The sequence below is a fragment of the Mesorhizobium sp. M0077 genome, from assembly GCF_040322955.1.
Classification (GTDB): Bacteria; Pseudomonadota; Alphaproteobacteria; order Rhizobiales; family Rhizobiaceae; genus Mesorhizobium.
The window spans coordinates 1-57,671 of the sequence record NZ_JAMYUL010000018.1; the positions used below are offsets into that span (position 1 = coordinate 1).

Here is a 57,671-nt window from a genome sequence, read left to right on the forward strand (position 1 = left end):
AGATGTATGTCCAGGGCGTGTCGACCCGCAAGGTGAAGGCGATCACGGAAGAACTGTGCGGCCATGCCTTCTCGGCCTCGTCGATCTCGGCCATCAACAAGCGCTTGGACGAGAGCCTGAAGGCGTTTGCCGAACGACCGCTTCAGGAGCCATTCCCCTACCTCATTCTCGATGCCCGCTACGAGAAAGTGCGCGAAGCCGGCATCGTGATGAGCCAGGCGGTGCTGATCGCGGTCGGCATCGACTGGGACGGGCGTCGGCAGATCCTGGCCGTGGAGATGGCCAATCGCGAGAGCCGCTCGGCCTGGAAGGACTTCCTCGTCGGCTTGAAACGACGCGGTCTCAAGGGCGTCGAACTGGCCGTGTCCGACGACCATGCCGGCCTGGTCGCGGCGATCGGCGAGGTGATCCCGGAAGCAGCATGGCAGCGCTGCTACGTCCACTTCCTCAGGAACGCGCTCGATCACCTGCCCAGGAAGCACGGCGACGATTGTCTGCAGGAACTGCGCTGGCTCTACGACCGGCGCGATCTCGCCGAGGCCAAGGCCGATCTCGCCGCGTGGCTGTCCAAATGGTCCGCCCGCTACCCGCGGCTGACCACCTGGGCGGAAGAAGCCATAGAACAGACGCTGACTTTCTTCCGGCTACCGCGTCAGCATCACAAGCACCTCAAGTCCACCAACATGCTTGAACGGCTCAACGAGGAAATCCGCCGGCGCACCTATGTCGTGCGCATCTTCCCGAACGCCGAAAGCTGCCTGCGCCTGGTCAGGGCGCTGGCCGTCGAAACCAACGAAAACTGGATGGAGGCCAACCGCTATATCAACATGGATGATCTGCGCGAGCACAAGAAGCTCGCTCTACGCCAAGCCGCATGACCAGTTTCATGATCGCCCATTTTGCAGAACTTGACGCACACAACCTCAAGCTGCCAATCTCCCTCCTTGCGGGGGATGGCCGGCAGGCCAGAGGGGGGTGCTGTCCCGCCGACGCTGCCAAGGCGATCGCCCCTTTCCTGATAGCTACAAGCGAGCTATCAGACCGCTGCCAGCGCCTGCGTCAGGTCGGCGGTAAGATCGTCCGGATGCTCGACGCCGATCGACAGCCTGACCGTCGTCTCCAGCACGCCGATGCGCTGGCGCACGTCGAAGGGAATGCCGGAGTGCGTCATCGCCGCCGGGTGGCTGGCGAGTGACTCCGTGCCGCCAAGGCTCACCGCCAGCTTGAATATTTGCAGCCCGTTGAGAAAGGCGAAGGCCGCCTTCTCTCCGCCCTTGATATCGAAAGAAAATGTCGACCCGGCGCCGCTGCATTGCGCCTTGTAGGCCCGTCCCGCTGCCGTATCCTCGCCCAGGAACGGCAGGTAATGCACCTTCTCGACCTTGGCGTGATCGCGCAGGAATTCGGCCACGAGCCGCGCATTGTCGTTGGCGCGCTCCATGCGGATGGACAGCGTCTCCAGCGAGCGGCCGAGCATCCAGCAGGAATGCGGGTCGAGCTGCGTGCCGATGGCGCCGCGCAGCGCCTTGATCGGCTTGGTCACCGCCTTGCTGCCCATCGCCGCACCGGCGATCAGGTCGGAATGGCCGCCGACATATTTGGTCAGCGAATAGACGGAGACATCGGCGCCATGTTCGATCGGCCGCTGGAACACCGGGCCGAGCAGCGTGTTGTCGCAGACGATGATCGGCGTTGATCCTTGGCTTGCGCCGATCTCGTCGGCAATCTTCCTGATCAGCGCGATATCGACCAGGCTGTTGGTCGGATTTGACGGCGTCTCGATGAGGATGACCGACACACGCCCCTTTGCCACCGCAGCATCCGCAGCCGAGCGCACCGCCTTCTCGTCGACGCCGTCGGCAAAGCCGACAGCGCCGATGCCGAAGCCGGACAGCGTGCGCGTCAAGAGCGTCTCGGTGCCGCCGTAAAGCGGCTGCGAATGCAGGATGACATCGCCCGGGCGGGCATAGGCGAGCAGCGTCGTGGCGATCGCCGACATGCCCGACGAGAACAGGATGCAGGCGTCCGTTCCCTCATAGACCGCCAGCCGGTCCTCGACGATCTCCGAGTTGGGGTGATTGAAGCGCGAATAGACCAGGCCGGACGCCGTGCCGCTCGGCGGCTCCTTGCGGCCGGATGTGTAGTCGAAGAAGTCGCGCCCCTCCTCCGCCGATTTGAACACGAAGGTCGAGGTCAGGAACACCGGCGGCTTGACGGCGCCCTCCGACAGCTGCGGATCGAAGCCATAGCTCAACATCAACGTTTCCGGATGGAGCTTGTGGTTGCCGATGTGGGTTTTCGACGGGCGCGGCGCGGTCATGGCTTTTCCTGCATCTGGAGGAGTCTCGTGCAGCAATTTATGCGATCCCGGTCCACCAGTCCTTGCTATTTTCGGCCTCGCATGGCTGCATCCCGGCAACAAATTGCCGAGCGAGAGCAAAAGTGCAGCAGAAGATAGCCGACGATTTCGACCGCAAGATCCTGCGCGAGCTGCAGGCCGACGCCCGCATCACCAACAATGAGCTTGCGGAGCGCATCGGCCTGTCGCCGTCGCCATGTTTGAGGAGGGTACGCCGGCTGGAGGAGGCCGGCATCATCAGGGGCTATACCACGCTGGTTGATCCCTCAGCCTTCGGCTGGAACATGGTCGCCATCGCCACCGTTCGGCTCAGCCGCCAGAACGAGGACGAGATCGTCATGTTCGAGGACGCCATCCGCGGGTGGGAGGAGGTGCTGGAATGCCACCTCGTCACCGGGTCGCGCGACTATGTGCTGAAGGTGGTGACCGGCAGCCTCGAACAGTACGAGCGCTTCATCAAGGAAAAGATCGCGCGGCTGAAATGCGTCGCCTCGATTGAGACCAGCTTCGTCATGAACACCATAAAGGAACGGCGCCTCTGACATTGGGTCAAAGGCGCCGCTCTCGAGGTCGAAATTGCCTGGCCAGGCTTATTTGATCGCCTTGTCGGTGATGGCCGTGGTGTAGGCGCCGGTCGGCGCCTTGGTGATGATCTTCTGGTCGAGCAGCGCCTTGGCGGTGCGCTCGTAGGTCGCCGGGTCGAGCTTGCCGTCGGCATTGTCGATCAGCTTGGCGACTTCGCTCATCATCCGCTTCTGGTGGTTTTCGTCCTGGCCACCGCCGTCCATGACAATGCCCGCGGCCTCGTCATTGTTGTCGATGGCATATTTCCAGCCCTTCATCGAAGCGCGCACGAAACGCACCATCTTGTCTTCGAAAGCCGGATCCTTGAGCTTGTCTTCCGAGGCATAGAGCCCGTCCTCAAGCAGGTCGTTGCCCATCGCTGAGTAGTTGAACACGGTGAGCTGGTCCGGCTTGTAGCCGGCATCGATCAGCTGCCAGTACTCGTTGTAGGTCATGACCGAAATGCAATCCGCCTGCTTCTGGATCAGCGGCTGCACGTCGAAGCTCTGCTTCAAAACCGTGACGCCGTCCGGGCCGCCTTCGGTCTTCAGGCCGAGCTTGTTCATCCAGGCGTAGAAAGGATATTCGTTGCCGAAGAACCAGACGCCGAGCGTGTGACCCTTGAAATCGGCTTCGGTCTTGATCGGGCCGTCCTTCGGGCAGACCAGCTCCATACCGGCCTTCTTGAACGGCTGGGCGATGTTGACCAGCGGCACGCCCTTTTCGCGCGCGGCGAGCGCCCCGCCCATCCAGTCGACGATGACGTCGGCGCCACCGCCAGCGATCACCTGCTCGGGTGCGATATCGGGACCGCCCGGCTTGATGTCGACGTCGAGGCCTTCGGCTTCATAAAAACCCTTGGCCTTGGCGACATAGTAGCCGGCAAACTGCGCCTGCGTGACCCATTTCAGCTGCAAGGTCACCTTGTCGGCGGCCATTGCCTGGAACGCGGCCAGCGACATCGCGCCGGCCAGCATCGGAATGATCAGTCTTTTCATGTTTTACCCTCTGAAGTTAACACCCGAACCCACCGCCCTATCCACCACGGACAGAGGGATGCCAAAACGTGACGGCTCTCTCGACGAGAGCGACCACGCCATAAAAGACCGAACCCGCTAGTGCTGCAACTGCGATTTCGGCCCAGACCATATCGATGTTCATCCGCCCGACCTCGGTCGAGATGCGAAAGCCCATGCCGACCACAGGCGTGCCGAAGAACTCGGCGACGATGGCGCCGATCAGCGCCAGCGTCGAGTTGATCTTCAGCGCGTTGAAGATGAAGGGCGCTGCCGCCGGCAGCCGGAGCTTCAAGAGTGTTGGCCAGTAGCCCGACGCATAGGTGCGCATCAGGTCGCGCTCCATATGGCCGGAGGCGGCAAGACCGGCAACCGTGTTCACCAGCATTGGGAAGAAGGTCATGATGATGACGACCGCGGCCTTGGACGGCCAGTCGAAGCCGAACCACATCACCATGATTGGCGCCACACCGATGATCGGCAGCGCCGAGACCATATTGCCGATCGGCAGCAGACCGCGGCGCAGGAACGGCACGCGGTCGGCCGCAATCGCCACCAGGAAGCCGGCGCCGCTGCCGATGACATAACCGAAGATCACCGCCTTGAAGATGGTCTGCCTGATATCGGCGCCGAGCACCGGCAGGGAACTGGCGATGCGCACACCGATGGCGCTCGGCGGCGGCAAAAGGATGAAGGGAATGCCGGCGCCACGAGTCACCGCTTCCCATATGATCAGGATCCAGGCGCCGAAGATCGCCGGGATGATGAGGCGCAGCGCCATCCGCGCCCCTTTTGCCATCGGGCGAAGCCCCGACAGCACCGCCACACAGCGCCAGGCCAGCAGCCAGGCAGCGGCGAGCAGCAGGAAATACGGCGCCAATGCCGTGCCTTCGAAACCTGTAATGCCCGAGATCAGCATCCAGGCGACGAGATGAGCGCCGATGAACAGCACCGCAGCCTCGGCCAGCGGCGAAATTCTGATCATCGAGATCAGCCCTGCCAGCACGGCCAGGCCGATCATCGGGGTCTTTATCCCGAAATAGGGGTAGTCGAAGCTTGCCGTCGGGTCTGCAAGGGCGGCCCCTTCCGGCTTCGACATCGCACCGAGCGCGACGGCGACGAGGCACAGCGCAACCGCCAGCACGGCTTGCCAGGAGGGCTTCAGCCAGTTCATGCCGGCCTCCCGCCCATGGCGCGGTCAACGAGGCGCCCGGCTATGCCGACCACCATGACCAGAAGGGCCGCCACCACCGAGCCCGCCACAAGGGCGGACCAGATGTCGATGGACTGGCTGTAATAGGCACCTGCCAAAAGCTTGGCGCCGATGCCGGCGACAGCACCGGTCGGCAGTTCGCCGACAATGGCGCCGACCAGGCTCGCCGCCACCGCCACCTTCATCGAGGTGAACAGGAACGGCACCGAGGCCGGCACCCGCAGCTTCCAGAAGATCTGCGAGACACTGGCATTGTAGGTGTGCATCAGGTCGAGATGCATGAGTTCGGGCGAGCGCAGGCCCTTCACCATGCCCACCGTCACCGGGAAGAACGACAGGTAGGTCGAGATCATCGCCTTTGGGATCAGACCGCTGATGCCGATCGCCCCCAGCACGACGATGATCATCGGCGCCACCGCCAGAATGGGAATCGTCTGGGAGGCGATGATCCACGGCATCAGGCTGCGGTCGAGCGTCGCCACATGCACGATGCCGACCGCGATGACGATGCCGAGCGCCGTGCCGAAGGCAAAGCCGAGCAACGTCGACGACAGGGTCACCCAGGCATTGTAGACGAGGCTTCGGCTCGATGTGATGGGCCGCAGGAAGGTGTTCTCGAAGAAGTTCACCGCCACCTGATGCGGCGCCGGCAGCGTCGGCTTGGGCTGCGACAGCGTCTTGCCGATGAATTCGACGGTGTCGTGGGTTTCCCCGGCGCGCCGGTCGAGGTCGCGCTGGAAGGGCGCGTTTAGGATGACGGCGAAGACATACCAGAGCACCACCACGCCCAGGAGGATGGAGGTCACGGGGATGAATTTTTCGCGGAAGGTGTCCATCTAGCGCGCCTCGCCAGCGGGGCGCCCTCCTCTCCCCAACGGGGAGAGGGTGGCCGGAGCGAAGCGGAGGTCGGGTGAGGGGGTAGAAATCTTTCCGTCGAGACAAGCCAAGATCGTATCCAGGACCGCTCGGCGCTCAGCCAAAACTTCGTGATTCCAGAAGCGCAGAACCGAATAACCTTGTCCGTTCAGCCAGGCTGTCCTGGCGGGATCGGTCAGTGAATCCGCGTGTTGGCTGCCATCAAGTTCGACAATCAGCCCCTGCTCGCGGCAGACGAAGTCCGCGATGAAAGGTCCGAGCGGCACTTGCCGCACAAATTTGTAGCCGTTGAGATGACGTCCTCTCAATTCCCCCCAAAGCCGGTATTCAGCTTCGGTCTCGTCAAACCGCAGCTTTCGGGCGCGAGCGGTTGCCCCGACATTTCTCTTGGTCGGATCCGTCGGCGCCGCCCCCTCACCCGACCTCCGCTTCGCTCCGGCCACCCTCTCCCCGTTGGGGAGAGGAGCCAGCCGGTCGTTCGCCCCCTCAATCATCATAGCTGTGCCCTGCCCTCAAGCCATCGCGTACCCTGGCCGCGATCGCCAAAAATTCCGGCGTCTCGCGGATATCCAGTGGCCGCTCTTTTGGCAGCGTCGATTCGATGATGTCGGTAACCCGACCTGGGCGCGGCGACATGACGACGATGCGCGTCGACAGATACACCGCCTCGGGGATGGAATGGGTGACGAAGCAGATCGTCTTGTTGGTGCGCGCCCACAATTCCAGAAGCTGTTCATTGAGATGGTCGCGCACGATCTCGTCCAGCGCGCCGAAGGGCTCGTCCATCAGCAACAGGTCGGCGTCGAAGGCGAGCGCGCGGGCGATCGAAGCGCGCTGCTGCATGCCGCCGGAAAGCTGCCAAGGGTATTTCTTCTCGAAGCCGGAGAGGTTGACGAGCTCCATCGTGCGCTTGATGCGCTCGGCCTGCTCCGCTCTCGAAAGGCCGATGATCTCCAGCGGCAGCGCCACGTTACGCTCGATCGTGCGCCACGGGAAAAGGGCTGCCGCCTGGAAGACGTAGCCATAAGCGCGTTTCTCGCGCGCCTGTTCCGGCGTCATGCCGTTGACCGAGATCGTGCCCGATGTCGGTTTTTCCAGATCGGCGATGACGCGCAGCAAGGTGGTCTTGCCGCAGCCAGATGGGCCGATGAAGGAGACGAACTCGCCCTTGCCAATGGTCAGGTCGACTTTGGAGAGCGCCTCTACCGGACCGTCATTGGTCTGAAAGGTAAGGCCAAGTTTGCTTGCCGAGACGACGGCTGGCGATCGTCCCGTCATCGCTTGCTGCCTGCTTCTCGCAGCCGCCCAGGATGAAATGCCGTTGCATTCGCGTTGATGTTGCTTTCCACTCGTCCAATCCCACCCAATCGACGCCCGGAGCCTTGCCGATGTCGCCCAAACCCACTTGTCACCTTATCCGTCCTGAAAGCACTTATGAAGGCAAGCAGGGATTGACCTATTTTGCCGGCATTGCAGCCGAGACGGTCGGCTCGTCCGGCATGTGCATGCATCTGCTCACCCTGCCGCCCGGCGCCCGCGCCAAGGCGCATCTGCATGAAAGCCATGAGACGGCGATCTATGTGCTCTCGGGCGAGGTCCACACATGGTATGGCGACAGGCTCGAGAACCACATCGTCGTCAAGGCCGGCGACCTCTTCTACATCCCGGCCGGCGTACCGCATCTGCCGGCCAATATGAGCAACGCCCCGTCCTCGGCCGTCATCGCCCGCACCGATCCCAATGAACAGGAAAGCGTCGTCCTGTTGCCGGAGCTGGATGCGCTGGTGGCCTGACGCTGACGGGACTGCCGTCATTTGCACCGCGCCACTTCGCCCATGACATTGCCGTCCTCGTCGGCGACCGTCAGCTTCTTGGCGTTCTTGGCGCTGCGCTTGATGGTGAATTTGGTCGGCTCCTGTCCGTCTTCACCTTCGGCCTCGCATGTCGCCGTCACCACCAGCGAACCATCAGCCTGCGCTTGCTTCTCCGTGAAGGTGCAGGCGCTGGCGGCGGTGACCAATGCCTCGTCGGTCAAAAGCAGCATCCGATCGGCGGCGACTTCCTGGCCGTTGCGGTTGATGCAGCCATATTTGTCCCCATAGGGTTTCGTCAGGTCGATGCCTGCCGCAAGGGCCTGACCCGCAGCCAGAACGACTACCATCGCAACAGACGGCCCCAAACCGCGCGCGCTCATTCCCCCAGCTCCAACGTCACGAACACGGTTGCAACGGCCCCATTTCTTCAAGACCGGGAATGGTCACGAAGAACCCACCCTCGCCCTTGTTGGTGACCACAACGGTTTCAGCCGTCGTCCCCGCCTCGCCTTCGGCGGAACAGGTCGCATCAAGTGATTGCGTGCCCGGCGCCCACGTCAATTGCTGCGCGAACCGGCAGCCGCTGCCATAGGTCTCGATGCCCTCGGCGGTCAGCACGATATAATCGTCGCGGCCCTGAAAGCCGGCCTTTGCAAAGACACAACCGGCATCGTTGCCCCAGAAGCCCACCAGCCTCTCGGCCCCTGTTGCCGGACCAGCGACCACCATCGCCACGACCAGTGAAATGAGCGCCCCCGGGCTCCGCAACGTCAAACGCCTGTCGCCGGAATGCCGGTGCGTTCGACCTTGCGCGGCGCGGTGATGTCCTTCCAGGTCGATAGAGCCCGGTTGACCGCCGCGTTCGGCTCGCGGGCGACGAATTCGCCATGGCCGGGCTTGGCCTTGACCTCCGCTTCCTCGACCGACAATTCGCCGCGCGAAAAGACGAAGCGCGGCAGGCCGGTCACCTCAAAACCTTCGAAGACGTTGTAGTCGATCACCGATTGCTGCTTCTTCGAGGTGATGGTCTTCTTGGCGCTGGGGTCCCACACCACGATGTCGGCGTCCGCGCCTTCGACGATGGCGCCCTTCCTAGGATACATGTTGAGGATCTTGGCGATGTTGGTCGAAGTCACCGCGACGAACTCGTTCATCGTCAGCCGCCCGGTGTTGACGCCCGTCGTCCACAGCACGGGCAAGCGGTCTTCGAGCCCGCCGGTGCCGTTCGGGATCTTGGTGAAATCGCCGAGGCCGTTGCGCTTCTGCTTGGTGGTGAAGGCGCAGTGGTCGGTCGCCACCACCTGCAGCGATCCCGCCTGCAGGCCGGCCCACAGCGAATCCTGGTGCAGCTTGTTGCGGAAGGGCGGGCTCATGACGCGGCGCGCCGCATGGTCCCAATCCTTATCGAAATACTCGCTTTCATCCAGCGTCAGATGCTGGATCAGCGGCTCGCCGAAAACCCGCATGCCCTTCTGGCGGGCGCGGCGGATGGCTTCGTGGCTCTGCTCGCAGGACACATGCACGACATAGAGCGGCACGCCGGCCATGTCGGCGATCATGATGGCGCGGTTGGTCGCCTCGCCTTCCACTTCCGGCGGCCGCGAATAGGCGTGTCCCTCGGGACCATTATTGCCGGCAGCGAGCAGCTTTTGCGACAGCGCCGCAACCACGTCGCCATTCTCGGCATGAACGAGCGGCAGCGCGCCGAGATCGGCGCAGCGCTGGAACGACGCGTACATCTCGTCGTCGTCCACCATCAGCGCGCCCTTGTAGGCCATGAAATGCTTGAACGAGGTAATGCCTCTGTCGACGACGGTGGCCATCTCGTCGAACACCTGCTTGCCCCACCAGGTGATCGCCATGTGGAAGGAGTAGTCGCAGGCAGCCTTCGAGGTCTTGTTGTCCCACATCTGCAACGCTTCCAGCAGCGATTGCTGCGGCGCCGGCAGGCAGAAATCGACCACCATCGTGGTGCCACCGGAAAGGGCCGCACGCGTCCCGGACTCGAAATCGTCGGCCGAATAGGTGCCCATGAACGGCATTTCGAGATGGGTGTGCGGATCGATACCGCCCGGCATGACGTAACAGCCGCTGGCGTCGAACTCATGGTCGCCATGCAGGTTCGAGCCAATGGCGACGATCTTGCCGTGCTGCATCAGCACATCGGCCTTCCAGGTGCGGTCGGCGGTGACGATGGTGCCGTTTCGGATGACTTTGGTCACTGTCGTGTTCCCTTGTTCTCTTCGCGCTTCTTGTGAGCGTCGTTTTGAATACAGATCTTAGTTCACGCCACGATCCCCGCTGTCTCTACCACCGCATGGAACAGCACGTCGGCGCCGGCGCCGGCCCATTCCTTGGTGATTTCCTCAGCCTCGTTGTGTGACAACCCGTCAACGCAGGGGCACATCACCATGGCGGTCGGCGCAACGCGGTTGATCCAGCAGGCGTCGTGGCCGGCGCCGGAGACGATGTTGCGGTGGGAATAGCCGAGCCGATCGGCGGCGTCGCGGATCGCCTTGACGCAGCCGGCATCGAAGGTGACCGGATCGAAAGCGCCGACCTGCTCGACCTTGTACTGGATGTCGAGCGCCTCACAGATTGTGTCGATGCCTTCGCGTATGCGTCCATCCATCGCGTCCAGCACTTCCTTCTCGGGCGAGCGGATGTCGATGGTGAAGACGGTGCGCCCGGCGATGATGTTGCGCGAGTTCGGAAACACCTCCATGTGGCCGACCGCGCCGACGGCGTCGGGCTGGTAGTCCATGGCGATCTCGTGCACCAGTTCGATGACCCGAGCCATGCCGAGCCCGGCATTACGGCGCTTGGGCATCGGGGTCGAGCCGGTATGCGCCTCCTTGCCGGTCAGCGTTACCTGCAGCCATTTCAGGCCCTGGCCGTGGGTGACGACGCCAATGTCGATGCCTTCGTCCTCGAGGATCGGCCCCTGCTCAATATGCAGTTCGAAGAAGGCGTGGATCTTGCGATCACCGACTTTCTCGGTGCCTTTCCAGCCGATGCGCTCCAGCTCCTCGCCAAATTTCCTGCCCTGTTTATCAGTGTGCTGATACACGTCCGCCTGATCGAGCACACCGGCGAACACGCCGGACGCCATCATAGCCGGGGCAAAGCGCGAGCCTTCCTCATTGGTCCAGTTGGTAACGACGATCGGATGCCTGGTCTGGATGCCGAGATCGTTAAGCGAGCGAATAATCTCCAGCCCGCCGAGCACGCCGAGCACGCCGTCATATTTGCCGCCGGTCGGCTGCGTGTCGAGATGGCTGCCGACATAAACCGGCGGCAGGCTGGGATCAGCGCCTTCCCGGCGGGCAAACATGGTGCCCATTTCGTCGAGCCCCATTTCGAGCCCGGCCGCCTCGCACCAGCGCTTGAACAGATGCCGTCCCTCGCCGTCCTCGTCGGTCACGGTCTGGCGATTGTTGCCGCCGGCAATACCGGGGCCGATCTTCGCCATCTCCATGATGGAATCCCACAAACGGTCTGAATTGATTCGCAGATTCTCGCCTGGGGCGGCCATGCTCTAAAACCTCATCGGTTGCGGGGCGGCGGCGTCCCCCTCCCCCTCGAGGGGAGGGTGGCCGCGAAGCGGTCGGGTGGGGTCGCCCGCGACGCGCGCGACCTTCTCTTTGACCACCTGCGCGACGTGCCAAGCGCTGTTTATGACATCGGGCTCGTCAACACGGAAGACTTCAAATCCGAGCGATCGCAGATAAGCATCGCGAACGGCATCGTGCCGCCTACCCCTGTCGTGTTCGTGCATGTCGCCATCGACCTCAACGATCAGCTTCACCGCCAAGCAGGCAAAATCCACGATGTACGGCCCAATCGGGCACTGACGGCGAAACTTGATGCCGGCTGATTTCAGGTCCCGCAGTTCATACCACAGCAGCGATTCTCCTTTGGTCGCGTGAACTCGAAGCGCTCGCGCCTTTTGGCGCATTTCGAAGCTCACGCGGGTACGGGGCATCAGGAGCGGCCTCGGAACAAAAGAGCGGGTCGGCGTCCGGTCGCACCGACCCCACCCGACCGCTTCGCGGCCACCCTCCCCTCGAGGGGGAGGGATATCCGCGCCCGGTTTGTCAATCGATCGCCCTCAGCACTTCTCTGACATGGTCGATCAATTCGTTGATCTGGCCCTTGGTGATGATCAGTGGCGGCGACAGCGCGATGATGTCGCCGGTGGTGCGGATCAGGGCGCCGCGCTCGAACGCCTTGACGAAGGCCGAGAAGGCCCGCTTGGTCGGGCTGCCTGCGATCGGCGCCAGTTCGATCGCGCCGATCAGGCCGATGTTCCTGATGTCGATGACATGCGGCTCGCCCTTCAGCGAATGCAGCGCATCTTCCCAGTAGGGCGCCAGTTCCTCGCCACGGGTGAGCAGGCCCTCTTCCTTGTAGGTGTCGAGCGTGCCGAGTGCGGCGGCACAGGCGATCGGATTGCCCGAATAGGTGTAGCCGTGGAAGAACTCGATCATGTGCTCGGGGCCGGTCATGAAGGCGTCGTGGATTTCCTTCTTCACGAACACCGCGCCCATCGGGATGACGCCGTTGGAGACGCCCTTGGCGGTGGTCATGATGTCGGGCGTGACGCCGAAATAATCCGCTGCGAACGGCGCGCCGAGACGGCCGAAACCGGTGATGACCTCGTCAAAGATCAGCAAAATGCCGTGCTTGGTGCAGATCTCGCGCAGTTTCTGCAGATAGCCCTTCGGCGGCAGGATGACGCCGGTGGAGCCGGCGACCGGTTCGACGATGACGGCGGCGATGGTCGAGGCGTCATGCAGGGCAACGATGCGCTCCAGCTCGTTGGCGAGTTCCGCGCCATATTCCGGCACGCCCTTGGAGAAGGCGTTCTTTTCCGGCAGATGCGTGTGCGGCATGTGGTCGACGCCGCCGAGCAGCGTGCCAAACATCTTGCGGTTGGTGACGATGCCGCCGACCGAGATGCCGCCGAAATTGACGCCGTGATAGCCGCGTTCGCGGCCGATCAGGCGGGTGCGCGCGCCCTCACCCTTCACACGGTGATAGGCGATCGCCATCTTCAGCGCGGTTTCCACCGATTCCGAACCGGAATTGGTGAAGAAGACATGGTCCATGCCCTTGGGCGCGAGGTCGACCAGGCGGTTGGCCAGTTCGAACACGATCGGGTGACCCATCTGGAAGGCCGGCGCATAGTCGAGTTCGGCGGCCTGATGCTGGATCGCCTCGGTGATCTTGGGACGGCAATGGCCGGCATTGACGCACCAGAGGCCCGCGGTGCCGTCGAGCACCTTGCGGCCGTCGCTGGTGGTGTAATGCATGTCCTTGGCGGACACGAACATGCGCGGCGCCTGTTTGAACTGCCGGTTTGCCGTGAACGGCATCCAGAATGCGCTGAGATCGTTCGGCGTGACTTTCAGCCGGTTGGACATGACCAAGACTTCCCCTTGTAACCTGTTTCGGTGCGGCTAACGCTTGGTCTTTCCAAAGCTTGGTCTTTGCTGCCTTTTCATGCTACGCAAATTTTTGACCGATTGGACAAACGTTAGCACCGCCCTGTCGGCGGTCAAGGGATTACTAGCGGAAATGCGGCCTGCGAAGTGCGCTCCACGGGTAAGAGAAAAACTGGTCCAGAGAATTGGTCCAGATGACCCGCTCGGCCAAGGCTTGCAGGGGTGAGCGGCGCCATGGAAGGCTCAGCCCCTCGCCGCACCCGCATCCAGCAGGAAAAGCGCGAACTGATCCTGGAAGCAGCGCTCGAAGTCTTCTCCACCAACGGCTTTCGCGGCTCGACCATCGACCAGATCGCCGAGGCCGCGGGGATGTCGAAGCCGAACCTGCTCTATTATTTCCGCCGCAAGGAAGACATCCACGAAACGCTGATGGAGCGGCTGCTGGCGACGTGGCTGGCGCCGCTACGTGAACTCGACGACATCGGCGACCCCCTGACCGAGCTCAGGAGCTACATCCGGCGCAAGCTCGAAATGGCGCGTGATTTTCCCAGGGAGAGCCGGCTGTTCGCCAACGAGATCCTGCAAGGCGCGCCGCGCATCATGCCGCTGCTGGCGGGTGAGCTGAAAACGCTGGTCGACGAGAAGGCCAACGTCATCAAGGGCTGGATGCGCGCAGGAAAAATCGCCCGCACCGATCCCTGGCACCTGATCTTTTCGATCTGGGCGACGACGCAGCACTATGCCGATTTCGATGTCCAGGTCCGCGCGGTGCTTGGGCCCGATCGCGGCGGCGACGGCCGCTTCGAGGATGCGGCGCGGTTTCTGGAGCAGTTGTTCATTGATGGGCTGAAGCCGAAGGGCTGACCTTTGGGCGTCAGGCGCTGCGGCGCTCCGCCGGCATCGCCTCAAGCAAATTCTGCAGCTTCTCGATCGAATTCTGTTCGGCCAGCGGCGTGTAGACGATCAGCTTCATGTCCGAGCCGTCGTCGATCGACAGGCTCATATGCTCGAACGTCATGGCGCCGGCGCTCGGATGTCGGACATGTTTCACCCCCGACAATCGGCGTGCCACGTCGCGTTGCGGCCACCAGTCGCGAAACTCCGGACTTGAGCGCGTCATAAGCACGATCAGCCGCTCGAAATCCGCATCGCCCACATAGCGGGCGCTTTCCGCCCGGAACGAGGCCAGCACGGTGCGCGCCAATTGCTCCCAGTCAACCAGCAGGCGCCGGTGATGCGGATTGGTGAACACCATGTGGACGATGTTGCGGGCGTCGCCCTCTAGCAGGCCATAATCACCGAACACCGCTACCGCCGCCGGATTCCAGGCCAGCACGTCCCAGCGCCGCCCGACGACATAGGCCGGCTGCAGCACCAGGCTCTCCAGCATATGCATCAGCGGGCCATCGACCTTTTCCGGCGCAGCCTCGCGGTTCTCCGGCTGCTGGCGGCCTGCCAGGATGAACAGATGCCGCCTTTCAACGGCGTCGAGGCGCAGCGCTTCGCTGAGCGCCGCTAGCACCTCCACCGAGGGTCTGACCTCGCGCCCCTGCTCTAGCCATGTGTACCAGGTGGTGCCGACGCCGGCGATCATCGCCACTTCCTCGCGACGCAAGCCTGGCGTGCGTCTCCGCAGGCCGGTCGCGATGCCGGTGGCGGACGGCGTCAATCTTTCGCGGCGCGAGCGCAGGAAGGCGCCAAGCTCGCGCCGGCGGCTGTCTTCAGCGGAGTGCGTGGGAGCATCCATGAGAGCTATTATAGCAGTATTGATACCAGGATAAAGTTTGAACTGTTTGGGCTGGGTCAGGCGCCCCATCTTCCATCCAGAGAGATGGAGGCTCTGAATATGGATCTGAAAGACAAGACAATCCTCATCACCGGTTCGACCGACGGCGTCGGCCGTGTCGTCGCGCAAAGGCTGGGCGCCGGCGGCGCGCGCGTGCTGGTGCATGGCCGTGACGCGGCTCGCGGCAAGGCAACCGTCGCAGAAATCGAATCCGCCGGCGGCAAAGCCGAGTTCCTCGCCGCCGACCTCGCCTCGCTAGCCGAGGTCCGCCGCCTTGCCGAGGCCGTACGCGCAAAAACCGACCGGCTCGACATCCTCATCAACAATGCCGGCATCGGCACGGCCGGCGCCAAGCGACAGCTCAGCGCCGACGGCTTCGAACTGCGCTTTGCGGTCAACTATCTCGCCGGTTTCCTGCTGACCTCGGAACTGCTGCCGCTGCTCAAGGCGAGTTCGCCGGCGCGCATCATCAACGTCGCTTCGGCCGGCCAGCAGGCGATCGATTTCGGCGATGTCATGCTGACACGTTCCTATGACGGCGTGCGCGCCTATTGCCAGAGCAAGCTGGCGCAGATCCTGTTCACCATCGACCTGGCCGGAGAGTTGAAAGGCAGCGGCGTCACCGTCAACGCTCTGCATCCAGCGAGCTACATGAACACCACCATGGTCCGCCAAGCCGGCGTGACGCCATGGAGTTCGGTCGAGACCGGCGCCGACGCCATTCTCAACCTCGCGACATCGCCCGCCCTGGAGGGCCGCAGTGGCCTCTATTTCGACGGCCAAAAGGAATCCCGCGCCGAAGCACAAGCCTATGACGCCAAGGCCAGACAGCAATTGCGAACCCTGAGCCTCGACTTCGTCGGCCAGGCTTCCCCACAATCGAAGGAACAGCATTCATGACCGGCAAGATCGAACACACGGTCGTCGTCGGCGGCTCGTCCGGCATCGGCCTGGCAACGGCGCGAAAACTGCTGGGCCCAGGCATGAAGGTGACCATCACCGGACGAAACCAGGACAAGCTCACCAGCGCTTGGAAGAGCCTCGGCGGCGCCGCCGAAAAAGCTGCCTTCAATGCTTCGAAGCCGGGCGAAGTCCGCCAGTTCTTTGGGGAACTCGGACCGTTCGATCACCTCGTGCTGGCTGCCAGCGGCGGCAAGGGACTTGGGCCGTTCGAAACCCTCGACCTCTCAGACATCGCCGGCGGCGTCGACGAGAAAGTCAGGCCGCAGCTGTCCTGTTTGCAGGCAGCCTTACCGACGCTCAACAGATCGGGATCGGTCACTTTCATCTCGGCGGTGTCGGCACAATTGTCGGCGCCCGGCGTGGCCGGCATTGCCGCCGTCAACGGCATGCTGCTGACGGTGGTGCCGATCCTGGCGGTCGAACTGAAGCCTCTGCGCGTCAACGTCGTGGCGCCCGGCGTCATCGACACGCCATGGTGGGATTTTCTGGCCGAAGACCAGCGGCAGGCGGTGTTCAGCGAATATGCCGGCAAAACCCCGGTGGGCAGGATCGGCCGCGCCGAAGACGTCGCCGGCGCAATCGCCTTTCTCGTCTCCAACGGCTTCATGACCGGCCAGGTGCTGACTTGCGATGGCGGTTTGCGCTTCGCGGCGTGACCTTACAGCGACTGTGCGATCAGCGTGAGAAAGCCTCCGGCCAAGGCGACGTTGCCGACGAAGCCGTTGATGCGCGAGGCCCGGTCCGGGCCCTGATGGTCCCAGAAATTGTGGAACATCGGCGTCGCGACAATGAGAAACAGCACCAGCACAGCACTGGCGATCGCGGTCCACAGGCCGGCCATCACCAGCGCGCCGGCAACGGTCTGCAGGACGATGCCGGCCCACAACGCCAATCTCGCCTGCGGCACGCCGCGCGCGGCCATCAGCCCGGTCAGGAACGCCTCGTTTTGAACATTGCGCAGTCCCGCGACAACGAAGGCGCCGCCAAGCAACAGGCGGCCGAGAAACAACAGGGTCGAAGGCAAATCGACAGGCATGAAATCTTCCCCGTACTTAAGCATGAAACAGGTGGAGCGCCGCCCTTTCCACGGCGCTCCATGACTAACCGCACGGTCAGGCTGCTTTGGCCGCCGGCATCGGGTGAATGGCGTGGAACGGGATGCAGAGCCGGTTCCAGGTGTTGATCATGCCGATCGCGACCGACAGCTTGACCAGTTCCTCTTCCGAGAAGTGCTCTAGCGTGCGGGCATAGAGTTCGTCCGAAACGCCATTGTTGGCGATCAGGGTCGTTGCCTCGGTCCAAGCAAGCGCCGCGCGTTCGCGCTCGGAAAACAGCGGCGATTCCTTCCAGGCCGAAACCAGATAGAGCCGTGTCTCGGTTTCGCCATCGCGCCTCGCCTCGCGGCTATGCATCTCGACGCAGTAGGAGCAGCCATTGATCTGCGAGGCGCGGAGCTTGATCAAATGCAGCAGGCTCACTTCAAGCCCGCATTCGTCGACCGCCTTGTTGAGCGCCGACACGGCTTTCATGATCTCAGGCGCCTTGGCGAAGAATTGCAGTCTCTGTTTCATCGTCTTTCCTTTCACATCTGTTTGGCGGGGGATTAAATCTGTTTGGTCGAAGCGGGTTTCTGCGGCCGCTGATGGCGCGCCACAAAGGCACAGCTGGCGGCAAACGATCGCGGATCGCCTTCGGCCTTGTAGTCAGCCACGATGTCGGACAACCGGGTTTCCGCGAGAGCGGCACGATAGGCACGCTCGGCTTTCAGCATCGCGGCATTGATGCCGCACGGCTTCACATAGGCCGAAGCATCGATCTTGACCGGGCCGCGCTGGCGGATCTCGCCGCAGCGGAAGGCCGGCTCGCGACCCTCGACCGCAAGCACGATATCGAGCAGCGTGATGCGCTCGGCCGGACGCGCCAGCCGGTAGCCGCCCGCCGGTCCCGGCACCGATTCCAGGATGCGCGCAGCAGTCAGCTGGTTCAGATGTTTCAGCAGATAGCTCGGCGACAGGCCGAAGGACTCTGCCAAAGCAGCACCCGGTATCGTGCTGTTGCCCTCCACGCTGGCCAGTGTGGCCGCGCAATGGATGGCCGCTTCTACACCCTCGCCCAGCTTCACGATGTTGCGCTCCTATTCATGGATATCTTTTATCCTAGATAAAACTTATCTGCAATAGGAAAATGAAAAACGGCGCTCGAAAGCGCCGCTTTTTTCTTCGACCCGTCCCCTACTCCGCAGCCACCTTGGCCATCGGGTTGTTCGGGTGCGTCGTCCAGTTGGCATAGACCGGCGACACCGGCTTGCCGGTGCGCTGGTCCATCACGCCGGCGGCCAGCGGCTCCATGGTGATGCAGTTCTCGACCGGGCAGACATTGACGCACAGATTGCAGCCGACGCATTCGGCCTCGATCACCTCGAAATGCCTGACGCCGTCGACCATGTTGGTGATTGCCTGGTGCGAGGTGTCCTCGCAGGCGATGTGGCAGCGGCCGCATTTGATGCAGGCGTCCTGGTCGATATGCGCCTTGGCGATGTAATTGAGGTTGAGATACTGCCAGTCGGTGACGTTGGGCGTGGCGCGGCCGACGATGTCGTCGAGCGAGGCATGGCCCTTCTCGTCCATCCAGTTTTCAAGACCGGCGATCATCTCCTGCACGATCTTGAAGCCGTAGGTCATCGCCGCCGTGCACACCTGCACATTGCCGGCGCCGAGCGCCATGAACTCGGCAGCATCCCGCCAGGTGGTGATGCCGCCAATGCCGGAGATCGGCAGGCCGTGCGTTTCGGGATCGCGGGCGATCTCGGCCACCATGTTCATGGCGATCGGCTTCACCGCCGGGCCACAATAGCCGCCATGCGAGCCCTTGCCGTCGATGGTCGGCTGCGGCGCGAAACTGTCGAGATCGACGCCGGTGATCGAGTTGATGGTGTTGATCAGCGACACCGCGTCGGTGCCGCCGGCGTGGGCGGCGCGCGCCGGCTTACGCACATCGGTGATGTTGGGCGTCAGCTTGGTGATGACAGGCATGCGGGTGTTGGCTTTGCACCAGCGCACCACCATTTCGATATACTCCGGCACCTGGCCGACAGCCGCGCCCATGCCACGTTCCGACATGCCGTGCGGGCAGCCGAAATTGAGCTCGATGCCGTCGGCTTCGGTCTCCTCGACCACCGGCAGGATCGCCTTCCAGCTTTCCTCGACGCATGGCACCATCAGCGAGACGACGATGGCGCGGTCGGGCCAGTCCTTCTTGACCTGCTTGATCTCGCGCAGATTGACCTGCAAATCGCGGTCGGTGATCAGCTCGATATTGTTGAGGCCGAGCAGGCGGCGGTCGGCGCCCCAGATCGCGCCATAACGCGGGCCGTTGACATTGACCACCGGCGGGCCTTCCTCGCCCAGCGTTTTCCAGACCACGCCACCCCAGCCCGCCTTGAAGGCGCGGATGACGTTGTAGGCCTTGTCGGTCGGCGGCGCCGAAGCCAGCCAGAACGGATTGGGCGATTTGATGCCGACGAAATTGTTGCGGATGTCTGCCATGACAGGTCCCTTTCAACCGAGACGAAGGAGCATTTCCACGGGTGCGAGAATGCCGCCTTTAAGCGCGGGGGTGAGATTGGCGATCTTGGTGCCGGCGTTCTCGCCCATGATAAGATTAACGCCAGGCGGCGGCTTTTTTCCTTCCGCCTGCGCCGCAGCCATGCGCGCCCGTATCGTGTCGAAAAATTCGATGGCGAAGGCGCCACGAGGGCGCTCGGCGGTTACAGAGAACCCCGCGGCGGCGGCAGCCGAACGATAGTCGTCGGGCGTGGCAACGAAGGACATGCTCTCGTCGGATGCCCATGGCAGCGGATAGGTCAGCGCACCTGCCTTGAGCCGCATCACATCGTAGACGGCAAAGACGCCGCCCGGCTTGAGCACACGCGCCGCCTCGCTCATCAGCTTTTTCTTGTCGGGAAGATTCATGCCGACATGCAGGATCATGGCCGTATCAAAGCTTTTGTTGCTGAACGGCATGTCCAGCGCGCTGCCCTGCACGAACCGGACTTTGTCGGCCATTCCCACCCGCTTCGACAGGCTGGTCGCGATGTCGACATAGCTTTGCGTCAGATCAATGCCGGTGACATCGGCGCCGGCATTGTTGGCGGCGAAGCGGGCTGGACCACCCACGCCGGAACCAATGTCGAGCAGCCTGGCCCTCGGCTTCAAACCCATCTGGCCGATGAGTTCCCTGGTGGCGGCGATACCGCCAATGTGGAACTCGTCGACCGCTTCGAGATCGCCAGCGCGTAGATGGGCAATTTCCACGCCGGTATCGGCGACCACGGCAAGAATGTGCTGCTCCAGATCCGAGACGTCGTAGTGACGCGCGATGCCTGATTCCACTGAGGCCATGATCTCTATCCCTGTGCCAGACTCCGGTTGATGCTCTCCGCCGCATCGCGGCCTTGCGCGACGGCCGATACCGTCAAATCGTCGCCGCCAAAAATGCAGTCGCCGCCGGCCCAGACATTGGCGAGCGAGGTGCGCCCTTCTGCGTCGACCTTGATGCGGCCGGCTTCGAGTTCGATCGCAGCACCGCTGCCGTTAAGTGCCGCCGGCACAAAGCTCTGGCCGATCGCCTTGAACACCTGGTCGGCGGCCAGCGTCAGCCGCTCGCCGGTGCCGACAAGCGTGTCGCCGTTCATCGCTGTGTATTCGAGCTCGATGCCCGACACTTTGCCACCTTCGACAATGACCCGCTTCGGCTGCAGCCAGTGGCGGATGGTGACGCCGTTGGCGGCTGCCAGATCCTGCTCGAACTCGGAAGCGTTCATGTGTTCCTGGCCGCGCCGGTAGCAGATCGTCACCTCCTCGGCGCCGAGCAGCTTCGACTGCACGGCGGCGTCGATCGCCGTCATGCCGCCGCCGATGACGACGACGCGCCGGCCGACCGGCAGGCTCGAGAGATCGCTGGCCTGGCGCAGTTCGGCGATGAATTCGACTGCATTGACGACGCCACCGGCCTCCTCGCCATCGGCGCGCAGCGCATTGACGCCGCCAAGCCCCATGCCGAGGAAGACGGCATCATAATTGAGGATCAGGTCCGACAGCTGGTAGTCGCGACCGAGCGCCTTGCCGTTATGGATATCGATGCCGCCGATCCCAGTGACATAGTCGACCTCGGCCTGGGCGAAATTGTCGATGCTCTTGTAGGCGGCGATGCCGTATTCGTTGAGGCCGCCGGCCTTCAGGCGGGCTTCCAGTATGGTCACCTCGTGGCCATGGCGGGCGAGCCGGTGCGCCGCGGCTAGACCGGCCGGACCGGCGCCGACCACGGCGACCGACTTGCCGGTCGATTCAGCGCGCGAATAAAACTGCTTGTGCTCGGCCATCGCGACATCGGTGGCATATCGCTGCAGGCGGCCGATCTGCACCGGCTTGCCTTCCGCCACCTCGCGCACGCAGACCTCTTCGCAAAGCGTCTCGGTCGGGCAGACGCGGGCGCACATGCCACCCAATATGTTCTGGTCGAAAATCGTCTTGGCCGAACCGATCGGGTTGCCGGTCGATATTTGGCGGATGAACAGCGGAATGTCGATCGAGGTCGGGCACGCGTTCATGCACGGCGCATCGTAGCAGAAATAGCAGCGGTCGGATTCGACCAGCGCTTCGTGGTGATCGAGCGGCGGATGCAGGTCGGAAAAATTCTCGGCGTACTGGTCGGCGGCAAGCCGGCCGCCGGCAATGCCGTCCTTGAACTGGCCTTCTGGCATCGTCAGTTCCCCATGTTTTCGTTTTGGGGAAGGCTAGCACGTTTTATTTTTTTATCAATTGGTCAATTTTCGCCGCAAGCCACTGAAAAGCCTAGCTGATAATATGATCGGACCACTCATGTTATGGCCTATGTCACGGGCGAAAAGCCAGTGCTCGTAGCGCCGCCATGAATCGACCTGATCTCGTCGGCAACCAGTTGCTGCAGCCGCCACAGATTGCGGTCGCGGATGCCGAATTCCTCGAGGTGGCTGACGGTGTTGTAGAGATATTCCGCACCCGAGCCGACATGGCCGCAGGCCCGCGCCAACACCCGCGCCACCCGATCTAGCGGCTGCCCAAGCGAGGTTCCCCTGCCCGTCACCCCGACCCAGAAGCCGAGCGCCCGTATCCGGCCCTGCTCCGTGCGCACGGGAACCCACCGGACCGAGCTGACACTCTCATGGTCGTCGATCTCGCGCCGCAACAATCTTTCGATCTGCTGCGGCTTGTCGCCGTCGGGCAGGCGGTAGATGACGCCGTCGCATCGGCCGCCGCGTTCGAGCGCCATCATCAGCCCCGGCTGCGCGACGCTGCCGCGCCAGCGCACCATGTCGAGGCAGAAGGAGCGATGCCAGCCAAACGCAGTGGCGCGCTGGCGTTCGACGGACTCGAAAGCCGGCTTCCAGATCAGCGAGCCATAGGCGAACACCCATAACGGCCCCGCATCGGCTTCGTCGGAGAGCCGTAAGGCAAGCGTGCGAAAATCCTCATCGTTCAGCTGCGTCCAACTGCAGTCGGGTCCGGGATCGACCTCTTCGCGATGACACAGTGACACAAGCTCAGGCGTGAGCGACATAAGGCGCATGAAACGACTACCCCTCGTTTGCCCAAGGAAAGTCGAAAACCGCCGCACGTGCAAGGCGTCGGTGGGGCGAAGTGCGGAACGATGTGTCAACGCAGCCGTTGAATTTTCTCCGGTTCGCTGTCGGATTCGCGTCGCTGAAAACGTCCTTTGATGGATCGGACGACGATCTATGCATAGGTGAGGAGACCGAGAATGCCGAGATCCCCAATGCCCTTCTTCTGGTACGAGTTGATGACCAGCGACCTCGATGCGGCGCAAGCGTTCTACACCACCGTGGTCGGCTGGCGGGCCGAGCCCTTCGACAAGGCGCCCGGCATGCCGCGCTATATCGTGGTGAACTCCGCCGAGCGTGGCGTCGGCGGGCTGATGACCCTGCCCGAGGAAGCAGCCAGGACGGGTCTGAAGCCGGCCTGGTTCGGCTATATCCACACCAGCGATACCGATGCCTCGACCGAGGCACTGAAAGCCGCCGGCGGGGCTGTTCACCGCGAACCCGACGACATTCCCGGCGTCGGCCGCTTCTCCGTCGTCGCCGACCCGCAAGGCGCCGCCTTCATGTTCCTGCAGCCCAATGGCCCCGACCAGCCCGTCCTTCCGGCAACGACGCCGGGCCATGTCGGCTGGCACGAGCTTTATGCGTCCGACCGCCAGAAGGCCTTCGATTTCTACTCCAGCCAGTTCGGCTGGACCGATGCCGGTAGCATGGACATCGGCGAGATGGGCATCTATCAGACCTTCTCGGCCGGCCCTGAATCCGGCGGCGGCATCATGAACAAGCCACAACAGCTGCCGGTGCCGGTGTGGCTGTTCTACTTCAATGTCGATGCCATCGACGCAGCCGCCAAACGCGTCACCGACAATGGCGGCAAGATCGTCATGGGTCCGATGCCGGTGCCGACCGGCCAATGGATTGCCCAGTTCACCGATCCGCAAGGCGCTTATTTCGCGCTGATCGCGCCGGGCCGCTGATCCCCTCCGGTACTCGCCTGCACGGAACTGCTCTCATCGCGCCGCCCCGATGAGAGGCGCGTCGGGGCGCGGTCACTCTGGCGCCAGCACCGCAACCTTGAGGTTCTCTTTCCTGGCGCCGCTGAGCTGGATCGTGGCTGCGCCAGGCGTCAGCTTGAAGCGCAGGCTCTTGCGGACGCCGAGGCAGGTCTTCACGCCGCTGAAACCGGCTGATTTCACGGCCTGGCCATCCTGAATGACGTCGACCCAGGCCTCATCGACAGGCTGATCTGGAGCTCTCCTTCCGTTGGCACGGCCACGTTTGCCGTCGCGCCGAACGTGCCGGCTGCCGGCGCGCGTTGCGGTGAGACCATGAAGCTGACCGCATCGACCGGCTCCAGCGCCATATCCGCGGCTTCGCCGAAAGCAAGAGAGGCACCGGACTGCGCGGCGGGCGCTGCCGGAAACAGTTCCTGCTCGCGTGTTACCGGCCATTTGAAGGCATCGCAGCCAGCATCAGCGGCCACGGCGAAACTGGTGCTTGCGAGGATTGCGAACAGGCTGATGGCGACTTTTTTCATGGCGAAGGAACCCGTCTGGTTTGGAGTGTCTACTCGCAAATATACAACCTTAACGAGATGTATGCAACCATAACGAGAGCAAATTTCGAAGTCAGACTGGAAATAATTGCAATCACCGATTGTTGATGACAGGCCATGGGAAGTGAATGGTCCAGCGCCGGGTGATGATTTATGGCCGGGCCACATGGTTGGAAAAATGGAGTTTAGATGAAGCTTTTTGACGGTCTCGCCAGATTTCAGCCGCAGGCACTCGGCGTCCTGCGCATCATCACGGCCCTGCAGTTCCTCGAGCATGGCTCGCAGAAACTGTTCAATTTTCCGGTCAGCGCCGAGCCTCACGCTCTTAGCGGCCTGACGGCGACGGCAGGCATCCTGGAATTCGCCGGTGGCATCCTGCTGGCGCTCGGTCTGTTGACCCGCCCGGTCGCGTTCCTTCTGGCCGGCGAGATGGCCATCGCCTATTTCATGGCGCACTACCCGCGCGACTTCTTCCCGGTCAACAACAGCGGCGACGCGGCAATCTCCTTCTGCTTCATCTTCCTCTATCTGGTGTTTGCCGGCGCCGGCGCCTTCGCGCTCGACAACCGCCGCAACGTCTGACGCGCAATGCATGTCGCCCAAAGGTGCGCAGCGGTTTTGGGATAACGACATGCACAAAGGAATCTGAAGCGCCTCGGCGAAGCCGAAGCGCTTCAGGCGCGCATTCGCTCGAAGTTCGCGTCAAAGAGCGGCGCTGCCTGAACGCGCGCCGCGTGGCGCTTGCCCAAAAGTTCGATTTCGAAGCCGTCGCTCTTGTCTGCGATCTCCTTCGGCACATAGCCGATGGCGACGGATTTCTTCGAGTGATGCGCATAGCCGCCCGACGTCACCCAGCCGCGCACCGCGCCATCGTACCAGATCGGCTCGTCGCCGATGACATCGGCATCGTCGGCATCGAGGATAAATGTGCGCAGCCTGAGCTTGCCGCCCTGCTTGCGCTCGGCAAGAGCGCCGGCCTTGCCGACGAAATCGGCATCCTTGCCATAGGCGACGAAACGGTCGAGCCCGGCCTCCAGCGGCCCGTAGATCGGCCGGTATTCGCGCGCCCATGAGCCGTAGTTTTTCTCCAGCCGCAGCGCATTGAGCGCGCGCGAGCCGAACAGGCCGAGGCCGAATTCCTCGCCTGCCGCCATCAACGCCTGGAAGGCAGCGCGCTGATATTCCGGCGCCACCCAGATCTCGTAGCCGAGATCGCCGGTGTAGCTGACGCGGCCGACCAGGCACGGCGCCGTGCCGATGTCCATTTTCGCGACCGCCATGAACGGGAATGCGGTGTTGGCGACATCCGCGCGGCTGGCCTTTGCCAGCACCTCCCTCGCCTTGGGTCCGGCGATCGCCAGACCGGTCAGTTTCTGCCCCAGCGCCTCTATGCGCACTGAGCTATCCGCAGGTAAATGCGCCTCGAACCAGCGCATATGATACTGCTCGGCGATACCGGAGCCGGCGATGAACCACTCGGTCCCGTTGGAATTGGGGGCACCGATATTGGCCAGCGTGAAATCGCCGATGAGCTTGCCGTCGTCCTTCAGCATCGGCGCCAACGTCATGCGGCCTGGCTTGGGCAACTTGCAGGCAAAGATCCGGTCGAGCCAAGCGGCCGCCCCTTCTCCCGTCACCTTGTATTTGGCGAAGTTCGAAATCTCCGCCAGGCCGACGCTTTCACGAACCGTCGCGACCTCATTGGCGACATGGGAAAAATCGCTGGAACGCCGCCACGAGAATTCGTCCCTGACACCCTCGGGCGCATACCACAGCGGCACTTCCAGCCCATAGGACACACCCCATTGCGCACCCTTGGCCGACAGCAAATCGTAGATCGGCGTCGTCTTCAGCTGCCGCCCGGCGGGCAGCTCCTCATTGGGAAAGCGAATCGAGAAGCGGCGCGAATAATTCTCGCGCACCTTGGCGTTGGTGTAGGCCATCGTCGCCCAGTCGCCATAGCGCGCCACATCCATGGCCCAGATGTCGGCGCCGGGATCGCCCTCGATCATCCAGTTGGACAGCGCCAGACCGACGCCGCCGCCTTGTGAAAAGCCCGCCATGACCCCGCAGGCGACCCAGAAGCCCGGAAGGCCGCGCACCGGCCCGACCAGCGGATTGCCGTCCGGCGCGAAGGTGAAGGGGCCGTTGATGATCTGCTTGATGCCGGTCCTCTCGAAGGCCGGGAAATGCCGGAAGCCGACTTCGAGCGACGGCGCGATGCGGTCGATATCCGGCTCCAGCAGTTCATGGCCGAAATTCCACGGTGTCTGGAATTCGGACCAGACCTTATTGGCCTTCTCATACGTGCCCATCAGCATGCCGCCGCGCTCCTGGCGCAGGTACAGCTCACCGTCGAAATCGACGGCATGGATGATTTCCGTCCCGGTCTTGGCGTTCCACGCCGCCACCTCGGGCATATCCTCGGTGATCAGGTACATGTGCTCCATTGCGAGCACCGGCAGCTCCAGCCCGACCATGCGGCCGACCTCGCGCGCCCATAACCCGCCGGCATTGACAACATGCTCGGCCACCACTTCGCCCTTGTTGGTGATGACGCGCCACATGCCGTCGGGCCGGCGCACAATGTCCTCGACCTTGGTGAAGCGCTCGACCTCGGCGCCCAGTTTCCGCGCGGCCTTGGCATAGGCATGCGTCACGCCGGAGGGATCGAGATGGCCGTCCTCCTTGTTGCGGACGGCGCCGACGAATTGTTTCGGGTCGAGCAGCGGCATCAGCTCGGCCGCTTCATTGGCCGATATTTCCTCAAGGTCGATGCCGAGGTAACGCCCCTTGGCGACGACGCCGCGCAGCCAGTCGAGCCGCGCCTCGGTCGCCGCCAGAAGTACGCCGCCGGTCAGATGCACGCCGGTCGCCTGTCCCGACAGCTCCTCGATCTCCTTGTAGAGCGAGATCGTGTATTTCTGCAGCTTGGCGACGTTGGGGTCGCCATTGATCGTGTGCATGCCGCCGGCCGCATGCCAGGTCGAGCCGGAGGTCAGCTCGTCGCGCTCCAAAAGCACGACATCGGTCCAGCCATGACGCGCCAGATGGAACAGCACGGAGCACCCGACGACGCCACCGCCAATGACCACGACCTTTGCATGCGATTTCATGAGTTTTGCTCTGTTATCAACGAGTTGGGAACGTAGGATGAATCGGAAAAGGAAGCGCCAAGCGACCCCCCTCTGGCCTGCCGGCCATCTCCCCCTCAAGGGGGGAGATCAGCAGCCTCTGCATCGCCGCTTTCTTTTCAGCGTTGGTGATTGGCGAAGGAAGACGTGACAGCCAATCTCCCCCCTTGAGGGGGAGATGTCCGGCAGGGCAGAGGGGGGTGCCGCGCGCCGACGCTGAAAAAGTCATGGCTCGCCCTGCCCGATCGCTTCCTTGCGCCTGGCCACATACGCCTCCAGCGCCTCGCGCACGGCGATGTCCATCACCGGCTCGACATAGTCTTCCAGCGCCTTCTTCCACAGCCGCGTCGCGCGCGCCGTGGTGTCGAGGCCGCCGGCTTCCTGCCAGGCCTCGTAATTCTGCCAGTTGGACAGCATCGGCTGGTAGAAGGCGGTGGCATAGCGTTCCAGCGTGTGCGGTTCGCCGAAGAAATGGCCGCCGGTCGGCACCGCGCCCAGCGCCTCGACAGCAAGCTCCGCCTCGTCGACGACGATCGGCCGCAGGAACTCCATCATGTGCTGGATCATCTCGACGTCGATGATCAGTTTTTCGAACGATGCCGTCAGCCCGCCTTCCTGCCAGCCGGCGGCGTGATAGACGAGGTTGCCGTGGCCGAGCACCGCGCCCCACAGCGCCATCAGCGTCTCATAGGCGCCCTGCGCGTCCGCCGCGTTCGAGGCCGAGCCCGGCGTCGTGCGGTAAGGCAGATTGTAGCGCCGCGCCAATTGCCCCGAGGCGATGTTGGCCTTGGTGTTCTCCGGCGTGCCGAAGGCCGGCGCGCCCGACTTCATGTCGACGTTGGAGGTGAAGGCGCCGTACATCACCGGCGCGCCGGGGCGCACCAGTTGCGTCAGCACCACGCCGAACAGCGCCTCGGCATTCTGCTGCGCCAGGGCGCCGGCGAGCGTCACCGGGCTCATCGCGCCCATCAGCGTGAACGGCGTCACCGCCACCGACTGGCCGAACTCGGCCATGGTCATCAGCCCCTCGGCCATCATCTCGTCAAAGCGGCGCGGCGAGTTGACCGAGATGATGGTGGCAATGCCGGGATCATCGCGCATCTCGTCCAGCGTCAGCCCGCGCGCGATTGCCATCATCTCGATGCCGTCCAGCGCCCGGCCTCGTCCGATCGCCGAGACATGGAACGATTTGTCGGTCAGCGTCAGATTGGTGAAATAGGTATCCATGTGCCTGGTGTTGGCCGGCAGTTCCACCGGCGCGCAGACCTGGTTGCCGAGCATGTGGATGCAGTTGAAATGCTGCGCCAGCCGGGTCAGATCGGCATAGTCGTGCAAGTTTCCGGCGCGCCGGCCGCGCTCCATGTCGTGCACATTGGGCGGCCCGGCGACGAGGGTGAAATTGATCGTGTTGCCGCCGAGATGAATGGTGTTGGCGGGGTTGCGCGGCGTCAGCCGATAGCTGGACTGCGTGGTCTTCAGCGCCTCGGCGACAAGGCCCCGGTCGATGCGGACATTGGCCGTTGCATGGTCGACCTTTGCGCCCGCCTTCTCGAACAGCGCCAGCGCCCGCTGAGACATCACCTCGATGCCGAAATTTTCCAGAATGTGCATCGACGCCTGGTGGATCGCTTCGACCTGATCGACTGAGAGCATCGCCATCGGCGGATAGGGATTGGTCACCCGCCGCAGTGGAAGTTGCGGGATGGCGGCGGGCCCCCGGTTGCTGGTTCGCTCCGCGCCGCGCTTTCGTCTTGGTTCATTCATGCCTGGCATCAGAGCGCCGGCATCCGGATATCGCTGTCAGAAATACGCCCTTCGCGGGCGTGATTTTAGCCAAGGCGGCATTTTTGAATTCGTATGAAGACAGAGGCGACGCAAAAGGTCGGAATAATGATACAGGTCCCACTCAGCGGAGCCGGGCCGGCAAGCCGTTAAGAAACGCCGCAAGATTCCCTTTATGATTTCGGCCTATTCGTCTGCGGATGCGTAGTTCGAGTTTGAGTAAAATTGTAGCGGTTGGCGTGCTGCTGGCTTTGCCGGCCTGCGCGACGCCGCCCAACCATATCAACAATGTCTGCGCCGTCTTCGACCAGAACGACGGCTGGTTCGACAACTGGCAGTCGGCCGCCGAGCGCGCCTCGCAGAAATACGGCGTCCCCGTCCCCGTGCTGATGGCGACGGTGCGCAAGGAATCCGGTTTCAAGAGCAATGCCAGGCCGCCGCGTACCAAACTGCTCGGCTTCATTCCGTGGAAACATGTCTCGTCGGCCACCGGTTTCTCGCAGGCGCTCGACGGCACCTGGTCGCAATATCAGAGCGAGACCGGCAGCTGGGCGGCGCGGCGGACCAAATTTGCCGATGCCATCGATTTCGTCGGCTGGTATCATTCCAAGACATCAGACACGTTCGGCGTCGCCCGCAACGACACCTACAATCTCTATCTCGCCTACTATCTCGGCTGGACCGCCTACGGCCGCGGTAACCGTGGCGATGCCGGCGTGCAGGGCTATGCCAGGGCGACCGAAAAGATGGCCCGCGACTATGCCGAACAGCTGCAGCAATGCGGCAGCTGACGTTGCCAAGCGGTCTTGCAGCCACGCAGTTTGCGATCGAAGCGGAACTCAGCCATTCATTCGCTTGGGATCAGGTGGAGGATCGACCTCCCTCCCTTTACCGCTGCCGTCGACAGCTTTCGGTCAAACGTCGCCAATTGGCCGTCACGCGCCTTGGCGAGTCCCAACAGATAGCTATCCGTTACCTGTGCCGGGGTGAGGATCCTGGCTGCATCGATGTCGTTGGAACCGACAAGGCTGATCTCGTCAGGCCAGAACTGATGTCCTGAAAGGGCATGCAGCTTGCCGACAATCTGCGCCACCACGGCGGGAGAACCCGGAGAATTGGGGTATTTCGGGTTGCTTACAATCCTGATGACGCCATTCTCGGTAATGGGACATGTTGCCCATGATAAATGCCCGGTGGATTGGAACCACCGATGGGCATCTTCATGCGCAACGTGAGCTGGATCGATCAACGCAATCAACACATTGACGTCGAGCAGGAAGGTCACGGCAATTCGTCGCGAAGCGCATTGACCATTTCGAGATCGACCATCGGGCCGTCGGGCCGCGATGCAAGCAAGGGGATGCCGTTGCGTTCACCGCCGGTCGGTGGCCTGCGCAGTGAGCGGCGAGCCAGATCGGAAATGACATCGCCAACGCTGCGATCCTGCTGTCGCGCCATGGCCTTGGCCACAAGTAGGACATCGTCATCGATTGCAAGTGTGGTTCTCACAATATGCTCCCTACGGCGCATCAAACATCACGCATCACATAAAGCAATGGACAGCAATATTCAAGCGAACGTAGCTGTCGTTCCTTGAGCTATGGCGACGCTGCGGCAATGCGCCAACGAGCGGCATTGCCTCTATGGCTGGTCAGCTCGGCTTCTTGCCATGCGGGCGCTTCGGCGGTTCGCCGGCGAAACCGGGGCCGATCCCATCCGGTGCGTCTTCCGGCACGCCCTCATGCGCTGCGTGTTCCCTGTCGAACTTGATCACCGGCTCCATCGTCGCCAGCACATCGTCCGACAGCCAGCACAGGCTCATATGGCCATCGCCGAGATGCTTCACCGGCGGCACCTTGGTCTCGCACAGATTGTCCGGCACCAGCCTCTTGTAGCCGCAGCGCGTCTGGAACGGGCAGCCGCTCGGCGGGTTCATCGCCGACGGGATATCGCCTTCGAGCACGATGTGCCGTTTGACCACGCTGGTGTCGGCGATCGGGATAGCCGACAGCAGCGCCTCTGTGTAGGGGTGATAGGGTGGCGCGAAGATCTGGTCGGTCGTACCCTGCTCGACGATGTAGCCGAGATACATGACGACGACCCGGTCGGCGATGTAGCGCACGACGGACAGATCGTGACTGATGAACAGCATCGTCGTCTTGTTCTTGCGCTGGATGTCCATCAGCAGCTCGGTCACCGCCGCCTGCACCGAGACGTCGAGTGCCGACACCGGCTCGTCGGCCACCACCACCTTGGCATCGCCGGCAAAGGCACGCGCCACGCCGATGCGCTGCTTCTGGCCGCCTGAGAGCTGACGCGGCTTGCGCGTCTCGAAGGCCCGCGGCAGCTTCACCAGGTCAAGCAGCTCCAGCATGCGCTTGCGCCGCTCCGCGACATTGTTGCCGACTTTGAATTTTTCCAGCGTGCGGATGATCTGCGAACCGACGGAGTGGCTGGGATTGAGCGTATCGAACGGGTTCTGGAACACCATCTGGATCGATGACACCGTTTCGACGCTGCGCTTCTCGATGCCGGTCGACTGGATCTCCTTGTTGCCCAGCGTCACTGTGCCGGCACTTGCCGTCTCCAGCCCGAGCAGGACCTTGGCCAGCGTCGACTTTCCGCAGCCGGACTCGCCGACGATGGCGACGGTCTCGGATTCGCGGGCCATAAACGAGATCGTCTCATTGGCCTTGACGACGCGGCCTTCGCTGGAGCCGAACACTTCGCTGCCGCCGACCTTGTAGTATTTTCTCAAATCCTCGATCTTGAGCACCGGCGCGCCGGGCACAACCTTCTCATTGACCTTCTTGGCGCCGGGAGGCAGCGCTTCCCAGTCGATCTCGTTGAAGCGCACGCAGCGCGAGAAATGCCCTTCGTGACCGGCGACCTCGATCATCGGGATTTCGGCGGCATTGCAGAGGCCCTCAACGAAATGGTGGCAGCGCGGGCCGAAATTGCAGCCCTTGGGCCGCTCATGCGGCAGCGGCAACTGGCCGGGGATAGAGATCAGGGGCCGCGAATTCTTGTCGGCGCCCGGCAGCGGAATCGAGCGGAACAGCCCTTGCGTATAGGGGTGACGCATCCGGTCGAACACGTCCTTGATCTTGCCGGTCTCGACCGCTTCGCCCGAATACATCACCGTGATGCGGTCGCAGGTCTCGAGGATGAGGCCCAGATTGTGCGACACGAAGATCATCGACGTGCCGAACTTCTCGCCCAGCCCCTTGACCAGTTCGACGATGCCGGCCTCCACCGTCACGTCGAGCGCCGTCGTCGGTTCATCGAGCAGAAGCAGCGCCGGCTTCGACAGCAGCGCCATGGCAATGACGATGCGCTGCTGCTGGCCGCCGGACAGCTGGTGCGGATAGGAACGCATCATGCGTTCGGGATCGGGCAATCTCACCGAGCGCACCATTTCGAGCGCCCTTTTGTAAGCCTCTTCCTTCGACACCTTGTCGTGGATCAGCGGCACTTCCATCAATTGCTGGCCGACCTTCATCGCCGGATTGAGGCTCGCCATCGGCTCCTGGTAGATCATGGCGATCTTGTTGCCGCGGATGGAGCGCAACTCCTCGTCGGACAGCTCGCCCATGTCCTTGCCCTGGAACTTGATCTTGCCGCCGACAATCTTTCCGATGTTGGAGAGGTCGCGCATGATGCCGAGCGACACGGTCGACTTGCCGCAGCCGGACTCGCCGACGATGCCCATGGCTTCGCCCGGCATCACCGTGCAGGAAAAGTCCATGACGGCGGGGATCTCGCCCTTGCGGGTGAAGAAGGAGATCGACAGGTTCTCGATCTCGATGATCGGCCCATTGGTCGACTTTGGGGGATTTCGAACTGCCTCATTCATGGGTCGCTCCAATCCTATTTTCATGCTCGCGGGCCGAAACCCGCAGATCAGTCTTTCATCGATTGTTCGCGCAGCGAGTCGGCAAGCAGGTTCAAGCCCAGCACGAACGACATCAGCGCGATCGTCGGCGGCAGCGCCGGGTGGATGAAGGAGCGCAGCAGGCGGCTGGCGTCCTTGATTGCGGTGCCCCAGTCCGGGCTCTCCGGCGCCAGACCCAGCCCGAAATAGCCGAGCGTGCCGAGCAGGATCGTGGTGTAGCCGATGCGCAGGCAGGCATCGACGATCAGCGGCCCGCGCGCATTGGGCAGGATCTCCCACAGCATGATGTACCAGGGCGATTCACCGCGCGTCTGCGCCGCCGCCACATAGTCGCGCGTCTTGATGTCCATCACCAGGCCGCGCACGATGCGGAATACGCCGGGGCTGGAGGCGAACACCACCGCCACGAAGATGTTGAGCTGGTTGGGATCGATGTGGATAATCTTGAACGGATCGGCATCGAAGACCAGGCCGGCATAGACCCAGCCGCCGATGATCAGCGTCAGCCCGAGCAATATATAGAGCCGGTCCGGCCGGTTCTTGTAGCGGGTCCAGAACAGCACCGAAAAGAAGATGATCGGGAACAGGAAGAACAGCCCGGCCATGGCGTATGGGATCGGCGTATCCATGATGCCCGGCGTCACCAGCAGGTAAAACAGCAGGATCACAGGGAAGGCCAGCACCAGATTGGCCAGGAAGGACAGTACAGTGTCGATCCGGCCGCCATAGTAGCCGGCGGGCAGACCGAGCGTAATGCCGACCATCAGCGCGAAACCCGTCGCCGCCGGTGCGATGATCAGCACGATCTGGCTGCCATAAACCATGCGCGAAAAGACATCGCGGGCGAGCTTGTCGCCGCCGAAATAGTAGATGAGTTTCGATACCGGCTCGAGCGCGCCCGGCAGCGCATCCTTCATGATCGGGACCTGGGCGAGCGGATCGAAGGGCGCGACGGTCGACGCGAAGATTGCCGTGAACAGCCAGAACAGGCAGATGCCGACACCGACTATGCCGACGCCGCTATCGAACAACTGGCCGTAGAGGCCGAGCCTTTTCTTGTAGGTGAAGCTCACCCCCATCACCAGGGCAAGCCCTAACCAGACTGGCCAGAAACGCCCAATCACGCCGAGCACGACATTGAAGGCACCGATATATTCGACCTGCATCTGCCCCAGCCCCCTATTGAACTCTGATACGCGGATTGAGGAACGCGTAGCCGACATCCGAAATGAGCTGCGTGATCAGCACGATGAACACCGAGACCAGTGAACAGCCAAGCAGCAGATCGATGTCGTTGTTGCCGGCGGCCTCGACCAGCGTGTAGCCAAAGCCCTGGTAGCGGAACATCACCTCGACGATGACGACGCCGGTAAGCAGCCAGGGAAATTGCAGCATGATGACGGTGAAGGGCGCAATCAGCGCATTGCGCAGCGCGTGCTTGACGACGACGCTGCCGAAGGAAAGCCCTTTCAGCCGGGCGGTGCGGATATATTGCTGCGTCATCACCTCGACCATCGAGGCGCGTGTCATGCGGGCGATGTAGCCGATGCCGTAGATCGCCAGCGTCATCACCGGCAGGGTGAAATTGTAGAAGGTGATGCCCTGGCTTGCCGAGGCGGCCGAACCGTTCAGCCAGCCGAGCCAGGAGGCGAAGATGACGGTGAAGATGACGCCGGACACATATTCGGGCGTCGCCGTCGACGCGATCGATGCGACGGACAGCGTTCGGTCCGTTCGCGAGCCCTCGCGCATGCCGGCCAGGATGCCAATCAGCAGCGAAATTGGCACCATCACCAACAGCACGCAGAGCATCAGGATACCGGTGGCGGCGAGTGCGGGGAAGAGCTTTGACGCAACGGAGGTTTTGAACTTGGTCGAGCAGCCGAAATCACCTTCCAGGATGCCGGAGAATTTCGGCTCCAGCGGATCGTTGCAGAAGGAGAAACGCTGCGTCGGCTTGCCGGTCGCCGGATCGGTCACCGGTTGCTTCGGGACGACGCCCAGCCATTGCCCGTAGCGCACGAAGAAGTTCTGCCGGTAGCCATGGTTGACCAGCCAGCTTTCGAGCTGTTCGGCCGATGTGTGCATTTCGGTCTGGCTGATCGCCAGCTTCTTCAAATTAGGCTCGAGGTTGATCAGGAAGAAGACGATCATCGTCAGGCACAGCATCGTCAATGCCATGGTGCCGAGACGCCGGATTACGAAAGAAAGCATGGCGGTCCCCTGCCGGTCTGGTTGGGGTTGGAGCCAGTTCGAAAAACCAGCTTTGCCGTTGCCGGCAGAGTTGGCCGTCAAATCGGCACTCGGATGCAATCAACCCAGTTTTATTGAACGGTCTTTCAGGAGAGTCCGCAACTTTTTGCTGCGGCGGCTTCCGGTTCTGGGCCATGCGAGGCGTGACGGGAAGGAGCGAAGCGCCCCTTCCCTGACGTTCCAATCACGCCTGGTCGAGCCAGACCTTGCCGTAGTCGCGCTCGAAGGTCGGATGCATCTTGTAATTCTGCACCGCCTTGACCGAGTGGCTGTAGAGCTTGCGCCAGTATGGCTGGATCATGATGCCGGAATCCTGCAGGATCTGCTCGATGTCCTTCATCATTTCCTTGCGCTTGGCCGCATCGGCGACAGCCAATGCTGCATTGAGCTTGGCATCCCATTCGGGGTTGGAATAGGCCGACTCGTTCCACGCCTCGCCAGTGCGATAGCCGATCGCCAGAACCTGAACGCCGAGCGGGCGCATGTTCCAGTTGGTCATCGACAGCGGGTACTTGGTCCAGTCGTTCCAGAACGTCGAGCCCGGCAGCACCGTGCGCTTTACCTTGAGGCCGGCGTCGCGCATCTGCGCGGCGATGGCGTCGCCGGTATTCTTGTGCCAGTCTTCGTCGACCGTGATCAGCTCATGCTCGAAGTCGGCCTGGCCGGCTTCCGCCATCAGCGCCTTGGCCTTGGGCGGATCGCGAGCGACTTTGGGCAGCTCGTAATATTCCGGGTGGATTTGGCAGACATGGTGGTTTTCAGCCACCGTGCCGGCATTTCCGTAGCCAAGCTGCAGAACGACATTGTTGTCGACCGCCAACTGCAGCGCGTTGCGCACCTTCTGATCGCCGTAAGGCTTGTTGTTGATGTTGGTGCGGCACACGATGGTCGAGGCGGTGACGATTTCGGACTTGACCAGGTCCAGTCCGTCGAGGATCGACACATAGTCGGCCGAGGTCTCGAAATTGGTATGGACTTCGCCCGCCTCGAAGGCACTGACCATGGCTGCCGGATCGGTGCCGTAGTCGACGAATTCGATGCCGTCGAGGAACACCTCGCCGTCCCACCACTTGTTGTCCTCGCGGCGCTTGTAGACCACCTTCTGGCCGACATCGTAGGAGACGAGCTCGAACGGACCGGTACCGATCGGGCAGGCTTTGAAGTCGCCGCCCTTCTCGTCGAAGCTCTTGTGGACGATGAGACCGGGATAATCGCACATGTTCGGAATGAGCGCGATGTCGGCCTTGCCGAGCTTCAGCTTGACGGTGTGGTCGTCAACCTTGGTCACGGCGCTTTCGTCGAGTTTGTCGTCCTTGACCAGCGTGCCGAGACGGCCAGGCATGGAATTGCCCTCGGCCTTCTTGTCGGCCCAGCGCTTGAGATTGAAGATGACGTCATCGGCGGTGAAGGCATCGCCATTCGACCAGGTCACACCCTTGCGCACATGCAGCGTGTACTCGGTGGCGTCGTCGTTGACCTCCCAGCTCTCCAGAAGGTACGGGCGGAACGTGTATTCGCTGGTGTACTTGACCAGCGGCTCAAGCGCCTGACGCTCGGCATTGGCGATTTCCGACCAGTCGGCCTTGCGCGGATCCTTGGGATCCTTGACCCATTGCGCGACTTTAAGGATGCCGCCCTTCTTGCCCTGCACCTCTTCGGCCCTGGCTTGGGTCGGCACGGCTACGCCGAGCATGCCGTAGGCCATCGCAGTCGACGCGCCGAACACGCTGGCCATGGCGAGGAACTCGCGGCGATCGACTTTGCCTGCCTTGGCTTCTTCGGCCATGGCCAGGATGTGATCGGGAACGCGATCGCCATTACTCTTGTAATTTGTCATACCTTAACTCCCATTGTTGGCTTTCCGCCTTTTAACATTCCGCATCCCTGCCGTGATGTCAAAGACGGCATGGCTACGGAACCTGTTAGGGAATGTGCAACTTTGAAAAGGGAGCGGTTCGCGTGATAACGACAGACTTGGCGCAAAAGTGCTAGCGCGCCCAGATTCCGCCGGAATCTGCTTAGGCGAGTAACTGATACATTTGGGCGGGTTGAGACAGCGCCAGTTCCGGCGGCGGTAAGGGCCAGGAACTCAATATTCCTTTTCGTAGAAGATGCCGCCCTTGGCCTCGCCGCCATCGTTGGCCTCGCCGCGCAGCTTGACGCCGCGTCCCACATTGAGGTCGATCGTCGCCTTGCCCGATCCTGGCCTGTCGCCTTTCTGGATCGTCACATAGGTGCGGTCATTGAGGTACTTGCCCGCCGACACGGCGGTGCCGCCCTGGTCATCGGTGGTCACATCCAGGTCATCGACGCCGATTGCACTGCGCAGGTTTTCGAGCAGCGAGGTCGAGCCGCCGACGCCGGCCAGTTGGCCGGCGGCCTCGGCCAGCTGCGCGATCTGAAGCGGCGACAGGTTCGACATAGAGCGGCCGAAAATCAGCTGCGCCAGCACCTCGTCCTCGGGCAGCGCCGGCACCGAGGAGAAGTCGAATTTCGGATTGGTGGCTTCGCCCGAGACGACGATGGTGACGGTGGCGCTGGTCGTGGTCGATGTCGCGGTCAAGTTGAGGTAGGGCACCAGCGAGCCCGAAAAGCCGACCGTGCCTTCGGTAAAGGTCAGCCGCTTGCCGAGGATCGACAGCCGCCCACGCTGCAAGGTGAAGGTGCCGACCGCCTGCGGCGAAGCCGCCGGGCCGGTCAACCTCAGCGAACCGCCGAACTCGGCATCGACGCCCCTGCCCTGGATGAAGATCTGGTTCGGCGCATTGACCGTGACGTCGAGGACAAGCCCACTGCCGCCACCCCCGCTGGCCGCCGCCGGTCGCAAGGCCTTGTCCTGCGCCCGCACGGAGGCGGGCGCGTTCTTGTGCTTGACACCGAGCGCTGCCAGCGAGCCCGGCAGCTTATCCGGAACGGTGATGACGGTCTTGGCCAGATTGACGGTGCCCGAAATCACCGGCGCCGAGGTGAGCGGCCCCTTGATGGTCAGGTCGCCGCCGAGATTGGCTGTCACCACCCCGCCGTCGGTATAGCGGCCGTCGACCAGCTTGATAGACAAATCGGCTGGGAAACCTTGCGCCGGATTGATGCCGAGGGTGCCGGAGGCCGACAGGCTGCCGCGTGTCGACAGCGTGCCGGTCAGCCGGTTGATCCGGGCAACGCCGTTGCCGATCGAAATGTCGGCGGCAATGTCGTTGACGGCAAGGCCGGAGCGCGCGTCGACCAGGCGGGCGCCCGACGTGCTGACCGTGCCGCCGATCACCGGCGACGCCGCCGGGCCGCGCATCTGGATATTGACGTTAGCGGTGCCGCTGAGCGACAGCCCTTGCGCCGCAAGCTTGGCGGCCAGGAAGGAAAATGGCACCTTGCCGTTGAAGTCGAGCACCAGCGCTGGTGTGCCGGCCGTCGTCACCGTACCGCCGCCCTTGAGCCCAAGCCCGGCGCCGTCGCTGATGTCGGCGTTGAAGGTGAGCTTCTTGCCGGCGAATGTTCCCGACGAGGAGATATTCATGCCGCCAAGACCGGCGCTGCGCGTCTGCGAGGTCTGCACCCCACCAGCATCGATATCGAAAGCGACAGTCGGATTGCCCGGCGCGCCGGTTACCTTGACTGTTCCCGAAATCGAACCGGCGGCCTGGAGGCCCGGCGAAAAACTGTTGGCGAGTGAGGCCGGCACCTTCGACAGCGCGGCGCTGATGTCGAGTGCCTGCCCGACCTTGCCGGTCACCGTCGCCGTGCCGCCACCGAGATTGAGCACCAGCTTGTCCAGCGTCGTGGTGCCGTTCGCGATGCTGACGGTCGAGGCCTGGGCGATGGCCGCCTTGATGCCCTGCACCGTGGCCTGGCCGGAAGCGAGTTCGATGGTGGTGGTGCCGCCAGCCACCTTTACCCTGCCCGCAGCCTTCGCCGGAATGCCCTTGACGGTGGCGCCGCCGGAAAACCCGGTCCAGTCGCCGTCGCGCTTCAAATCGACATCGATGCCGCTGATGGCGGTGCCGCCGGAAATGACGCTGTCGGCGCGAATTTTGCCCGAGATGACCGGCGCGGCGAGATAGTTGGCGACCAGCGCATCGATCGACACCGTCTTCGCCTGCAGGTCGCCGCGCGTAATCGAAGCGGTCGCAGCCTTGACGGCGACGTTCGGGCCATCCGCGGTCTTTGAGAAGGCGATGGTGCCGCGCACGTCGCCTTCGGCCTTTTCCAGCGCCAGCGCCGCCAGGGGCCCGATATCCGGCAGGTCGAGCGCGATGGTGCCGACCGGCACGAAAGCCTCGTCGAGCGCAAGGTCGCCGGAGATCTTGTTGTTGCCGAGCGACAGCAGCAGGCCGTTGATGGCGCTCTTGCCGTCGGCCGTCGCCAGCACCGCGCTGCCTTGCAGCGCCTGCCCTGCGACATTGCCGGTCAGTTGCACATTGGCCGCCGGATTGGCGGCGTCGGCCTTGCCGGTTGCGGTCAGCTTCAACCCGGTGATTTCGCGTTCCGCCACCAGCAGCCGGTCGCTGTTGACTGTCAGCGACAGGTCCGGCGCCAGGCTAGGCCCCTGCGCGCTGAGTGCGAAGCTGATCGCGCCTTTGGCATCTTTCGACAACAGTGAGATGTCGGCCAGTGCACCCTTGATATCTGCGCTGAGCTTATTGTCGGCGAGACTGGCCTGACCGTCCGCGGTCAGTGCGCCCGACGCCAGCTTGACCGGATTGGCGCTGACATTGCCATTGCCATCCCGCTTCAGCGTGGCGCTGAGCTGCGTGCGCTCTGCCAGCACGCTGCGCGCCGCCGCCGGCAACGCCGCCGACAGCACGTCGGCGTTGAGGTTGAGGTCGATTGCTCCATCGGCAAAGCCGACACGGCCATTGAAGGCGCTGCCCAGCGCATCGGCCTGCACCGAGCCGCTGTCGATGGTGATCGCGTCCGCCGCCAGGGTGCCGGCGATCTTGGCGGTGATCTTGCCGGCGATCAGCGGCGCGATGGTCGGATTGTCCAGACCGATCTTGTCCGCCGTCACCGTGCCCGAGATCGGACCGGTTCGGCTTTTCATATCAAATGCATCGGAATGCAGCGCAAGCGCAATGCCCTCGACCTTGGCGTCATCCGTCGCCACCGAAGGCAGTACCGCCGAGATGTCGAGCTTGGCTTGCGCAGCCTGCCCGGCCGCCTTCACCGACAGCGCCTGCAATTCGAGCTTGATCGGGCTTTCCGCGCTGCCCAGCGTCAACGGCAGGCTCGGACCGGACGATGTCAGATCGAGCGCGAAATCGCTGGCGCCGTTCGGGTTGAGGGTGCCGGCCGCCTTGCCGGAGATTTTCTCACCCGAAAGCGTCGCCTGGTCGAGCACGACGCCGCCGGCCGCGGAATAGCTGCCGGCCGCATCGACATCGAGCGGCCCGAGCCCGGCCTGACGGGTCTGGCTCGTCTCGGCGCCGGCCAGCTTTGCATTAAAGCGAATGTCGGGATTTGCTGATGGCCCGGTGATTTGCGCCGTGCCGTCGAGCGTGCCCGCGGCATCGAGGCGGGGCGAAAAGCCATTGGCAAGCGCAGCCGGCAGCGCCGAGAAGGTCGCCGCCAGATCGAGCGTCTGGCCCGCCGTGCCCGACAGCGTCACCGAGCCGCCGCCGAGATCGACTACCAGCCTTTGAATGTTGGTTATGCCATCGGCAATGGTCAGGCTCGACGGCTCGGCGATCGCCACCTTGATGCCGCGCACCGTCGCCTCGCCGGACGCGATCTCGACGCTGGTCGCGCCGCCAGCAATCTTCGCCCGCCCGGCAGCTGTCGCCGGAATGCCTGATATGGTTGCTCCGCCGGTGAAATTCGTCCAGTCGCCGTCACGCTTGAGGTCGACGCCGATGCCACTGACGACGGTCGTTCCCGAGGTCACGCTCTCGGCCTTGATCGTGCCGGAGATCGCAGGGCTGTTGAGATAGTTGGCGATCAGTGCGCTGACGGTGACTGCCTTGGCTGCCACATCACCGCGCGCGATCGACACGCTGGCTGCATTGATGGTGACAGTGGGAGCCTCGCCGTCTTTGGCGAACACCACGGTGCCGCCGATATCGCCGGCCGCCGTCTGCCCGGCCAGCGACGCCAGCGGCGCGATATCGGGCGCGGAGATCGTCAGCGTCCCCAGCGGCAGGAATTTCTCATCGAGCGTGAGGTCGCCCGACACCTTGTTGTCGCCCAGCGCTACGCTGAGCCCCTTGATGGAGCGCTTGCCATCGCTCGTCACCAGCGCCGCCTTGATGGCGAGCGGCTGTTCGTCGACCGCGCCGGTCAGCGAGATATCTGCGGCCGGGCTCACAATGTCGGCCTTGCCCGATGCGGTCAGCTTGATGTCCTTGACCGTGCGGCCGGAGGCCGTCAGGCTGGCACTGTCGGCCGAAACCGAGAAATCCGGTGCGTTGCGCGCGCCGCTTGCCGTCAGCGCGAAATCGACCCCGCCGGCGATCGGCACGCCGACCAGCGAAGACAGCACCGAGACGTCGCCGAGCTTGCCCTTGATGTCGGCCTGGATATCGCTGCCTTGCGCGCTGGCGGTGCCGCTGGCGCTCAGCGAACCGGAAGTGAGTTCGATCGAGTTGGCGGCGAAAGAGCCCTGCGGATCGCGCGTCGCGGTCGCCGAGAATTTGACCCGTTCGCCAAGCAGCGAACTGATCTGCGGCGGCAGCGCCGTCGACACAGCATCGGCATTCATCTTCAGCGTCATGGCGAGATCGGCCAGCGTCACCTTGGCCGTCAGCCCGGCATTGAGAGCATCGCTGCGCAGCGTGCCTTCGTCGAGGGAAATCTCGTCCCTGCTGATCGAACCGGCAAGAGAGGCCGTCAGCTTGCCGGTGATCAGCGGCGCCAGCGTCGCCACGTCGGTCTTCAGCCCGGCGGCCGCCAGACTTACACTGACCGGGCCGCTGCGGCTCTCGATGTCGAAACCGTCGGAATGGATCTTCGCATCCAGATTGTTCACCTGAGAGCCGCCCGCAACCACCGAGACGAGCGAAGCGCTGGCGTCAATCATCGGCGCCTTGCCGTCACCGAAGGCGCGCGCGGTCACATTGTTGATGGCCACCATGATCGGCTGCGCCTGGGTACCGGCATTGACCGTGACCGGCTTGGCTTTGGCCACGAGTTCGACCGAAAGGTCGCTGGCGCCGTTGGGGTCGACCATGCCGGCAGCGGTACCATGAACTGCGTCGCTCTCGATCGCAGCGCGCTCGATGTCGACGCCGCCGGCCGCGGTCGCGGTGCCGGCTAGGTCGAAGCTGGTCTTGCCGGCAAACAGCGACTTGAACCGTTCCGGCAGGAAGCCTTCGAACGAACCGTCGCCCTTGGCCTCGATCCGGTTGCCCTTGTCGGTGAGCTGGTGCCGGCCGGTGAGCTGGGTAACGATCTGACCGTCGACCATGAAGGTGCCGATGCCGCTCCAGTTGGCCAGCGGCCCGGTGCCCGAGACGACGATGTTGACCGGCGGCGCGCCGGGTAGCTTGAGCAGGTTGGCGATGATGCCGCCGGCCGGCTCGGAAGCCTTGAGATCGAGGTCGAGCTTGTTTTCATCCGGCGCGAAGTGGATGTTGGCGTCGACATTGCCTTGCTTGCCGTCATGGCGGGTAACGTTGAGCACCGTCTGGATCGCCAGTGGCGACGCATCGACCTTGGCCGATCCCTTGGCCGCAAGTTCGGCAATGCCGCTGCCGGCAAGTTGCTGGCCGAGCGCGATCTCCGGCAAATCGATCGCTCTGATATCAAGCGAAACCGGCAGGCCGCCCGACCCGCTCTTGCTCGGCTCGGTGCTCGCCACAGGCAGCCGTGCCAATTCTATCCGTTCGGCCGCTATGCGGTCGGCGCTGAAATTCTTCGACAGCAGCGCCAGCGGCGACCAGTCGATGGCCACCTTGCGGGCCACCAGCCAGGCGCCCTCGCGGTCTTCCAGCACGACATGGTCGACCGTCAGCGCGCCGGACCAGATACCGTTAATGCCGCTGACCGTGACTTTGCTGTCCCTTGACGAGGCCATGTCAGAGATGATGCCGGCGAGATTTTCGCGGCCGCGCTCGGTCTTGGTCAGCACGACCAGCGCGCCGATGCCCGCCGCCGCCACGATCAGCAGCGTGTAGAAAAACAGGCGAAGGATGCGTTTCAAAATCTTCATCGTCAGAACGCCTGTCCGATCCCGGCATAGATGCCGAAACGCGGGTCGCCACGGTCGCGGTTGAGCGGCACGGCGGCGTCGATGCGCAGCGGCCCGAACGGCGTGATGTAGCGCAGGCCAACGCCCGCGCCGACCTTCACGTCGGAAAAGTCCGGCGTCGCTGTGGTCGAGACAGTGCCGGCGTCGACGAACGGCACGATGCCGATCGTGTCGGTCAGCGCAATGCGCATTTCGACCGATGTTTCGAAGAAGGAAAGCCCGCCGATCGGCTGATTGTCGATGTCCTTCGGTCCGATGCCCTGATAGGCATAGCCCCGCACCGAGCCGCCACCGCCGGAATAGAAGCGCCTGTCGGCTGGAACGTTCTGAAGGCCGGTGCCGACGATCGAACCCAGCGCGACGCGTTCGGCAAGCACGAATTTCGAGGCCGTGTCGAGCGACTGATAGGCCGACCCCTCGCCCCTGAGCTTGAGGAAGGCGGCGCCGCTCAGAATGTCGTAGCTCGGTTCGGCATAGGCCAGAACCCTGAAGCCGCTGGTCGGATTGAGCCGGTTGTCCCTGTTGTCATAGACATATTGCAGCGGAATGCTGGCGATCAGGTATTTGTGCTTGCCGAAGGCGTCGGTGATCCTGGAATAGTCCAGCGCGATTTCAGCCGAAACCGTCTGCTTCTTGTCGATCTCATAGGACAGGCCGGTGCTGCCCTTGACCGAGAAATGGTCGTAGGCATCGGGATGTTCGAGGACGGTCTTGACGCTGGCGATGAATTTCGAGGCCGGCCCGACCACGCCCGGCTTCTCGAACATGATGCCGGCATTGTAGTTGAGCTCGCTGAGATCGTTGCTGCCGATGCCGCTGATCTTGCCCTCGATGCGCAGCTTTTCGGCCCGGCCGAACAGATTTCGGTGGCCCCAATAGCCTTCCAGGCCTAGCCCTTCGGTGTTGGAGAAAGTGCCGCCAACGCCGAAATAGCGTGGTTTGCGCTCGCTGACCTGAACGCCGATCGGAATGTTGCCGTCGGCGTCGAGACTGTCGGCTTCCTTCAGCGTCACGCTGTTGAACACTTCGAGCCTCAGCAGCCGGTCGCGGGCATCGTCGATCTCGTCGGGCGAATATTGCCGGCCGCGTTTCAGCCCGGTCATATATTCGGTGAACTCGCGATTGACCTTCTCGGTGCCATCGACGGTGGTGTCGCCATAACCGGCAACCGGCCCGGCGGCCACCGTCAGCGTCACGTCGAGCGTCGAGGTGGTGTGCTCGGCCACGACCTGCCTGTCGGTGATCCGGGCCAGCGGCCGGCCCTCCTGCTTCAGCGCCCGCACGATCAGCGCCTCGGCCTTGAGCACGGCGCCCGAGCCGGCATCGCCGCCGGCTATCAGGCCGAAATCGGCGCTCGCCAGCCCGGCGGCATCGCCCTCCAGCCGAATATTGCCGAGCGTGAATTTGGGCCCGCTCGAGATGCTGATCACCACCGGGATCGGCTGCGGACCCGTAAATTCGGCATCGGGCGGCAAATCGTCGAGCGCCTTGCCCTGGATGGTGATGGTGACGACGCCTTCATAACGGGCGTCGGCATAAAGCGCGGCGACCAGCTGTTCGCGGTCGCTACGCGCCTTCGCCAAAAGGCCGAGCGAGCCGGAAACCGGGCGGTCTTCGTCGGATTTCAGCGACGAGGCGTTTTCGAGCTTCTTGACCAGGTCCTTGTCGGCATCGGGCGCTTCGATGGTCACCGCATAGCGCAGCGGGTCGACGATATCGGCGTCCTCGTCATTCGAAGAGCCCCACAATTTGATGCCGAAGAGCTCGAAGGCGGCCGCCGACCCCGATTCGGCAACGAGCACGGTCGAGCACGCCAACGCCACAATCAGCGCACGCGAAAGCGTGCGCCGTGGCGCACTTACCTTCGACATCTGCGCTTCATACGCCGGCATCAGGACAACCTAGGTTACAAAACTAAAATTGGAATGAAGTTTTGAAGCGCTCGTAAAGGGGCCACAATCCAATTGTCTGAAATAGGCAGGGCTTGGAATTCACACCTTCTGCGTTTTCGCAAGAAAGCGTGATCCCTTTCCCGTGGATGAACTATCGGCATACCGGTCATTGGCCGGTTTGGGAACCGTTGGCGGGCGGAAACCTGCCCGTCCTCGTGTTGACAAGCTTGACTGAAGCTTGAACATGCCGCGGACGTAGCAGTGTCTGGAGGGTGTTATGGCGATGCGCGCGGCGGCTCGTGGTCTGTCGATCTTGATTCTTCTCATTTTCGCCTGGGGGTCTGTAGCGCAAGCGGCCGAAGCCCGCCGGGTGGTGACCTCAAATAATTCCGACTATTTCGGCTTCGATCTCAGATCGGACCAGAATGTCAGCCTCGATCAGTGCAAGACGACATGCCTCGGCGACCCCGCCTGCCGCGCCTTTACTTACAACAACAAGGCCAAATGGTGCTTCCTAAAGTCCGACTATAACCAGTTGAAACCCTTCAGCGGCGCGGTCGCGGGCAAGGTCGTCAATGTCGATGGCGACCCCGATATCGGCGCCCCGCCGGAACTCGCCTTCTTCCCCAACTGGATGGCCGACCAGGCCCAGCAATACCGCAACAAGCTGACCGATCCGGCCTATGACAAGCCGACCGACGGGCTGGAATCACTCCGCGCCGCCGCCGAACAGGCTGCACTGACCGGCGACCATGGCCAGGCCATGAACAAATACGAGGCCGCGGTCTCGGTCCTGCCTGACGACGGTCAGCTTTGGCTCGGTCTGGCGCGTGAAACGCTTGCCATACAGCCGGCCAGCGGCACCTCCGAATCCTACAATCTGCCGGTCAAAGGCACCTCCGCCGCCATCAACGCCTACAAGTTGCTGCGCACCACCAAGACCCGCGCCGAAGTGCTGGCGCTGCTCGGCAACGGCCTCGACCGCCGCGATCTCTACCGTCCGGCCCTGCAGGCTTATGAAGCCAGCCTCGCGCTGGTCAGTTCGCCGGCGGTCAAGGCCGAATATGAGGATCTCAAGGCCCGCAAGGGCTTCCGCGTCATCGATCACTCGATCGACGCCGACACCAGCGCGCCGCGCATTTGCGCGCAGTTTTCCGAGGAGCTGGTCAAGACCGGCGTCGACTACGCCCAGTTCGTCACCGTCGACAACCAGCCGCCCAAGGGCGTCGAGGCCAAGGACAAGCAGATCTGCGTCGAAGGCCTGGAGCACGGCCAACATTACGAAGTGACCTTCCGCGCCGGTCTGCCGGCCGCCATTGGCGAGGTCACCGCCGCTCCGGTCGTGCTGTCGATCTATGTGCAGGACCGCGCGCCGTCCGCCCGCTTCACCGGCGACAGCTTCGTGCTGCCCGCCGGCGCCCGCCGTGGCATCCCCATCGTCACCGTCAACATGAACGCCGCGCAGATGAAGCTCTACCGTATCGGCGATCGTTCGCTGGCGCAGCTTCTGTCCGGCTATCAGTTCCTGAAGCAGCTCGACGGCTATGATATCTCCAGCATTTCCGACCAGATGGGTGAGCCGGTCTGGCAGGGGCAGCTGGATATCGCCAACGACCTCAACAAGGACGTCACGACTTCGTTCCCGGTCGACGAAGCCTTGCCGCAGCGCAAGCCCGGCGTCTACGTGCTGACCGCGCAAGCGGTAAATGAAAATGACGAGGACAATTACAATTCGCTTGCCACGCAGTGGTTCGTCGTCTCCGACATCGGCCTGTCGACCTATACCGGCCAGGATGGCCTCAATGTCTTTGCCCGCTCGCTCGGAACCGCCAAGCCGATCGCCGGCGCCGAACTGACGCTGCTGGCCAGGAACAATGAAATCCTCGGCACAGCCACGTCGGACGCCGAAGGCCATGCTGTCTTCAACCCCGGCCTGACGCGCGGCGACGGCGGCATGGTGCCGGCCGTTCTGATGGCCAAGCAGGGCGACAACGATTTCGTCTTCCTCGACATGGGCCGCGCCGGCTTCGATCTGTCCGATCGCGGCGTCGCCGGACGCGCCGCACCGGGCGCGCTCGATGTCTATGCCTGGACCGAACGCGGCATCTACCGCGCCGGCGAGGATGTGCATGTCGCAGCCCTTGCCCGCGACGGCGCCTCCAAAGCGGTGGAAAACCTGCCGCTGACCTTCATCTTCACCCGTCCCGACGGCGTCGAGAACCGCCGCATCGTTGCCGATGGCGTCTCGGCCGGCGGCTATGCCGTCGACCTGCCGCTGGAAGCCAACGCCATGCGCGGCACCTGGACGGTGTCGATCTATACCGATCCCAAGCAGGCGGCCGTTTCCAGCCAGATGTTCCTGGTCGAAGACTTCGTGCCGGATCGCATCGAGTTCGACATGAAGTCCGACAAGCAGGAGATCGCCCAGGGCGAAACCGCCAACATCGACATTGACGGCCGCTTCCTCTATGGCGCGCCGGCCGCCGGCCTCGCGCTCGAAGGCGAGCTGACGCTGTCGACGGCGCGCGACTGGGACCGTTTCGCCGGCTATTCGTTCGGCCTTGCCGACGAGCAGTCGGCCGAGCCTTCGGTCACCCCGTTCACCGGTCTGCCGGTGGTCGGCGACGACGGCAAGGCGACCTTCCCGGTCACGGTCGACCAGTTGCCCGCGACCACCAAGCTGGTCGACGCCAAGGTCACGGTTCGCATGCGTGAAACCGGCGGCCGCGCCATCGAGCGCTCGCTCAACATCGGCATCCGCCCGCAAGGCCACATGATCGGCATTCGTCCGGATTTCGCCGACAATGAGGTGCCGCAGGGCGGCACCGCCAAATTCAGCCTCATCGCGGTCGACCCCGACGGCAAGCGCGAGACGCTGAAGGGCGCGCAGTGGTCGCTGGTCAAGGTCGAACGCAATTACCAGTGGTATCGCAACAACAACTCGTGGAACTACGAACCGGTCACCTTCACCAAGTCGATCGCCAACGGCCAGGTCGATCTCAGCGCCGATGCCGAGGCGACCGTGACGATGCCGGTCGACTGGGGCCAGTACCGGCTCGAGATCGAGACTGCCGATCCCGAGGGCCCGGCGACCAGCTATGAGTTCGACGCCGGCTGGTATGTCTCCTCGACCTCCACCGAAACGCCTGATGGGCTCGAGATCGCTCTCGACAAGGACAGCTATGCCGCCGGCGACGTGGCCAAGCTGAAGGTGTCGCCGCATTTTGCCGGCGAACTGCTGGTCACCATCGGCGCCGACAAGCTGCTCAAGACCATCACGGCAACCGTGCCGGCCGGCGGCAGCACGGTCGACATCCCGGTCGGTGACGACTGGGGCGCGGGCGCCTACATCACCGCAACCCTGTTCCGGCCCGGCGATGCGCAGGAAACCCGCATGCCGGCGCGCGCCATCGGCGTAAAATGGCTGACGGTCGACCCAGGCTCGAAAAAGCTCGCCGTCACCCTGACGCCGCCGGACAAGACGATGCCGCGCCAGCAGCTGTCGATCCCGGTTTCGGTCGCCGGCGTAGCGCCGGGCAGCAATGCCTATGTCACGGTCGCTGCCGTCGATGTCGGCATTTTGAACCTCACCAACTACAAGGCGCCGGATCCGGAGGGCTGGTATTTCGGCCAGCGCATGCTCGGGCTCGAAGTCCGCGACATCTATGGCCGTCTCATCGACGGCTCGCTCGGCACCACCGGCAAGCTCAGGACCGGCGGCGACGGCGCCTCGATGCAGCCGCAAGGCAGTCCGCCGACCGAAAAGCTGGTCGCCTTCTTCTCCGGCCCGGTCCAGCTCGACGCCGACGGCAAGGCAAGGATCGACTTCGACATCCCGCAGTTCAACGGCACCGTGCGCGTCATGGCCGTCGCCTGGACCAAGGATGCAGTCGGCCATGCCACGACCGACGTCATCGTGCGCGATCCGGTGGTGATCACCGCCGGCCTGCCCCGCTTCCTGGCGCCTGGAGATGCAGCCATCATGCGGCTCGACGTCGCCGACACCGACGGTCCGGAGGGCGACTATGCCCTGTCGATCGCCACGACCGGCGACCTCTCGACCGGCGACAAGCCGTTGCCCGAAAAGCTGACTCTCGCCAAGGGCAAGCGCCAGACGCTGACTGTGCCGCTGGTTGCACAGACGGCGGGTAATGCCTCGATCACCATCAAGCTCGCCCATGGCGACGGCACCGCCGTCGAGCAGACGCTGTATGTCCCGGTGCGTCCGGCGCAATTGCCGGTCACCACCCGTCTGGTCGTCGACCTCAAGGGCAATGGCGGCTCGCTGCGCGTCGACAAGGAGCTGCTCGCGGCAAGCCTGCTCGACGGCGCCTCGATCAGCGTCGGCGTTTCGCAGGCTGCCGCCTTCGACGTGCCGTCGCTGCTGATGACGCTCGACCGCTACCCCTATGGTTGCGCCGAGCAGACCACCAGCCGCGCCATGCCGCTTCTCTACGTCAACGATCTGGCGTCCGGAGTCGGCATGCAAAGCGATCCCGAACTGCACGGCCGCGTGCAGGCCGCCATCTACAAGGTGCTGAGCTACCAGGCTTCGGCCGGCAGCTTCGGCCTGTGGGGTCCGGGCTCCGGCGATCTGTGGCTTGACTCTTACGTCACCGACTTCCTGACCCGGGCGCGCGAGCAGAACTACGACGTGCCGGCCCTGGCGATGAGCCAGGCGCTGAGCAATCTGCAAAACTCGGTCGGTTACGACCAGGACGTCCAGGATCGCGGCAGCGAAATCGCCTACGCGCTCTATGTTCTGGCCCGCAACAAGAAGGCCTCGGTCGGCGATCTGCGCTACTACGCCGACACCAAGCTCGAAGCCTTCTCGAGCCCGATGGCCGTCGCCCAGTTGGCGGCGAGCCTGGCGCTCTACGGCGACGCGCAGCGTTCGGAAGCAACCTTCCAGACGGCGCTGCAGCTGGCCAAGTCGACCACCGAGTACGACTACTACCGGTCCGACTATGGCTCGCGGCTGCGTGATGGCGCCGCGATCCTGGCGCTCGCCGCCGAATCGAAGCCGGTGCCGACCATCGTGCCGGAGCTGATCCGGCTGGTGGCAAGGGAACGCGCCGATGCCCGCTGGACCAGCACGCAGGACGAGTCCTGGATGCTTCTGGCGGCCCGCGCGCTGAAGTCGGGCAACGACTCGATCACGCTCTCGGTCAACGGCGCGCCGCATGCCGGTGGGTATTCCAACCACCTCAGCGGCACCGACATTGCCGACAGCCCGCTGACCATCGCCAACACCGGCGCCACGCCGCTGCAGGCGGTCGTCACCACGGTCGCCTCGCCGGTAGAGCCCTTGCCGGCCGGCGGCGACGGCTTCACCATCGACCGCACCTACTACAAGCTCGATGGCACCGAAGCCAACGTCACCGAGGCGACGCAGAACGAACGCTACGTGGTCGTGCTCAAGGTTTACGAGCAGAACCGCTGGCCTTCGCGCCTGCTGATCACCGACCTGTTGCCGGCCGGCTTCGAGATCGACAATCCGGGCCTTGTTTCCAGCGCCCAATTGTCGAACTTCACCTGGCTGGCGCAAACCGACGCCGCCCATCTCGAATTCCGCGACGACCGTTTCGTCGCGGCATTCAATCCCAATGACGGCGATGGCGACCGCAACATCATGCTGGCCTATGTCGTGCGTGCGGTGACGCCGGGCACCTATGCCCATCCGGCGGCCACGGTGGAGGACATGTACCGGCCGCAATATTCGGCCCGCACCGCCACCGGTATGATGGAGATCAAGGCGCCGTAAGGCGCCTTGACGAAGATGAACACGCCGATGTCCGCGACCATCTCCTTCTCCCCGCTATGCGGAGAGAAGGAGCCGGCAGGCGGATGAAGGGCACCACCATGCTCTCCAGAAAATTTCTCCGTCGAACAGGCATCGCCGCCGCCTCCCTCGTCGGCTTTGCGGCGATCGCTGCCGCTTCTCTCTGGGAACTCGACCGCGCTTTTCCGCCGCCGCTGCCCGGAAGGCTCACCGTCTGCACCGAGGTCCAGGACCGCGACGGCCAGCTGTTGCGCGCCTTCGCCACGCCGGACGGTTACTGGCGGCTCGACACTCATCTCGACCAGGTCGACAAGCAGTTCGTCGACATGCTGGTCACCTATGAAGACAAGCGCTTCTGGGACCATGATGGCGTCGATGTGCTGGCGCTGGCGCGCGCCGCCGGCCAGTTCGCCACCAGCGGCCATATCGTCTCCGGCGGCTCGACCCTGTCGATGCAGCTTGCCCGGCTGATCGAGCCACGCGAAAACCGCAGCCTCGGCTCGAAGATCAAGCAGATGCTGCGTGCCATCCAGATCGAGCGGCGGCTGTCCAAGCAGGAGATCCTCGAACGCTACCTGACCTTGGCGCCCTATGGCGGCAATCTTGAAGGTGTGCGCGCCGCCTCGCTCGCCTATTTCGGCAAAGAGCCGAAGCGGCTGACGGTCTCGGAAGCAGCACTGCTCGTCGCCTTGCCGCAATTGCCGGAAAAGCGCCGGCCCGACCGCAATCTCACCATCGCTCATGCCGCCCGCGACCGCGTGCTGACCCGCATGGTTTCGGCAGGCCTGCTTGGCGAGCGCGAGGCCGCGCGCGCCGCCCTCGACGATGTCTCGGGCCTGCGCCGCAAATTGCCGGCGCTGGCGCCGCACGCCGCCTACGCCATGCTGCCCAAGGCCGTGCCCGGCAAGCCACTGCAGCTTACGATCCGCAAAAGCGTCCAGCAAGGGCTGGAACAGGTGGCGCGCGATGCCGCGATCAAGCTTGGCCCGCGCCTGTCGGTCGCCATGGTGATGGCGGACGCACGCACCGGCGACATTCTTGGCGAAGTCGGCTCGGCCGATTTCTTCGATGCCAGCCGCTCCGGCTGGATCGACATGACCAGGATCGTGCGTTCGCCCGGTTCGACGCTGAAGCCGTTCATCTATGGCCTCGCCTTCGAGCAGGGGCTGGTGGCGCAGGAAATGCTGATCGAGGACAGTCCGGTCGATTTCGGCGGCTACCGGCCAAAGAATTTCGACATGGGCTATCAGGGGGATGTCTCGATCCGCCAGGCGCTGCAGCTGTCGCTCAACGTTCCGGCGATCCGCGTGCTCGACTCGGTCGGCCCGGCACGGCTGATGGCGCGCTTCCGCCAGGCCGGCGTCAGCCCGGTGCTACCGGTCAACGAGGCGCCGGGCCTCGCCATCGGCCTCGGAGGCGTCGGCGTAACGCTGCGCGATCTCGTCCAGCTCTATACCGGCCTGGCCAATGGCGGCAAGGCAAACACGCTGCATGACGGCACCGAGCCGGCCAACGACGAGCGCGCCACCGCCACCATCCTCGACGCCCAGGCGAACTGGCAGATCACCGACATATTGTCGGGCGTAAAGCCGCCTGAGGGCGCCTTGCAGCGCGGCATCGCCTACAAGACCGGCACGTCCTACGGCTATCGCGATGCCTGGTCGGTCGGCTTCGACGGCCGCTACGTGCTGGGTGTGTGGGTCGGCCGCGCCGATGCCGGTGCGGTGCCCGGCCTGTCCGGCTATGTCTCGGCCGCCCCCATCCTGTTCGAGGGCTTCGTCCGTTCAGGCCTCACCGCCGTCCCGTTGCCCAGCCAGCCGGCCGGCGTCGTCAAGGCCAGGCGCGAAGACCTGCCGGTGACATTGGCGCGCTTCGGCGCCGGCGCCGACGGACTGGTGCAGGCAGGCCCGACGGAACCGGCGCCAACGATCATTTTCCCGCCCAACGGCGCCCGCGTCGATCTCGCCACCAATTCCGCCGAGGCCTCGCCGCTGGTGCTGAAACTGCAAGGCGGCCGCGCGCCGTTCCGCTGGCTGGCCAATGGCAAGCCGCTCGTCGGCATCGACCGCCGCCGCACTGCGACCTGGCTGCCCGACGGCGCCGGCTATTCGACGCTCACCGTCATCGACGCCGTGGGACGCGCGGCAAGCGTGAAGGTGTTCGTTGAATAGATGGCGCCAAGCGATTCAGGGGATTGGGCTTCTTCGCCCGAGACCCGGCGCGAGGCACCCCCCTCTGGCCTGCCGGCCATCTCCCCCGCAAGGAGGGAGATTGGCAGCTTCGGCGCCGCGCTCATTCAGCAACGTTGAAAATTGGCGAAAGCCGCAGCGACATCTGATCTCCCCCCTTGCGGGGGAGATGGCCGGCAGGCCAGAGGGGGGTGTGCCGAAGCGCTTGCATCGAGGATTGGCCTTAGCCCTATCCATGTTCGTTTCGACTTGCTCCCCCGCCGACGCCGATCCCCTGCCCGCCGGCTTCGTCCGCCTGGCCGATGTCGATCCCTCGATCCGCCAGGACATCCGCTATGCCGGCCTGGAAAATTTCCTGCATCGCAAGGCCGATGGCTACGACGCCCCCATCTGCATCCTCACGAAGCAAGCTGCGCAAGCGCTGTCCGGTGTGCAGAAAGCGCTCGCCGCCGATGGCCTGACGCTGGTCGTCTTCGACTGCTACCGCCCGGCCCGCGCCGTTGCCGACATGGGCAAATGGACCAGAGAGGGCGGCCCGCCCGATCCGCAATGGTACCCTCAGGTGCAGCGCGGCGACCTCATCGCCACGGGCTATATCGGCGAATTGTCCACCCATTCGCGCGGCTCGACCGTCGATGTCGCCATCGCCCGCAGCGACGGCAAGAACAAATCATGCGCCGCTTGCGGCACGGCCGGCGCCGGCACGCTCGATTTCGGCACCAGCTTCGACTGTTTCGACCCGGCAAGCGAAACCGCACATCGCCCATTGGCGGCAGAAGCGGCGGCAAACCGCAAAAGGCTGCTCGACGCCATGCGCGCCGGCGGCTTCAAGAATTATGCGCGAGAGTGGTGGCACTACACGCTTCGGGATGAGCCGTTTCCAAAGCTGCGCTTCGATTTTCCCATCACTGCGGGCTGAACCGCCCGGTGCTACACCGAGCCTTCCCTCGCTCGGCCTTGCTTCTGCGGTGTCAGCTCCTAGATAGCGTCAAACCGGCCGGATTTGGGTTAGACCAATATGAGGAAAATATTTCCTTCCGAAACCCAATATCGGCGAAAATTTCCTTCGAGCGGACAAAAAAGGCAACGTTGAATGCATCTAATTTCTATCAATTCGATAGAGTTCAGCCGTCATCAACGGAGGCGGGAATGACCAAACCTCATTTCAAGAAACTGCTCGGCGCACTGGTCGCCACATCGATCCAGTTCGGCACGCTCGGTTTCGCGTTTGCCGATACGACCATTCTGAACGTGTCCTACGACCCGACACGCGAACTCTACAAGGCCTATGACGAAGCCTTCGTCGCACACTGGAAGGCCGAGACCGGCGAGACGGTCACGATCCAGCAATCGCATGGCGGATCGGGCGCCCAGGCCCGCGCCGTGATCGACGGCCTCGATGCCGATGTGGTCACGCTGGCGCTTGAGGGCGACATCAACGCCATCGTCACCAAATCGAAGAAGATCAATCCGGACTGGCGCAAGAAATTCGAGAACAATTCGGCGCCGTACACCTCGACCATCATCTTCCTGGTCCGCAAGGGCAACCCCAAGGGCATCCACGACTGGAGCGATCTGGTCAAGGACGGCGTCCAGGTGATCACGCCGAACCCCAAGACCTCCGGCGGTGCGCGCTGGAACTACCTTGCCGCCTGGGCCTATGCCAACGCCAATGATGGCGGCGACGAAGCCAAGAACAAGGAATTCGTCGGCAAGCTCTACGCCAATGCTCCGGTGCTCGACACCGGTGCGCGCGGCTCGACGGTCACCTTCGCGCAAAAGGGCATCGGCGACGTGCTGATCGGCTGGGAAAACGACGCCTATCTGGCGCTCAATGAATTCGGAGCCGACAATTTCGAGATCGTCTATCCCCCGACCTCGATCCTGGCCGAGCCGCCGGTGGCGATCGTCGACGCCAATGTCGATGCCAAGGGCACCCGCAAGGTCGCCGAAGCCTATCTCGGCTGGCTCTATTCCAAGGAAGCCCAGACGATCATCGCCAAGAACCACTATCGTCCGGCCAAGCCCGAGCTGGTGGATGCGGCTGACATTCCGAAGACGCCCGAAATCAAGCTGATCTCCATCGACGATCCGCTTTTTGGCGGCTGGAAGAAGGCACAGCCTTATCATTTCGGCGATGGTGGTATATTCGACCAGATCTACAAGCCGGCCCAGTAGGATTTAGATCAGGACGACATGACCATAGCACCCGCCAAGGCGGGGTGGCGATTCAGACAGCCGAGTGTCATTCCGGGTTTCGGATTGACGCTCGGCTTCTCGCTTGCCTACCTCACGCTCATCATCCTCATCCCCCTGTCGGGCCTGATCTGGCGCTCGGCAGCCCTCGGCTGGACCGATTTTTGGGCGATCGCCACCGACCGCCGGACCATCAACGCACTCGAAATCAGCTTCGGCACAGCCTTCATCGCAGCCGCCGTCAACGTCGTCTTCGGCACGCTCGTCGCCTGGGTGCTGGTGCGCTACCGCTTCCCCGGCCGCCGCGTCGTCGACGCGATGGTCGACCTGCCCTTCGCGCTGCCGACCGCGGTCGCAGGCATTGCGCTGACCACTCTTTATGCGCCCAATGGCTGGATCGGCCATCTCCTGGCGCCGCTCGGCATCAAGGTCGCCTACACGCCGCTCGGCATTGTCGTGGCGCTTGTCTTCATCGGCCTGCCGTTTGTCGTGCGCACGGTGCAGCCGATCATGGAGGAGATCGACAAGGAAGTGGAGGAGGCCGCCGCGACGCTCGGCGCCAACCGCTTCCAGATCATCACCCGCATCCTGTTTCCCGGCCTGGCGCCGGCCATCATCACCGGCTTCTCGCTCGCCTTCGCGCGCGGCGTCGGCGAATACGGCTCGGTCATCTTCATCGCCGGCAACCTTCCCTACAAGTCGGAGATCGCACCGCTTCTGATCGTCATCCGGCTCGAGGAGTACAATTATCCGGCGGCCACCGCGATCGCAGCGATCATGCTTTTGCTGTCGTTCGTGATGCTGCTGGTCATCAACCTGGCGCAGTCATGGAGTCGCAAGCGCTATGGCTGACCCCGAGATCAAATCCTACGAACCGCATCACGAGAGCCGGTCGGCGGCGGTGACCGAAAGCCGGCCGGTGCGGCTGCTGCTGATGGCGGTGGCCTTCGCCTTCCTCGCCATCTTCCTGCTGCTGCCGCTGATCATCGTCTTCCACGAGGCGCTGGCGAAAGGCATTGGCGCCTACACGGAATCGCTCTCCAATCCCGATACGCGCTCGGCGATCCGGCTGACGCTGCTGGTGGCGGTGATCGCCGTTCCGCTCAACGTCGTCTTCGGCATTTCGGCTGCCTGGGCGATCGCCAAGTTCGAGTTCAAGGGCAAGGCTTTTCTAACCACGCTGATCGACCTGCCCTTCTCGGTCTCGCCGGTCATTTCCGGCCTGGTCTATGTGCTTTTGTTTGGCGCTCAGGGACTGTTCGGTGAATGGCTGAAGGCGCACGGCATCCAGATCTTGTTCGCCGTGCCCGGCATCGTGCTCGCGACCATCTTCGTCACCTTCCCCTTCGTTGCCCGCGAACTGATCCCGCTGATGCAGGAACAGGGCAACGGCGACGAGGAAGCCGCGCTCTCTCTGGGCGCCAACGGCTGGCAGACCTTCTGGTACGTGACGCTGCCCAACGTCAAATGGGGATTGCTCTACGGCGTGCTTCTGTGCAACGCCCGCTCGATGGGCGAATTCGGCGCGGTCTCGGTCGTGTCGGGCCACATACGCGGGCTGACCAACACCATGCCGTTGCATGTCGAAATCCTCTACAACGAGTACAACGCCGTCGGTGCTTTTGCCGTCGCTTCGCTGCTTGCCGGCCTGGCGCTGGTCACGCTCGTCTTGAAAACACTTCTCGAGATGCGCTACGGCGCCGAGATCGCCGCGACGCGCGGGCACTGACTAAATGCATGTCGCCCAAGACTGGGAACCGGTTTTGGGACAACGACATGCACCAAATTACTGAGGGATCTACATGGAAGTTCGCGTTGCCAACGTACGCAAGGAGTTTGACCGGTTTCCGGCCCTCCATGACGTATCGCTTGACATCAAGTCGGGTGAGCTGATCGCGCTGCTTGGGCCATCCGGCTCCGGCAAGACGACGCTGCTCCGGCTTATCGCCGGCCTGGAGCGGCCGACGCGCGGAAAGATCTTCTTCGGCGACGAGGACGCCTCGCACCGCTCGATCCAGGAGCGCAATGTCGGCTTCGTCTTCCAGCACTATGCGCTCTTCCGGCACATGACGGTTGCCGACAATATCGGCTTCGGCCTCAAGGTGCGGCATGGACCGTCGCGGCCGCCGGCACAGGAGATCCGCCGCCGCGCCTCCGAACTGCTCGACCTCGTCCAGCTTT

The 57,671-nt window shown here is 63.4% G+C and carries 48 protein-coding genes (1 of these 48 running past the window's edge); 16 read left to right on the plus strand and 32 right to left on the minus strand.

Features of this window, described 5'->3' with window-relative positions; translation table 11 throughout:
• The coding region (locus tag NKJ57_RS26585; RefSeq protein ID WP_352573789.1) for an IS256 family transposase at nucleotides 1-878 on the plus strand (878 nt) is incomplete at its 5' end.
• 158 nt (nucleotides 879-1,036) lie between these two features.
• Here NKJ57_RS26585 and NKJ57_RS26590 read toward each other — a convergent pair.
• Nucleotides 1,037-2,320 carry a cystathionine gamma-synthase family protein gene (locus NKJ57_RS26590; RefSeq protein WP_352513777.1) on the minus strand — a complete coding sequence of 428 codons (1,284 nt, stop codon included), beginning with the start codon at nucleotides 2,318-2,320 and terminating at the stop codon, nucleotides 1,037-1,039.
• A gap of 122 nt (nucleotides 2,321-2,442) precedes the next feature.
• Here NKJ57_RS26590 and NKJ57_RS26595 point away from each other — a divergent pair, with 122 nt between their 5' ends.
• The gene (locus tag NKJ57_RS26595) at nucleotides 2,443-2,901 is read left to right on the plus strand and encodes an Lrp/AsnC family transcriptional regulator (protein ID WP_023690839.1); all 459 of its coding nucleotides are present in this window, start codon (nucleotides 2,443-2,445) and stop codon (nucleotides 2,899-2,901) included.
• Between the two features lie 48 nt (nucleotides 2,902-2,949).
• On the opposite strand, the gene NKJ57_RS26600 is transcribed toward NKJ57_RS26595, so the two are convergent.
• From NKJ57_RS26600 to NKJ57_RS26620, 5 genes are read right to left on the minus strand one after another with little or no spacing between them, the layout of a single operon-like run.
• Nucleotides 2,950-3,921: an ABC transporter substrate-binding protein gene (locus tag NKJ57_RS26600; RefSeq protein ID WP_023682178.1), complete on the minus strand. Its 972-nt coding sequence runs from the start codon at nucleotides 3,919-3,921 to the stop codon at nucleotides 2,950-2,952.
• Nucleotides 3,922-3,958: 37 nt separating this feature from the next.
• Entirely contained in the window at nucleotides 3,959-5,113 is a 1,155-nt protein-coding gene (locus NKJ57_RS26605) for an ABC transporter permease (protein WP_023817925.1), read from the minus strand.
• Complete coding sequence (locus tag NKJ57_RS26610) at nucleotides 5,110-5,988, minus strand: ABC transporter permease (protein WP_352513776.1); 879 nt, start codon at nucleotides 5,986-5,988, stop codon at nucleotides 5,110-5,112. The genes NKJ57_RS26605 and NKJ57_RS26610 overlap by 4 nt, the downstream gene beginning before the upstream one ends.
• The gene (locus tag NKJ57_RS26615) at nucleotides 5,989-6,525 is read right to left on the minus strand and encodes an endonuclease domain-containing protein (RefSeq protein ID WP_023705579.1); all 537 of its coding nucleotides are present in this window, start codon (nucleotides 6,523-6,525) and stop codon (nucleotides 5,989-5,991) included.
• On the minus strand, nucleotides 6,515-7,306 hold the full coding sequence (locus tag NKJ57_RS26620) for an ABC transporter ATP-binding protein (protein WP_023668219.1): 792 nt from the start codon (nucleotides 7,304-7,306) through the stop codon (nucleotides 6,515-6,517). Before NKJ57_RS26620 ends, NKJ57_RS26615 begins: the two co-directional genes overlap by 11 nt.
• A gap of 110 nt (nucleotides 7,307-7,416) precedes the next feature.
• Here NKJ57_RS26620 and NKJ57_RS26625 point away from each other — a divergent pair, with 110 nt between their 5' ends.
• Complete coding sequence (locus tag NKJ57_RS26625; RefSeq protein WP_502902083.1) at nucleotides 7,417-7,821, plus strand: cupin domain-containing protein; 405 nt, start codon at nucleotides 7,417-7,419, stop codon at nucleotides 7,819-7,821.
• A 17-nt stretch (nucleotides 7,822-7,838) separates the two neighbouring features.
• On the opposite strand, the gene NKJ57_RS26630 is transcribed toward NKJ57_RS26625, so the two are convergent.
• From NKJ57_RS26630 to aptA, 6 genes are all read right to left on the minus strand, one after another.
• Nucleotides 7,839-8,222 (minus strand): hypothetical protein, encoded by a 384-nt coding sequence (locus NKJ57_RS26630; RefSeq protein ID WP_031197044.1) that lies wholly within the window; start codon nucleotides 8,220-8,222, stop codon nucleotides 7,839-7,841.
• Nucleotides 8,223-8,238: 16 nt separating this feature from the next.
• A complete protein-coding gene (locus NKJ57_RS26635) occupies nucleotides 8,239-8,532 on the minus strand; it encodes a hypothetical protein (protein WP_245260000.1) in 294 nt (97 codons plus the stop codon).
• Between the two features lie 80 nt (nucleotides 8,533-8,612).
• Entirely contained in the window at nucleotides 8,613-10,064 is a 1,452-nt protein-coding gene (gene hydA, locus NKJ57_RS26640; protein ID WP_023712057.1) for a dihydropyrimidinase, read from the minus strand.
• 62 nt (nucleotides 10,065-10,126) lie between these two features.
• A complete protein-coding gene (locus NKJ57_RS26645; protein WP_023690832.1) occupies nucleotides 10,127-11,377 on the minus strand; it encodes a Zn-dependent hydrolase in 1,251 nt (416 codons plus the stop codon).
• 3 nt (nucleotides 11,378-11,380) lie between these two features.
• Entirely contained in the window at nucleotides 11,381-11,827 is a 447-nt protein-coding gene (locus tag NKJ57_RS26650; protein ID WP_023668213.1) for an endonuclease domain-containing protein, read from the minus strand.
• A gap of 112 nt (nucleotides 11,828-11,939) precedes the next feature.
• A complete protein-coding gene (gene aptA / locus NKJ57_RS26655; RefSeq protein WP_023687994.1) occupies nucleotides 11,940-13,268 on the minus strand; it encodes an omega-aminotransferase AptA in 1,329 nt (442 codons plus the stop codon).
• A gap of 255 nt (nucleotides 13,269-13,523) precedes the next feature.
• Here aptA and NKJ57_RS26660 point away from each other — a divergent pair, with 255 nt between their 5' ends.
• Nucleotides 13,524-14,153 carry a TetR family transcriptional regulator C-terminal domain-containing protein gene (locus NKJ57_RS26660; RefSeq protein ID WP_023687993.1) on the plus strand — a complete coding sequence of 210 codons (630 nt, stop codon included), beginning with the start codon at nucleotides 13,524-13,526 and terminating at the stop codon, nucleotides 14,151-14,153.
• A gap of 10 nt (nucleotides 14,154-14,163) precedes the next feature.
• On the opposite strand, the gene NKJ57_RS26665 is transcribed toward NKJ57_RS26660, so the two are convergent.
• Nucleotides 14,164-15,036, minus strand: a complete 873-nt coding sequence (locus NKJ57_RS26665; RefSeq protein ID WP_023823185.1) for a helix-turn-helix transcriptional regulator — start codon at nucleotides 15,034-15,036, stop codon at nucleotides 14,164-14,166.
• A 99-nt stretch (nucleotides 15,037-15,135) separates the two neighbouring features.
• Between NKJ57_RS26665 and NKJ57_RS26670 the strand changes: the two genes are divergently transcribed.
• Nucleotides 15,136-15,975 carry an SDR family oxidoreductase gene (locus tag NKJ57_RS26670; RefSeq protein WP_352513523.1) on the plus strand — a complete coding sequence of 280 codons (840 nt, stop codon included), beginning with the start codon at nucleotides 15,136-15,138 and terminating at the stop codon, nucleotides 15,973-15,975.
• Nucleotides 15,972-16,694, plus strand: a complete 723-nt coding sequence (locus tag NKJ57_RS26675) for an SDR family oxidoreductase (protein ID WP_352513522.1) — start codon at nucleotides 15,972-15,974, stop codon at nucleotides 16,692-16,694. Before NKJ57_RS26670 ends, NKJ57_RS26675 begins: the two co-directional genes overlap by 4 nt.
• Before the next feature lie 2 nt (nucleotides 16,695-16,696).
• Here the strand turns inward: NKJ57_RS26675 and NKJ57_RS26680 are convergent, their stop codons facing one another.
• The 7 genes from NKJ57_RS26680 to NKJ57_RS26710 form a co-directional block, all read right to left on the minus strand.
• A complete protein-coding gene (locus NKJ57_RS26680) occupies nucleotides 16,697-17,074 on the minus strand; it encodes a DoxX family protein (RefSeq protein WP_023682193.1) in 378 nt (125 codons plus the stop codon).
• Nucleotides 17,075-17,150: 76 nt separating this feature from the next.
• Nucleotides 17,151-17,609, minus strand: a complete 459-nt coding sequence (locus NKJ57_RS26685) for a carboxymuconolactone decarboxylase family protein (RefSeq protein ID WP_023668206.1) — start codon at nucleotides 17,607-17,609, stop codon at nucleotides 17,151-17,153.
• A 32-nt stretch (nucleotides 17,610-17,641) separates the two neighbouring features.
• Nucleotides 17,642-18,160: an RrF2 family transcriptional regulator gene (locus NKJ57_RS26690; protein WP_023668205.1), complete on the minus strand. Its 519-nt coding sequence runs from the start codon at nucleotides 18,158-18,160 to the stop codon at nucleotides 17,642-17,644.
• Nucleotides 18,161-18,269: 109 nt separating this feature from the next.
• Nucleotides 18,270-19,583, minus strand: a complete 1,314-nt coding sequence (gene preA, locus NKJ57_RS26695; protein WP_023712066.1) for an NAD-dependent dihydropyrimidine dehydrogenase subunit PreA — start codon at nucleotides 19,581-19,583, stop codon at nucleotides 18,270-18,272.
• 12 nt (nucleotides 19,584-19,595) lie between these two features.
• Nucleotides 19,596-20,438, minus strand: a complete 843-nt coding sequence (locus tag NKJ57_RS26700; RefSeq protein WP_352513521.1) for a class I SAM-dependent methyltransferase — start codon at nucleotides 20,436-20,438, stop codon at nucleotides 19,596-19,598.
• Nucleotides 20,439-20,443: 5 nt separating this feature from the next.
• Nucleotides 20,444-21,799: an NAD(P)-dependent oxidoreductase gene (locus NKJ57_RS26705; protein WP_352513520.1), complete on the minus strand. Its 1,356-nt coding sequence runs from the start codon at nucleotides 21,797-21,799 to the stop codon at nucleotides 20,444-20,446.
• 128 nt (nucleotides 21,800-21,927) lie between these two features.
• Complete coding sequence (locus NKJ57_RS26710) at nucleotides 21,928-22,644, minus strand: gamma-glutamylcyclotransferase (RefSeq protein ID WP_023705591.1); 717 nt, start codon at nucleotides 22,642-22,644, stop codon at nucleotides 21,928-21,930.
• 192 nt (nucleotides 22,645-22,836) lie between these two features.
• Between NKJ57_RS26710 and NKJ57_RS26715 the strand changes: the two genes are divergently transcribed.
• Entirely contained in the window at nucleotides 22,837-23,613 is a 777-nt protein-coding gene (locus tag NKJ57_RS26715; protein ID WP_023705592.1) for a VOC family protein, read from the plus strand.
• 72 nt (nucleotides 23,614-23,685) lie between these two features.
• On the opposite strand, the gene NKJ57_RS26720 is transcribed toward NKJ57_RS26715, so the two are convergent.
• Both NKJ57_RS26720 and NKJ57_RS26725 read right to left on the minus strand, forming a co-directional pair.
• Nucleotides 23,686-23,832 (minus strand): hypothetical protein, encoded by a 147-nt coding sequence (locus tag NKJ57_RS26720; protein ID WP_352513519.1) that lies wholly within the window; start codon nucleotides 23,830-23,832, stop codon nucleotides 23,686-23,688.
• Nucleotides 23,829-24,173: a hypothetical protein gene (locus tag NKJ57_RS26725; RefSeq protein ID WP_352513518.1), complete on the minus strand. Its 345-nt coding sequence runs from the start codon at nucleotides 24,171-24,173 to the stop codon at nucleotides 23,829-23,831. Before NKJ57_RS26725 ends, NKJ57_RS26720 begins: the two co-directional genes overlap by 4 nt.
• A gap of 207 nt (nucleotides 24,174-24,380) precedes the next feature.
• On the opposite strand from NKJ57_RS26725, the gene NKJ57_RS26730 reads away from it, so the two are divergent.
• Nucleotides 24,381-24,773 (plus strand): DoxX family protein, encoded by a 393-nt coding sequence (locus NKJ57_RS26730; RefSeq protein ID WP_023687981.1) that lies wholly within the window; start codon nucleotides 24,381-24,383, stop codon nucleotides 24,771-24,773.
• A 92-nt stretch (nucleotides 24,774-24,865) separates the two neighbouring features.
• Here the strand turns inward: NKJ57_RS26730 and NKJ57_RS26735 are convergent, their stop codons facing one another.
• Both NKJ57_RS26735 and NKJ57_RS26740 read right to left on the minus strand, forming a co-directional pair.
• Nucleotides 24,866-27,307, minus strand: a complete 2,442-nt coding sequence (locus NKJ57_RS26735; protein WP_352513517.1) for a GcvT family protein — start codon at nucleotides 27,305-27,307, stop codon at nucleotides 24,866-24,868.
• Nucleotides 27,308-27,550: 243 nt separating this feature from the next.
• Nucleotides 27,551-29,089: a trimethylamine methyltransferase family protein gene (locus NKJ57_RS26740; protein WP_352513516.1), complete on the minus strand. Its 1,539-nt coding sequence runs from the start codon at nucleotides 29,087-29,089 to the stop codon at nucleotides 27,551-27,553.
• A 218-nt stretch (nucleotides 29,090-29,307) separates the two neighbouring features.
• Between NKJ57_RS26740 and NKJ57_RS26745 the strand changes: the two genes are divergently transcribed.
• Nucleotides 29,308-29,898 (plus strand): transglycosylase SLT domain-containing protein, encoded by a 591-nt coding sequence (locus NKJ57_RS26745; RefSeq protein ID WP_352513515.1) that lies wholly within the window; start codon nucleotides 29,308-29,310, stop codon nucleotides 29,896-29,898.
• Nucleotides 29,899-29,954: 56 nt separating this feature from the next.
• Here NKJ57_RS26745 and NKJ57_RS26750 read toward each other — a convergent pair whose 3' ends face one another.
• From NKJ57_RS26750 to NKJ57_RS26785, 8 genes are all read right to left on the minus strand, one after another.
• A complete protein-coding gene (locus tag NKJ57_RS26750) occupies nucleotides 29,955-30,392 on the minus strand; it encodes a TA system VapC family ribonuclease toxin (protein WP_023682204.1) in 438 nt (145 codons plus the stop codon).
• Nucleotides 30,389-30,616, minus strand: a complete 228-nt coding sequence (locus NKJ57_RS26755) for a CopG family transcriptional regulator (RefSeq protein WP_352513514.1) — start codon at nucleotides 30,614-30,616, stop codon at nucleotides 30,389-30,391. The genes NKJ57_RS26750 and NKJ57_RS26755 overlap by 4 nt, the downstream gene beginning before the upstream one ends.
• Nucleotides 30,617-30,758: 142 nt before the next feature.
• Nucleotides 30,759-32,963 (minus strand): dipeptide ABC transporter ATP-binding protein, encoded by a 2,205-nt coding sequence (locus tag NKJ57_RS26760; RefSeq protein ID WP_352513513.1) that lies wholly within the window; start codon nucleotides 32,961-32,963, stop codon nucleotides 30,759-30,761.
• 47 nt (nucleotides 32,964-33,010) lie between these two features.
• Nucleotides 33,011-34,168, minus strand: coding sequence for an ABC transporter permease (locus NKJ57_RS26765; protein WP_023690814.1), 1,158 nt, complete (start codon nucleotides 34,166-34,168; stop codon nucleotides 33,011-33,013).
• Between the two features lie 13 nt (nucleotides 34,169-34,181).
• Complete coding sequence (locus tag NKJ57_RS26770; protein ID WP_023668188.1) at nucleotides 34,182-35,216, minus strand: ABC transporter permease; 1,035 nt, start codon at nucleotides 35,214-35,216, stop codon at nucleotides 34,182-34,184.
• Nucleotides 35,217-35,439: 223 nt separating this feature from the next.
• The gene (locus tag NKJ57_RS26775) at nucleotides 35,440-37,092 is read right to left on the minus strand and encodes an ABC transporter substrate-binding protein (RefSeq protein ID WP_352513512.1); all 1,653 of its coding nucleotides are present in this window, start codon (nucleotides 37,090-37,092) and stop codon (nucleotides 35,440-35,442) included.
• A 252-nt stretch (nucleotides 37,093-37,344) separates the two neighbouring features.
• The gene (locus tag NKJ57_RS26780; RefSeq protein WP_352513511.1) at nucleotides 37,345-43,392 is read right to left on the minus strand and encodes a translocation/assembly module TamB domain-containing protein; all 6,048 of its coding nucleotides are present in this window, start codon (nucleotides 43,390-43,392) and stop codon (nucleotides 37,345-37,347) included.
• Nucleotides 43,393-43,394: 2 nt separating this feature from the next.
• Entirely contained in the window at nucleotides 43,395-45,323 is a 1,929-nt protein-coding gene (locus NKJ57_RS26785) for an autotransporter assembly complex protein TamA (RefSeq protein WP_023804940.1), read from the minus strand.
• 277 nt (nucleotides 45,324-45,600) lie between these two features.
• Between NKJ57_RS26785 and NKJ57_RS26790 the strand changes: the two genes are divergently transcribed.
• The 7 genes from NKJ57_RS26790 to NKJ57_RS26820 form a co-directional block, all read left to right on the plus strand.
• Nucleotides 45,601-51,087: an alpha-2-macroglobulin family protein gene (locus NKJ57_RS26790; protein ID WP_352513510.1), complete on the plus strand. Its 5,487-nt coding sequence runs from the start codon at nucleotides 45,601-45,603 to the stop codon at nucleotides 51,085-51,087.
• An 83-nt stretch (nucleotides 51,088-51,170) separates the two neighbouring features.
• The gene (gene pbpC, locus NKJ57_RS26795; RefSeq protein WP_031203746.1) at nucleotides 51,171-53,276 is read left to right on the plus strand and encodes a penicillin-binding protein 1C; all 2,106 of its coding nucleotides are present in this window, start codon (nucleotides 51,171-51,173) and stop codon (nucleotides 53,274-53,276) included.
• Nucleotides 53,277-53,529: 253 nt separating this feature from the next.
• Nucleotides 53,530-54,213 (plus strand): M15 family metallopeptidase, encoded by a 684-nt coding sequence (locus tag NKJ57_RS26800; RefSeq protein WP_352513509.1) that lies wholly within the window; start codon nucleotides 53,530-53,532, stop codon nucleotides 54,211-54,213.
• Between the two features lie 230 nt (nucleotides 54,214-54,443).
• Complete coding sequence (locus tag NKJ57_RS26805; protein ID WP_023673082.1) at nucleotides 54,444-55,472, plus strand: sulfate ABC transporter substrate-binding protein; 1,029 nt, start codon at nucleotides 54,444-54,446, stop codon at nucleotides 55,470-55,472.
• Between the two features lie 18 nt (nucleotides 55,473-55,490).
• A complete protein-coding gene (cysT, locus tag NKJ57_RS26810) occupies nucleotides 55,491-56,342 on the plus strand; it encodes a sulfate ABC transporter permease subunit CysT (protein WP_023687973.1) in 852 nt (283 codons plus the stop codon).
• Nucleotides 56,335-57,219, plus strand: coding sequence for a sulfate ABC transporter permease subunit CysW (gene cysW, locus NKJ57_RS26815; RefSeq protein WP_023690809.1), 885 nt, complete (start codon nucleotides 56,335-56,337; stop codon nucleotides 57,217-57,219). The genes cysT and cysW overlap by 8 nt, the downstream gene beginning before the upstream one ends.
• A 73-nt stretch (nucleotides 57,220-57,292) precedes the next feature.
• On the plus strand, nucleotides 57,293-57,671 hold the start of the coding sequence (locus tag NKJ57_RS26820; RefSeq protein ID WP_023807318.1) for a sulfate/molybdate ABC transporter ATP-binding protein. The gene runs 662 nt beyond the window's last position; only the first 379 of its 1,041 coding nucleotides appear in the window; its start codon is at nucleotides 57,293-57,295; the stop codon falls past the right edge of the window.

What these genes read in the sequence shown, in the direction of transcription:
- preA (WP_023712066.1), bottom strand. Translation starts at nt 19,583, where the DNA reads ATGGCAGACATCCGCAACAATTTCGTCGGCATCAAATCGCCCAATCCG.
- NKJ57_RS26770 (WP_023668188.1), bottom strand. Translation starts at nt 35,216, where the DNA reads ATGCTTTCTTTCGTAATCCGGCGTCTCGGCACCATGGCATTGACGATG.
- NKJ57_RS26765 (WP_023690814.1), bottom strand. Translation starts at nt 34,168, where the DNA reads ATGCAGGTCGAATATATCGGTGCCTTCAATGTCGTGCTCGGCGTGATT.
- NKJ57_RS26760 (WP_352513513.1), bottom strand. Translation starts at nt 32,963, where the DNA reads ATGAATGAGGCAGTTCGAAATCCCCCAAAGTCGACCAATGGGCCGATC.
- NKJ57_RS26705 (WP_352513520.1), bottom strand. Translation starts at nt 21,799, where the DNA reads ATGCCAGAAGGCCAGTTCAAGGACGGCATTGCCGGCGGCCGGCTTGCC.
- NKJ57_RS26730 (WP_023687981.1), top strand. Translation starts at nt 24,381, where the DNA reads ATGAAGCTTTTTGACGGTCTCGCCAGATTTCAGCCGCAGGCACTCGGC.
- NKJ57_RS26660 (WP_023687993.1), top strand. Translation starts at nt 13,524, where the DNA reads ATGGAAGGCTCAGCCCCTCGCCGCACCCGCATCCAGCAGGAAAAGCGC.
- NKJ57_RS26805 (WP_023673082.1), top strand. Translation starts at nt 54,444, where the DNA reads ATGACCAAACCTCATTTCAAGAAACTGCTCGGCGCACTGGTCGCCACA.
- NKJ57_RS26610 (WP_352513776.1), bottom strand. Translation starts at nt 5,988, where the DNA reads ATGGACACCTTCCGCGAAAAATTCATCCCCGTGACCTCCATCCTCCTG.
- NKJ57_RS26645 (WP_023690832.1), bottom strand. Translation starts at nt 11,377, where the DNA reads ATGGCCGCCCCAGGCGAGAATCTGCGAATCAATTCAGACCGTTTGTGG.
- NKJ57_RS26740 (WP_352513516.1), bottom strand. Translation starts at nt 29,089, where the DNA reads ATGAATGAACCAAGACGAAAGCGCGGCGCGGAGCGAACCAGCAACCGG.
- NKJ57_RS26790 (WP_352513510.1), top strand. Translation starts at nt 45,601, where the DNA reads ATGGCGATGCGCGCGGCGGCTCGTGGTCTGTCGATCTTGATTCTTCTC.
- NKJ57_RS26625 (WP_502902083.1), top strand. Translation starts at nt 7,417, where the DNA reads ATGTCGCCCAAACCCACTTGTCACCTTATCCGTCCTGAAAGCACTTAT.
- NKJ57_RS26745 (WP_352513515.1), top strand. Translation starts at nt 29,308, where the DNA reads ATGCGTAGTTCGAGTTTGAGTAAAATTGTAGCGGTTGGCGTGCTGCTG.
- NKJ57_RS26780 (WP_352513511.1), bottom strand. Translation starts at nt 43,392, where the DNA reads ATGAAGATTTTGAAACGCATCCTTCGCCTGTTTTTCTACACGCTGCTG.
- NKJ57_RS26670 (WP_352513523.1), top strand. Translation starts at nt 15,136, where the DNA reads ATGGATCTGAAAGACAAGACAATCCTCATCACCGGTTCGACCGACGGC.
- aptA (WP_023687994.1), bottom strand. Translation starts at nt 13,268, where the DNA reads ATGTCCAACCGGCTGAAAGTCACGCCGAACGATCTCAGCGCATTCTGG.
- NKJ57_RS26615 (WP_023705579.1), bottom strand. Translation starts at nt 6,525, where the DNA reads ATGATGATTGAGGGGGCGAACGACCGGCTGGCTCCTCTCCCCAACGGG.
- NKJ57_RS26700 (WP_352513521.1), bottom strand. Translation starts at nt 20,438, where the DNA reads ATGGCCTCAGTGGAATCAGGCATCGCGCGTCACTACGACGTCTCGGAT.
- NKJ57_RS26685 (WP_023668206.1), bottom strand. Translation starts at nt 17,609, where the DNA reads ATGAAACAGAGACTGCAATTCTTCGCCAAGGCGCCTGAGATCATGAAA.
- NKJ57_RS26630 (WP_031197044.1), bottom strand. Translation starts at nt 8,222, where the DNA reads ATGAGCGCGCGCGGTTTGGGGCCGTCTGTTGCGATGGTAGTCGTTCTG.
- NKJ57_RS26675 (WP_352513522.1), top strand. Translation starts at nt 15,972, where the DNA reads ATGACCGGCAAGATCGAACACACGGTCGTCGTCGGCGGCTCGTCCGGC.
- pbpC (WP_031203746.1), top strand. Translation starts at nt 51,171, where the DNA reads ATGAAGGGCACCACCATGCTCTCCAGAAAATTTCTCCGTCGAACAGGC.
- NKJ57_RS26650 (WP_023668213.1), bottom strand. Translation starts at nt 11,827, where the DNA reads ATGCCCCGTACCCGCGTGAGCTTCGAAATGCGCCAAAAGGCGCGAGCG.
- NKJ57_RS26680 (WP_023682193.1), bottom strand. Translation starts at nt 17,074, where the DNA reads ATGCCTGTCGATTTGCCTTCGACCCTGTTGTTTCTCGGCCGCCTGTTG.
- NKJ57_RS26605 (WP_023817925.1), bottom strand. Translation starts at nt 5,113, where the DNA reads ATGAACTGGCTGAAGCCCTCCTGGCAAGCCGTGCTGGCGGTTGCGCTG.
- NKJ57_RS26665 (WP_023823185.1), bottom strand. Translation starts at nt 15,036, where the DNA reads ATGGATGCTCCCACGCACTCCGCTGAAGACAGCCGCCGGCGCGAGCTT.
- NKJ57_RS26775 (WP_352513512.1), bottom strand. Translation starts at nt 37,092, where the DNA reads ATGACAAATTACAAGAGTAATGGCGATCGCGTTCCCGATCACATCCTG.
- cysT (WP_023687973.1), top strand. Translation starts at nt 55,491, where the DNA reads ATGACCATAGCACCCGCCAAGGCGGGGTGGCGATTCAGACAGCCGAGT.
- cysW (WP_023690809.1), top strand. Translation starts at nt 56,335, where the DNA reads ATGGCTGACCCCGAGATCAAATCCTACGAACCGCATCACGAGAGCCGG.
- NKJ57_RS26620 (WP_023668219.1), bottom strand. Translation starts at nt 7,306, where the DNA reads ATGACGGGACGATCGCCAGCCGTCGTCTCGGCAAGCAAACTTGGCCTT.
- NKJ57_RS26590 (WP_352513777.1), bottom strand. Translation starts at nt 2,320, where the DNA reads ATGACCGCGCCGCGCCCGTCGAAAACCCACATCGGCAACCACAAGCTC.
- NKJ57_RS26725 (WP_352513518.1), bottom strand. Translation starts at nt 24,173, where the DNA reads ATGAAAAAAGTCGCCATCAGCCTGTTCGCAATCCTCGCAAGCACCAGT.
- NKJ57_RS26735 (WP_352513517.1), bottom strand. Translation starts at nt 27,307, where the DNA reads ATGAAATCGCATGCAAAGGTCGTGGTCATTGGCGGTGGCGTCGTCGGG.
- NKJ57_RS26715 (WP_023705592.1), top strand. Translation starts at nt 22,837, where the DNA reads ATGCCGAGATCCCCAATGCCCTTCTTCTGGTACGAGTTGATGACCAGC.
- NKJ57_RS26800 (WP_352513509.1), top strand. Translation starts at nt 53,530, where the DNA reads ATGTTCGTTTCGACTTGCTCCCCCGCCGACGCCGATCCCCTGCCCGCC.
- NKJ57_RS26710 (WP_023705591.1), bottom strand. Translation starts at nt 22,644, where the DNA reads ATGCGCCTTATGTCGCTCACGCCTGAGCTTGTGTCACTGTGTCATCGC.
- NKJ57_RS26785 (WP_023804940.1), bottom strand. Translation starts at nt 45,323, where the DNA reads ATGCCGGCGTATGAAGCGCAGATGTCGAAGGTAAGTGCGCCACGGCGC.
- NKJ57_RS26600 (WP_023682178.1), bottom strand. Translation starts at nt 3,921, where the DNA reads ATGAAAAGACTGATCATTCCGATGCTGGCCGGCGCGATGTCGCTGGCC.